This is a genomic window from Micrococcaceae bacterium Sec5.7, from assembly GCA_039636785.1.
Taxonomy (GTDB): Bacteria; Actinomycetota; Actinomycetes; order Actinomycetales; family Micrococcaceae; genus Arthrobacter.
In genome coordinates this window covers 2646534-2704204 of record CP144169.1, presented here as the reverse complement: position 1 = coordinate 2704204, position 57671 = coordinate 2646534, and the positions used below count along the sequence as shown (strand labels likewise).

The following is a 57671-nucleotide window of genomic DNA, read 5'->3' as shown; positions in this document are numbered from 1 at the left end:
GCGGCGCCGGGGAGCGGCAACACGCTCTCGACGAAAGTTTCCGCGGCAGCAGTCACCATCCTCGCCGGCCCATGCAAGGGACCCATGGTGCCCGGCTCCGTGCGGGTTGCGGGCGGTTCTGCGCAGGACAGGGCACGGTTCGAAGCAGCTGCGCAGGAAGCAGGAGTCGGGCTTGGCACCGGCCCGCTGGTGAGCCTCATCGGATACGGCGGCAGACCCGTTGACGGCCACATCGCGGTGGCGCTTGACGCACCGTGGGCTCTGGCCGGATCCACAGCACCTGCCAAAATTGCCTTGTACGGCCGCAGTCCGGGAGCCTTCAAGGCGTTGCTTGCTGTTCTGACGGGCAAGGCGCCGGCCCCCGGAAACCTGCCGTCAGCCTTCGGAGGTTTCCGTGCAGGGGCAGGCTGTCCCTGAGTCGTTTTGCTAATGAGAACTATTTGCAATTAGACTCGCGGGATGCACCTTTCCCTCGTCAGCTCGCTTGATACGCAGTGCCGCCAGACGGCCACCGCCCGACTGGGCCAGACTCATACCAGCTCCGTAGTGGTCCACCATGATCTGCTTGAAGGCTCCATTGTGCTTCGCCGGATATTCAGCGCCGGAGTGCTGACGGAGCGGGTGGAGACCGCCCTTGAACACGGCTGCCTCAGCTGCACCGTCCGGCTGGATATTGTCCCCACCGTGGAGCGTCTCATGAGTGCCGGCTACCACCATGCCGTGCTTGGCCTGCCGCCAGGTGTGTCGGTGGAGATGGCAGTAGCCGCCCTCGCCGAGGGGCTGGATCGTCCGGTTACGGTGGACAACGCCGTACTCGCGGTTGATCCGGCCGAACTGGAAGACCAGATCCGGGACCGTCACACACTGTATGCATCCGGGTTCACATCCATGCCGGGCGATGACCGCACCAGCGGGGAATTCCTGATTGGCGAACTCTCACACGTGGACACAGTCATGGTCCAGCCGGGCCTCAGCTCGGAACTGGCGGGTGCGTCACGCGAGGAGAGCGCCCACTGGAGCCGCGGGCTGGAGTTGATGTCGCAGCTGGCGCCGCATGCCGTTGTGGCCGGTGCGGCGGACGAATTCAAGCCTGGTTGCTACGACGGACGAGAAGCCGTGTCCCGGTCGCGCAGGGGAGCGGTGCGAATCCCGGTCCAGGAACGGACCGGCCGGTTCCGAACCGTCCTCCACCGCGTGGAGCGCCCGCTGCACCCGGCCCGTTTCCGGCTGGCGCTGCCCCGCCTCGCCGCAGGGTCCCACTGGATGCGTGGCCGGCTGTGGATCGCCTCGGCGGCAGACCTCAGGATTGCGCTGCAGGGAATCGGACCGAGGGTCTGGTTTGAAAGCACGGGCCAATGGCTCGACTGCCGCGAAGCCTGGTCTGCGGGGAGCGGTGGCAACAACCCCGGAACGGCCGCCGGTGCCGGAGCAGCCGACGCCGACGCCGACGCCGACGCGGCGCTGGGCTGGCACCCCGACTTCGGGGACCGGGGGACCGTAGTGGCCATCACCGGCCGGGACCGGGACATTGACGCCGCAGAAATCAAAGCGCTGCTGGATGGCTGCCAGCTCAGCGATGAGGAAATGCGACTGGATTTCAGCACCCTCGAGGATCCGCTGGAACTGGGGCTAAGCCTCTGAAACTCATGGACCGTCCACATTGAATACCACCCGTTACTGGAGGAAAAGATAATGAAAGTCAGAAACTCTCTGCGCGCCCTCAAGAAGATCCCGGGATCGCAGATAGTGCGGCGCCGCGGCAGGACCTTCGTCATCAACAAGAAGAATCCACGGCTGAAGGCCCGCCAGGGGTGACAGCTGTGGGTTTAATGGTGCTGTGCCCATTCTGAACAAAGACATGACCCTCTGCATCTCGCTTTCGGCCCGGCCGAGCAACAACGGGACGCGCTTCCATAACCACCTGTATCAGCAGCTTGGGCTGAACTGGATCTACAAGGCCTTCGCCCCCACAGATCTGGCCCAGGCCATAGCCGGAGTCCGCGGACTCGGCATCCGCGGCTGCGCGGTCTCCATGCCGTACAAGGAGGACGTGATCGCCCTCGTGGACGTGATGGATCCTTCGGCCAAGGCGATCGATTCAGTGAACACCATCGTCAACGACGGCGGCCGGCTCACGGCCTACAACACGGACTACACCGCGATTGAGCAATTGCTCGAGCGCAATGCCGTGCCCACCGGCTACTCGGTGCTGCTCAAGGGCGCCGGCGGGATGGCTAAAGCCACCGCAGCGGCGCTGCGTGACGCCGGATTCAAGGATGTAACAGTGGTCGCCCGGAACGAGGCTTCCGGCCGGGCGCTCGCAGAGCAGTATGGGTTCACCTGGCAGGCAGGGCTCGACGGCGGCACGGCGGACCTGATCATCAACGTCACACCTATTGGTATGAAAGGCGGTATGAAAGGCGGTATGAAAGGCGGTATGAAAGGCGGTATGAAAGGCGGTATGAAAGGCGGTATGAAAGGCGGTATGAAAGGCGGTATGAAAGGCGGTATGAAAGTCGGCATGAAAGTCGGCATGAAAGTCGGCATGGCCGGGGATCCTGAAGCGGAATCGCTTTCCTTCCCCACTGAGGTGATCGAAGCCGCGAAGGTGGTGTTCGACGTCGTCGCACTGCCGGCGGAAACCCCGCTCATCAAGGCCGCCCGGGCGGCCGGCAAGCCGGTCATCACGGGGGCCGAAGTGGCCACCATCCAGGCTCTGGAACAGTTTGTGCTCTACACCGGGATCCGGCCCACGGAGCAGCAGATCCGGGACGCGGAAGAGTTCATGCGGGCGCAGTAGCCGTCCGCGTGGAAACCCCGCGTGGAAACTAAACGGGCTCCACCGAGATGGCCACCCTGTCCTCGCCGATCCGGGTGAGGACCAGGGTGGCCGCCTTCTTGCCTGCGCTTCTTCCTCCGGTGGCCTTTCCTCCGGACTTTCCGCCCTGCAGCAGCTGCCTCCGGAGTTCTTCGGGGGTGACGGACGTGCCCCTCTTCTTGATGTCCAGCACGCTGATGTTGTGCAGTTTCACCCAGGCCTTGAGCGCCTTGACGTTGAAGGGCATGACCTCAAGGACCTTGTAAGCCCGGGCAAACGGGGTGTCCAGCAATTCCGGCGCGCAGATGTAGGCAATGTGTTCATCCACGAGGTGGCCGCCCAGCTGAAGGGCGACGTCGGCCACCAGGCCGGCGCGGATCACGGCACCGTCAGGCTCATACAGATAGCCGGCCACGGGGCCTACGGGTGCCGCCGGGCCGGCGGCGAAATCTTCAGTGCTGGTGATTTCCGCCGCCCCCTGCGGGCCGAGCAGCAACGCTGCCCGGCGAATGCCGGGCCGGCTCACCTTGTTGAACCAAAGGGTCACCTCGGTGACATCTCCGCCAACGGACACCCACTGGGCTTCGCAGCCGGCGGGCACCGACTCATGCGGCATGCCAGGCCCCATCTTGACGCCCACTGCACGCCCCGAGCCAGCCAGGGACTCCACAAAGGACAGCGGAGGGGAGAATGCTTCAGGGTCCCAGATCCGCTTGGTTCCGGACGTCGATGTGGTGCGGCGCGCCGGATCCAGCCACACGCCGTCCACTCCTTCGAGGGAAAAGGACATGGCGTCGGCATGGACCACGGTGGCCTGCGGGAAGGGGATGAGGTTCATGGTGGCGCACGCGGCCGTAGCCTCGTCATATTCCACGGCGGTGACCGTCAGGTCCATGGAAGCCATTGCCATGGAGTCGGCGCCGAGCCCGCATCCGAGGTCGGCCACGTGTGTGGCCCCGGCCTGAACAAAGCGCTCGGCATGCCGCGCCGCCACATTTAGCCTGGTCGCCTGTTCCAGACCTGCCCGGGTGAAGAGCATCTGCCGCGCGAACTCGCCGAACTTGCTCTCCGCCCGGGTGCGAAGCCGGGACTGGGTCAGCACGGCAGAAACGAGCGCGGGGGAGTGACCGGCCTTGCGGAGGGCGGAATTGAGTTCAAAGGCCTGGTCCTCGCGGTAGGGACCAAGGGATGCCAACAGCTCCCAGCCTTCGCTGGTGAGGAGCGGTGCGATCTGGTCCTGCAGAGCTTCAGCCATGGCATCAAGCGTAGTGGAGGGGGTCGGGGGCCAGTTGCCGATAGGGTTGATGGCATGGAAGACAGCGCAACTCCGCAACCCGCCGAGCAACCCGTATCCAACCGCCGGGGCCTTGTGAAGTATGCCAGGCCGGCGCTGATCGCCGGAGCTGCAGTCGCCATCGTCTGCATTGCACTGCTGGCGATTATTTTCGCACTGGATGCTTTCAACGCCACCGTATATTCGGTCGGCGGCAAGAACATTAACGACGCCACCGACGAAGCCCGCGACATCCGCGGTCTGTATTCCGCTGCGCGCATAGGCGGCATTGTGTTTCTCATTGTGTCCGCGCTGACAGCTGCAGCTGCCGCTCTTGTCCTCTACCGCAAGCGCAACGCCTCCGCCGACGAGGAAAACGACAACGGTGAAGACGTCGATTTCGACGACCTGGCAGGCCGCTGACAGGCGCTTCGCGGCGTTCACCCATGACGAAATGCTGGCACTCGCCTTGACCGAGTGCTAACCACTTACATAGAGTCTTCATTGGCACTCTCCCTAGGAGGGTGCTAACACCCAAAGCACTACCAGCCAGGCAGCTGCCGGCACCGCGACGACGGTTTGCACGCCATGGCACCACAGTTTTATAGTCCATAAATTTGCTGACGAAGAAGGAGAGGTCCGAGTGTCGGTCTCTATTAAGCCTCTTGAGGATCGTATTGTTGTCCGCCCGCTCGAAGCCGAGCAGACCACGGCTTCCGGCCTGGTTATCCCGGACTCCGCGCAGGAGAAGCCGCAGGAAGGCGAAGTTGTTGCAGTAGGCCCCGGCCGCTTTGACGACAACGGCAACCGCGTTCCGATTGACGTCGCCACCGGCGACGTTGTCATCTACTCCAAGTACGGCGGAACTGAAGTCAAGACCGGCGGCACTGACTACCTTGTGCTGTCCGCCCGCGACGTTCTGGCGATCGTCGTCAAGTAACTCTTTGGATCCCCGTGCCGCTGATCTTGTCTGACACGATCAGCAGCGCGGGGTTCTGTCTTGAAAGGACAAAACCATGGCAAAGCAGCTTGCGTTTAACGACGCTGCCCGCCGGTCTCTTGAGGCCGGCATTGATAAGCTCGCCGACACTGTCAAGGTGACGCTCGGCCCCCGCGGCCGCAACGTTGTACTGGACAAAAAGTGGGGCGCCCCCACAATCACCAACGATGGCGTGACCATCGCACGTGAAATCGAGCTGGATGACCCGTATGAGAACCTCGGCGCTCAGCTGGCCAAAGAAGTAGCTACCAAGACCAACGACGTCGCCGGTGACGGAACGACCACCGCAACCGTCCTCGCACAGGCCCTGGTCAAGGAAGGCCTGCGCAACGTTGCGGCAGGCGCCGCTCCGGGTCAGATCAAGCGTGGAATCGAGGTTTCGGTTGAGGCCGTTGCCGCGCGTCTGCTCGAGAACGCCCGCCCGGTTGAAGGCACCCAGGTCGCCAACGTTGCCTCCATCTCCGCACAGAGCGACGAGGTAGGCGAGCTCCTGGCCGAGGCATTCGGCAAGGTCGGCAAGGATGGTGTGATCACCATCGAGGAATCCTCGACCACGCAGACCGAACTGGTCCTCACCGAGGGCATGCAGTTCGACAAGGGCTACCTGTCCCCGTACTTCGTCACCGACGCAGAACGCCAGGAAGCTGTCCTTGAGGACGCGCTCATCCTGATCAACCAGGGCAAGATCTCCTCGGTCGCGGACTTCCTTCCGTTGCTGGAGAAGGCTCTTCAGAGCTCCAAGCCGCTGTTCATCATTGCCGAGGACGTCGACGGCGAGGCGCTCTCCACGCTGATCGTCAACCGCATCCGCGGCACCCTGAACGTGGTTGCCGTCAAGGCCCCGGGCTTCGGCGACCGCCGCAAGGCCATGCTGCAGGACATTGCCACCCTCACCGGTGCGCAGGTTGTTTCGCCCGAACTGGGCCTCAGCCTGGATTCCGTTGGCCTTGAGGTGCTTGGCACTGCCCGCCGCATCACAGTCACCAAGGACAACACCACCATCGTTGACGGTGCAGGTTCCGCCGAGGACGTCGCAGCACGGGTTTCCCAGCTGCGCGCCGAGCTGACCCGCACCGATTCCGATTGGGACAAGGAAAAGCTGCAGGAACGCCTGGCCAAACTGGCCGGCGGCATCGGCGTGATCAAGGTTGGCGCAGCCACCGAGGTCGAGCTGAAGGAAAAGAAGCACCGCATCGAGGACGCTGTGTCCTCCACCCGCGCTGCCCTCGAAGAAGGCATCGTTTCCGGTGGCGGCTCTGCACTGATCCACGCACTGAAGGCTCTGGACGAGGATCCCTCGGTCAAGGCACTGGAAGGCGACGCAGCTGCTGCTGTGGGCATCGTCCGCCGCGCCCTGACCCAGCCGCTGCGCTGGATCGCCCAGAACGCTGGCTTTGACGGCTACGTTGTGGCCGCCAAGGTGGCCGAACTGGACCCCAACCACGGCTTCAACGCCATGTCCGGCCAGTACGAGGACCTCATCGCAGCCGGCGTCATTGACCCGGTCAAGGTGACCCGCGCTGCCCTCCGCAACGCGGCCTCCATCGCCGCACTGGTTCTCACCACCGAGACGCTGGTTGTTGAGAAGCCCGCTGACGAAGACGAGCACGCAGGGCACAGGCACTAGCTTGTAGCCTCGCAGGCAGTTCAACAGGTCCGGCACCCCGGTGGGTGCCGGACCTGTCTGTTTTCCCCGCTGATTCCGGCCTGTGCCCTGCTGCCGATCCCCCCTGGACTCTGGCGGTTCAGGTGCGCTGTGCCTTGCGCCGGAGCCGCTCAGCCGTACTCCCGGGAAGCCGTTTCGTAATGAGGCTGTAGAAGTAGAGCACCGCGACCGCAGCCACCACGATCCCCACGAGGTTCAGCAGCAGCTGGAGAGCCGAACCTGCGGCCTTCCCGGATTCACCCAGAACCAGTGCGACGGCGACGAATCCCGCGGCCGGAACCGTGGTCACCGAGATGAAAACCCCGATCAGGGCCGCCGAACGCCTGCTGATCATCGAGAGCATTCCGGCCGCACCGGCCAGGACCGCGACTATGAGGGAGTACGGGCCCGGATGGTAAATGAACTCGACCGCCGATCCCCGGTCAAGGATGTCCGCCGGGAACAACCCCACGGCTGCGGACAGCCTGGTGGTCAGCGCAGCGGCCAGCATGGCAACAGGAAATCCGATGGCGAGAGCCACAGCAGCGTCCCGGCCAATCCGCCACTTGCGCCTGGCAAGGGACACTGCCAGCGCCGCCAGCGGACCGAATTCCGGACCGATGGCCATGGCCCCCACAATCGCGATGGTTGAATCCGTCACGATGCCGATTGCGGCCAGCTGGGTGGCGAGCAGAAGGAACGCCAGATAGCTCCAGGTGAGCCGTGCGTCCTCGCCGGTCTGGCGGGTAACTTCGTCCCAAACCACCGAGTCGGCGCCCTGACCCGGCGCGGCGGCCTCGGCCTTGTCCGCGCGGTCTGAAAGGACCAGCTCCGGCATCCAGACGGACACGGATCCCAGCTCCTGGATCTTCAGCGCGTGGAGTTTCTCCATCAGTTCTTCAACGGCCTCGCGGGCAATCTGTACTGTGATCACATCGCCGGGTGGGAGTATCGAGGCCCCCGGATGCACAGCTACCTCCGCTGTGCCTGTCTGTTGCGTGCAGCTTTCAACCACCAGGGCAGACAGCTCCGCTGGCACAAAAATTCGCATCTGCACGATCAAGCGAAGACCCCTTCCACCTAGGGTAAGCGTAGCCGTCGATTCGTATTGAACATCACGAATTGATAACATGGGTGATTTGGGCAACCGCTTTGAGAGGTTTTTTGTGTCGATAGCGAGAACCACCCCGTCGCCGGGCCATGTGCAAGGCGCGGAGCCCGCGAGCCAAAGACCGAACTACCGCCCGGAAGTACAAGGGCTTCGGGCCCTGGCCGTTCTGATGGTGGTCACCTATCACGTGTGGCTCGGCCGGGTGTCCGGCGGCGTGGACATCTTCCTGCTCATTTCGGCATTCCTGCTGACGCTTTCCTTTGTGCGGAAAGTTGAAAGCGGTAAACCCCTCCGGCTGGTGACGCACTGGCTGCACCTGTTCAAGCGGCTGCTGCCCGCCGCCGTCGTAGTTATTCTGGGTACGCTGGCAGGCACCTGGCTGATCATCCCGCAGAGCCGCTGGCCGGACATTCTGGACCAGGCGTGGGCCTCGCTCCTCTACCGCCAGAACTGGCTCCTTGCAGACACCGCGGTGGACTACTACGCGCAGGACCACTCCGGTGCCAGCCCGCTGCAGCACTTCTGGTCCCTGTCCATCCAGGGGCAGGTGTTCATCCTGTGGCCGCTGGTGTTCGCCGGCACGGCCATCCTGTGGCGATTGCTCCGTCGGATGCCCGGGCGGTTGGCCAGCATCAAGTACCGCGTGGTGCTGATTGTTCCCTTCGGCGCGATCTTCATAGCGTCCCTGCTGTATTCCATTGACCAGACCGCCGCCAACCAGGCCTACGCGTATTTTGATACCCGTGCGAGGCTCTGGGAGTTCGCACTGGGCTCCCTCCTGGCTCTCTTCCTGCCGTACCTGAAACCGGGCAGGGCACTGCGGGTGGTGCTGGGCTGGGCAGGCCTGGTGGCAATGATTGCGTGCGGGCTGGTGTTGACCGTGGACAGGTCCTTCCCCGGGTTCATCGCCCTGTGGCCGACCCTGGCTGCCGCCGCCATCATCGTGGCCGGCCAGAGCGGAAGCCGGTTCGGAGCGGACCGGCTGCTGGGCTGGAAACCGCTCGTACGGCTGGGCGACAATTCCTATGCCCTGTATCTGTGGCACTGGCCGCTCCTGGTCCTTGCCCTGGCCGGCGCGGACATCACCGCCCCTGACCTGGTCCAGGGCCTGGCCATTGTGGCAGGAGCGATCCTGCTGGCGGTACTGACCACCAAGTTCGTCGAAAAACCCCTGCGCGAATGGCACTGGCCTGAACTGCGTGCCTGGCGTACCGCCGTCGTGATTGTGGCCTGCGGTGCGCTGCTGGCCGGCCCTGTGGCTGTCTGGCAGACCCAACTGACAGCCGAAGAGGCTGCTGCCGATGCCCAGCCCCGGGAGCTGACTCCCGGTGCCGCGGTGCTGGCGCCGGAAAACGCGGGCAAGCCCATGCCGGAGGCAAAAATCATTCCGGCCCCGGCCGCCATGGAAAACGAATGGGCCGACATCGATGGCCTGTGCGCGGACGAAAATGTCCCCACTGATCCACTGCTCGAAGGCTGCCTGCAGAACACCAAGCCGGACGCCGTCACCAAGCGGATCGTGGTGCTGGGCGATTCCCACGCCCAGCAGTACATGGCCGCCCTGGGTCCCATCGCCAAACAGCGCGGTTGGGAAGTGGTGACCCTGCTACGGGGTGATTGCCGGTTCGGGGCAGAGTCACCTGAGCGTGATGCGGGGTGTAACGCCTTCAACCGGGCCGGCGCCGCCTACGTCATGGAGCATCGGCCCGATGCAGTGTTCACGGTTGCTTCGCTGACCCATGCGGAAGCTCCTTTTGAAACCGAGGTGCCGGGCTACCTTGACGGCATCAAGCAGTTCACTGACGCCGGCATGGACGTGGTGGGGGTCAGAGACAACCCGCGTTTCCGTACCAACATGCCCGAATGTGTCCAGAAGAACGGGGCGGATGCGCCGGAGTGCAACCCGCCGCTCAACGAGTCACTTGCGGCGTCATCACCCCTGGACGATTACCGCGGCAAGGTGGAGGACCTGCACCTGATGGACCTGAGTGACTTCATCTGCGCCGACGGCACCTGTCCCGCAGTGGTGGGCAACGTCTACGTCTACAAGGACGACAACCACCTCACCAAAACGTACGTCGAAAGCATGATTCCCATGTTCGAGAAGCGGCTGCTGGCTGCCACAGGATGGAAATAATGCCCGCGTCTTGAGCGCGCTCCCGCGGAAGGCAGGCCCACCGGCCCTCCTCCCGCGCGTGCCTTTGCTCACATTGCCGCTCCGGAATATGGGGATCGCCGCGAAGGTTCTAGTATTTATGCAAGACTTCTGCACCAACTTCTGCACAGGCCAGTCCCGTAATAACGGGCTGGTCATCAGCTGCAACCCCTACCCGTGAAACCCGTAACCAAGGTAAGAGGCGCACTCATGACCCAGCCCGAACACGATCCTTTTGGCTTTTTCGGCCTGACTTACGACGACGTCCTGCTGCTCCCCGGACACACGGATGTCATTCCGTCAGAGGCTGACACCTCCTCCCGCATATCCAAGCGGATCCGCGTGCACACCCCGCTGCTGTCCGCCGCGATGGACACCGTTACGGAATCCCGGATGGCCATCGCCATGGCCCGCCAAGGCGGCCTCGGCGTGATCCACCGCAACCTGTCCATTGCGGACCAGGCCGATCAGGCGGACCGCGTCAAGCGCAGCGAATCGGGCATGATCACCAACCCGCTCACCATCGGCCCCGAGAAAACGCTTCTTGACCTGGATGAGCTCTGCGCACAGTATCGCGTGTCCGGACTTCCGGTAGTGGACGACGGCGGCCGGCTGCTGGGCATTGTCACCAACCGGGACACCCGCTTCATTCTGGAAACGGATTTCCCGCACCGCCTCGTCAGCGACGTGATGACCAAGATGCCGCTGATCACCGGCCACGTGGGCATCAGCCGCGAGGAGGCCTCGCACAAGCTGGCGACGAACAAGATTGAAAAGCTCCCGCTCGTGGACGAGCAGGGCCGGCTCAAGGGCCTCATTACCACTAAGGACTTCACCAAGGCCGAGCAGTACCCGCTCGCCACCAAGGACGACGAAGGCCGCCTCCGCGTGGGTGCTGCCATCGGTTTCTTCGGTGATGGCTGGGAGCGCGCCATGACGCTCATTGACGCCGGCGTGGACGCGCTGTTCGTGGACACCGCCAACGGCCACTCGCAGGGCGTGCTGGACTTGATCCGCCGCCTGAAGTCCGATCCCGTTGCCGCACACGTAGACATCATCGGCGGCCAGGCCGCCACCCGCGAAGGTGCCCAGGCGCTCATCGATGCCGGCGCCGACGGCATCAAGGTGGGTGTGGGGCCGGGCTCCATCTGCACCACCCGTGTGGTTGCCGGTGTGGGCGTTCCCCAGATCACCGCCATCTATGAGTCCGCCAAGGCGGCCATTCCTGCCGGCGTCCCGTTGATCGCCGACGGCGGGCTGCAGTACTCGGGCGACATCGGCAAGGCGCTGGTTGCCGGCGCAGACACCGTGATGCTGGGCTCGCTGCTGGCCGGCTGCGACGAGTCCCCGGGCGAGCTGATTTTTGTGAACGGCAAGCAGTTCAAGAGCTACCGGGGCATGGGCTCGCTGGGCGCCATGCAGTCCCGCGGCAAAAACACCTCCTACTCCAAGGACCGCTACTTCCAGGCCGACGTCTCCGGTGATGACAAGCTCATCCCGGAAGGCATCGAGGGCCGCGTGGCCTACCGCGGCCCGCTGGCATCCGTGGCCTACCAGCTGGTCGGCGGGCTCCGCCAGACCATGTTCTATGTTGGTTCCCCCACCATCCCTGAGCTGAAGAGCCGCGGCAGGTTTGTCCGCATCACCGCAGCCGGTCTCAAGGAGTCACACCCGCATGACATCCAGATGACGGTGGAGGCCCCGAACTACGGTTCGCGCTAAACAGCCCGGCCGGCCGCGGTATTAGGCTGATGAAATGTCTGAACTGCGGCCCGCACGGGAACCCAGCCGGAAGCTCGCTCTGCGGCCATACGCGCGGGCCGTGGCGCAGGTATTGAGGGTAAGTTTCCAGGCCTCGCCCGCAGCGGTGGTCATGAAGGTCGCCGGCTCACTGATCTCGGCGCTGCTTCCGCTGGTGACAACGTATTTCGCTGCGCTCACCACTACAGCGCTGGCCGCGGCCTACGCCGGCGACACCGAAGCCGGCCGGCAGGCAGTCGTCTACGTGATTATCACCGCGGCCCTCGGTCTCTTCTGGGGTGCCTTCAGCAGCGTGGACCGGTACATCCAGCAGCTGATGAGCTTCAAAGTCGGCGCCATTGTGGGCGACATGATGTACGAGCGCTTCCTGGCGCTGGAGTTCTGGCGTTACGACGACAAAGAGACCGTGGACCTCTACGACCGGGCGAAGCGGTTCTCCGACTCGTATGCGCGGGTCCTGGACCGTATAGCCGCGATCTTCACCCAGCTGGTGTCCGTCATCCTCGCCATCGGCGCACTCCTGCTCGTCAGCTGGTGGATCGCGGTGATTGTCCTCGTTGCCATCGTTCCCAGCGTCTACCTGCAGTTCAAGCTCTCGCGCGAACAGATTGCGCACTGGAATACACAAGTGGATTCGCGGCGGCAGCGCCGGATGATCGAAACCAACCTGCTGCGGCCACAGCACATCGCCGAGATGCGCCTGTACGGCATAGTGGGATACCTGATGGACCTGCGTTCGCGGCTCCGTGATGCAGATGAGCGCCGGAGGCTCGACTTCCAGAAGCGCTACATTCCCATGCAGCTTGCCGCCGATGCGCTGCAATATGGCGCACAGGTGGTCTCGCTCATCTGGGTGGTGGGGCAGATCATCGCCCGGGCCCAGCCGGTGGGGCAGTTCCTGTACGTCCAGCAGATCGTCAGCCGGGCGCTCTCCACGGCCAACAGCCTGGTTTCATCACTGAGCTCCATCGACGAGGATCTGGCAAACCTCACGGACTATGAGCTGTTCATGGCCATGCCCGTTCATGCGGAGCACGCGCCTCCCTTGCTTCGGGCCCCCGAGACGGTGGAACTGCTCGACATCAGATTTACCTACACCGGCAGTGACATCGAGGTCATCCGCGGAATCTCCCTGACCATCAGGGAAGGGCAGCACATTGCCATCGTCGGTGAAAACGGTGCCGGAAAGTCAACGCTCATCCGCATCCTCGCGGGTCTCTACAAGCCGGACTCAGGCCAGGTGATGCTCGACGGCGTTGACCTCGCCGCCGTCGACGTCAAATCCTGGCACCGGCACCTGGCCGTCCTGAGCCAGGAATTCCTGAAGTACGAATTCGCCACCGCTGCGGAAAACATCTACTTCGGCGATGTTGATTCGCCGCGGCACGATGACCGCATCCGCAAGGCCGCCTCGGACGCGGAGGCCCTCGAGTTCATCAACAAGCTTCCCAACGGACTGGACAACCACGTCAGCAACTGGATGGAGGATCCGCGCGGACGGAAGGGGAGCGGCCTGTCCGGCGGCCAATGGCAGCGCCTCGCGATGGCAAGGAACTTCTACCGGAACGCAACCTTCATGGTCATGGATGAGCCCACCTCGGCGATCGATGCCCTGGCCGAACACAGGATCTTCAGCCGCCTGTTCGCCGACCGCCGCAGCACCATCATCGCCATCAGCCACCGCCTGGCCACCATCGAGAAGGCGGACATCGTCTACATGCTCGAGGACGGGCAACTCGTTGAGCAGGGCACCCACAAGGAACTGGTGGCGCTCCGCGGGCGGTATTTCCGGATGTTCGAATCACAGCTGAATGTGGACGAAACCGAGGGCGTCTGAACCGGCTGCCATAAGCCAGGAACGGCCCTCGACAGCAGGACCGGTGCGGGGCAGCACCGTTCGAGCGGTTTCGGGCCGTTCTGAGGGCTAGCTGGTGGTCACCGCGGTGTCATCGACGTAGAAGTACGTCTGCAGCGAGGAATCCTCAACGCCGAGGAAGCGCAGGGTCACGCTTTTCCCCTTGAACGCTGAGAGATCAAGCGTCTTGGGCGCATAACCCGTGCTCTCATTCAGGTTGGAGTAGGTTGCCAGCGTGCTGGTGACGCCGCCGCTGATGACCTGGACCTTGAGGGTGTCATAGGCCGAGCTGGCGGTGGTTTCGTCCGACTGGACCAACACGTAAAAGGACAGTGAGGCGCTGGCCACCGAAGACGGAACGGCGAATGCCTGGTCCAGGTTGTACGACGTGGACTGGCCCCAGCCGTTCAGGCCAGCGAAACGTGAACCCGTGCGGGCACCGGTGCCGGTCTCGAAGGTGTCGGCCTTGTTGGACGTCCAGGAGACGGCGCCCTCTTCAAAACCCGGGTTGAGGAGCAGGTTTCCGGACGGCGGCGGGGTGGTGCCGCCCAGCAGGCCGAGGGTCTTGGTTGCATCCGAGAGCCCGGTGCCACAGCCGGCGGTGCAGCCGCCGGGCATAGCTCTGGTGCCCTGTTTGAGGGTTGATTCAACCTGGGCCGGGGTCAGCGAGGAGGACTTGGACTTCATAAGTGCCGCCAGACCTGCAACGTGCGGCGCGGCCATCGACGTGCCCTGGTAATTGGCGTAGCCTTCTGCGCCGGGAACAGTGGTGCCGGTGTTGATGGTGGAGAGGATGCCCCCGCCGGCAACGCGCACGTCGCCGCCCGGAGCCGTCACATCAACCGAGGAGCCAAAGTTCGAGTAGTAGGAGAGGCTGCCGCCCGGGTTGCTGGCCGCGACGCTCACCACGCTGTTGCAGTTGGCGGGCCGGAAGCCGGAGGCGTCCTGCCCGCTGTTGCCCGCAGCCACCACCACGGTGGTTCCCCGCGCAACGGCCGAGTCAATTGCTGCCTGGTAAGTCCCGCCGCAGGTGCCGCTGCCGCCGAGGCTCATGTTGATGACCTGCGCCGGATTGGCATTGGCCGGTACACCGCTGACCGCGCCGCCGGCGGCCCAGACGATGGCGTCTGCAATGTCCGACAGGGATCCTCCACATTTGGCGAGGACGCGCACCGGGACCACCTTGGCGTTGGGCGCCACGCCGGCCACGCCGTTGGCGTTCCCCGTGACAGCAGCCACGGTGCCGGCCACGTGGGTACCGTGCCACGACGAATTCGAGCCCTGGGCCTGGCCGCACTCGCCCGCGAGATACCAGTCGCCCTGGTCCTGTGGGTTCGAGTCCCGGCCATTATTGTCGCGGGCTGCCGCGGAGTCGGCCACAAAATCGTAGCCGGGAAGCACATTGGCGTTGAGATCGGTGTGCGAGGTAATGCCGGTGTCAATCACGGCCACCGTCACGCCGGAGCCAGTGGAAACGTCCCAGGCACCCGGAACCCGCATGCCGTTTGCTGCTGTGAAGTCCCACTGCTCGCCGTAGCGGGGGTCATCCGGGCTGAGCGCTACTGTCATGCGCGCATCAGGTTCTACGGATTCGACCGTTCCGGATGCCGCCAGCTCGGTCATGAAATCCTTGGCGGCCTGACCGGACAATGCCTTGTCCGAGGAGATCAGGGTGCCGCCGGTGGCCAGGGTGCGGACTTCCTGCACAGAGACCCCCTGCCGCCTGGCTGCCTTACCCCAGGCGTTGGCCCGGCCCTTGGCTGTGGCGGTCGCAGTGCCCTGCTTGTAGTTGACGATGAACTTGGCGTAGGACTCGCCGGCTGCAACGTTCTGCACCAACGCTGTGCCGCCGGTGCCGGATTCGGTCCCGCCGCTGTCGCCCGGGTCCGCGAAAACTGGAGCTCCGGCAAGCGACATGGTGCCGACGACGGCCGCCAGCGATAACGCAAGGACGCGGGGCGCCCTGAATGAACTGATTCCCACAGGATCTGCTTTCTCTCAACAGGGCACAACGCCGTGCCCCGACATCGGGGGATATGGGTTTGATGAGCGGCCCAGGCGTGATATCACCTGTTGACCGAGAGTAAACGTAAGTCTATTTTCAGATCTTGTAAACACTTGACAAAACAAGTCATATGAGCTTTAGCTATCAGTTGTGATGGCATCCGGGCGGCGTCCCTGCGCCTTACCCGGCGTGGTCAAGTAAAGTGGTCACGTGACTTACGAGATTGAGATTGGCCGTGGCAAGCGTGGGCGTCGTGCCTACTCCCTGGATGACATTGCGATCGTCCCCAACCGTCGTACGCGTGATCCCAAGGATGTATCCGTCTCGTGGCAGATTGATGCCTACAAATTCGACATGCCCGTCATAGCGGCACCGATGGACTCGGCCATGTCGCCGGAAACAGCCATTGCACTGGGCCGTCTTGGCGGTCTCGGGGTGCTGGACCTCGAGGGCCTGTGGACCCGTTACGAGGACCCGCAGTCCGTGCTGGACCAGATTGCTGCCCTCGAGGACGAGACCAACAGCCCGGCCGTGACGCGGCGGATGCAGGAGCTCTACCAGGCGCCCATCCAGCCCGAACTCATTACGTCACGACTCGCCGAAATCCGCACGGCCGGCGTCACCGTGGCCGGATCGCTCACCCCGCAGCGGACCCAGGAACACTACAAGACAGTTGTGGCCGCCGGCGTCGATATCTTTGTGATCCGCGGAACCACCGTCTCGGCCGAGCACGTTTCCAAGGACCACGAGCCGCTGAACCTGAAACAGTTCATCTATGAACTGGATGTCCCGGTTATTGTCGGCGGTGCCGCCGGCTACACCCCGGCGCTGCACCTCATGCGCACGGGAGCCGCCGGTGTTCTGGTGGGATTCGGCGGCGGAGCAACCACCACAACGCGCCGTGCCCTCGGTATCCACTCGCCCATGGCGTCCGCAATTTCGGACGTCGCTGCCGCCCGCCGTGACTACATGGATGAGTCCGGCGGACGTTATGTCCATGTCATTGCCGACGGCGGCATGGGCTCTTCCGGCGACATCGTCAAGGCCATCGCCATGGGAGCCGACGCCGTGATGCTGGGCAGCGCCCTGGCGCGCGCCGAAGAAGCTCCGGGCAAGGGCTGGCACTGGGGCCAGGAAGCCCACCACCTGGAACTTCCCCGCGGCGACCGGGTCAATGTGGGCACCGTGGGTCCGCTTGAGGACGTCCTTTTCGGACCCGGCCACCACACCAACGGAACGTCCAACCTGATCGGCGCGCTGCGCCGTTCCATGGCTACCACCGGCTATTCGGACCTGAAAGAGTTCCAGCGCGTCGACGTCGTGGTGTCACCTTACTCAGGAAAGTAGCCGGGAAAGCAGCGCCACCGGGCGCCTTCCACAAGACGGGCTTTCGAACCTGCCCATCGGCGCAGCAAGCAAGTAGTGTGGTTGACTACGGGCTTTTGTGCAGATGGAGGCGTTCGATGATGAGTGTGCCAGGCAATGAAAGTGGAACCGGTGCGGGTAGCGGTTCTGTCAACGCGCGGACCGGTTCCAAGGGCCCGGACCCGTCCGGTGCCCTGAGCCCGGACGCGCGCAGAGCATCGGTGGCGCGTCTTAAATCCACCGGTGAGCCCGGTCAGGAGCTGGACATCCTCATCGTCGGCGGGGGTGTGGTGGGCGCCGGATCCGCCCTGGACGCCGTAACGCGCGGACTGTCCGTGGGGATTGTTGAGGCCCGGGACTGGGCTTCAGGAACATCGTCCCGCTCGTCCAAGCTGATCCATGGCGGCCTCCGGTACCTCGAGATGCTTGATTTCGGGCTGGTTCAGGAGGCCCTCCAGGAACGCGGCCTGCTGATCCAGCGGATCGCTCCGCATCTGGTCCGGCCGGTGCCGTTCCTTTACCCCCTCACCCGGCGGTTCTGGGAACGGCCCTACGTCGGCGCCGGCATTCTGCTGTACGACACTCTGGGCATGACGTCCGGCAACAGCCGGGGTGTGCCCATGCACAAGCACCTGTTCCGGCGCGGAACGCTCCGGGCTGCGCCGAGCCTGAAAGACGATGCCTTCGTCGGCTCCATCCGCTACTACGACGCACAGGTGGATGACGCACGGCTCGTGGTCAACGTCGTCCGCACCGCTGCCAAGTACGGCGCCCACGCAGTCAACCGGCTCCGGGTGGTCGAGTTCCTGCGCGAAGGCGAACGCGTCGTCGGCGCGAAGGTGGAGAACCAGGAGGACGGCGAGATCTTCGAAATCCGGGCCAAGCAGGTAGTCAACGCCACCGGTGTGTGGACTGACGAAACCCAGGCCATGGTGACAGACCGCGGGCAGCTTAAGGTCCGGGCGTCAAAGGGCATCCACCTTGTGGTTCCGCGCGACCGGTTCCAGTCCACGGTGGGCTTGATCCTGCGGACGGAAAAGTCCGTGCTGTTTGTCATTCCGTGGGGCAGGCACTGGATTATCGGCACCACGGACACTGCATGGGACCTGGACAAGGCCCACCCGGCAGCGTCCAGCCAGGACATCGACTACGTCCTTGAACACGTGAACAGGGTGCTGAAGCGGCCCCTCACCCGCGAGGACGTGGAAGGTGTGTATGCCGGCCTCCGCCCGCTCCTGGCCGGCGAAAACGATTCCACCGCCAAACTCTCCCGCGAGCACGTTGTTGCCCACCCTGTCCCGGGGTTGGTGGTTGTGGCTGGCGGAAAGTTCACCACATACCGTGTGATGGCCAAGGATGCGGTTGATGAAGCCACCCGGGCCATGGACGAACGGGTGGCTCCCAGCTGCACGGAAACCATTCCGCTGCTCGGTGCCGAAGGATTCAAGGCGGCCTGGAACCGGCGGGCACGGGCCGCCGACGACGCCGGTGTTCACGTGGCGCGGGTGGAACATCTTCTTAACCGTTACGGGTCCATGGCTTCCGACGTGCTGGCTCTCATCACGGAAAATCCGGAGCTGGCGGAACCCTTGCCGGGCGCGGATGACTATCTGCAGGCGGAAGCTGTCTACGCCACTACCCACGAAGGTGCCCGGCATGTCCATGACGTGCTCACCCGCAGGACGCGGATTTCCATCGAGTCCTGGGACCGGGGTGTGTCCGCCGTGCCGGTAGTCGCTAAACTGATGGGAGAAATCCTCGGCTGGAGCGATGTGCAGCGGGAAAGCGAAATCAAGCACTACCTTGCACGGGTTGAAGCCGAAAGGCTGAGCCAGGAGCAGCCGGATGACGAATCCGCCGACGCCGCCCGTATTGGTGTGGACGACATCGTTCCGTTGCGCTGACCTTATCGCCGCAGCACACCTCCTCGCCTCACTGAAGGGACACGCCTTGGCGGAACCACTGGACCGGTACGATGCCGAACTCACCACACCCGAAATGGTGATTCTGGAGCTTGAGGCATCGGACAAGGCAGATGCGGCAACGCAGCTCGCCCAACGGCTTTTCGCCGCAGGGCGGGTCACTGACCTGGCCGGGTTCCTGGGTCACGTCAACTTGCGCGAACACCAGCTGGCCACAGGACTGCCGGGCGGCATCGGCCTGCCGCACGCACGAAGCGAGTTCGTCTCCCGGACATCCATCGCCGTCGGCATCACCAAGTACGGGCATGCCCTGGATTTCGGCGCCGCTGACGGTCCGGCCACCGTCATCCTGCTGATCGCCACGCCTGCGAGTTCGTTCTCGGACCACCTCGAAGTGCTGGCAACACTGGCGCGCTCGCTCTCGAAGGAGTCCTTCCGGGATTCACTGCGTCGCGCTTACGATCCCGAAGTGATCGCCGAACTGATCAACTCCAGCCTCGTGTTCTTCGACCACTGACGTTCGTCCGGTCCGGAGGGGTTCTTCCGGTCCGAAGGGGCAGGGCTGTCCGGAAGATCCGGCTATTCGGTCCGCCAGGACCTCCACAGTGCCGCGTAGGAGCCGTCCAGGGCGATCAGTTCGGTGTGGCTTCCCAGCTCAGTGATCCGGCCGTCCTCCACAACCGCCACACGGTCGGCGTCGTGCGCTGTGTGCAGGCGGTGCGCGATGGCCACCACTGTTCTGCCGGTCAGCACGGCGCTGAGTGAGTGCTCCACAGTGCGGGCAGACTGCGGGTCAATCAGAGAGGTGGCTTCATCGAGTACCAGGGTATGCGGATCTGCAAGAACCAGGCGCGCGAGCGCCAGCTCCTGGGCCTGCGACGGGGTCAGGGTGTAGGCGCCTGACCCCACCTCGGTTTCGAGGCCGTCGGGGAGCAACTCCGCCCAGCCGAGTGCACCAACATCGGCCAGCGCCACCTTCAGTTCGGTGCCGGAGGCATCCTCCTTGCCGAGCCGGAGGTTGTCCGCAAGCGAACCCACAAACACGTGGTGCTCCTGCGTCACCAGAGCCACGTGACGGCGCAGCTCTTCCACGGGGAGATTGACCAGCGGAACACCGCCCACAGTCACCGAACCGGCCGACGGCGGATGGATCCCGGCGATCAGGCGGCCCAGCGTGGATTTGCCCGCGCCGGACGGCCCCACCACGGCGAGCCGCTCGCCCGGCCGCAGCACAAGGTCAACCCCGTGCAGAACGTCGTGGCCGGGCCGGTAGGCGAAGCGGGCGCTGCTGACGGTGATCTCCTGGCCGTCCGGCACTTCTCCTGTTGCGACGCGGTCCGGGGCCACAAACTTCACACCCACGATCCGGGCCAGCGACGCGGCACCGAACTGGAGCTCGTCCAGCCATCCGATCAGCATGTTCACCGGCTCCACCAGCTGGACGGAATAGAGCGCGACGGCGGCAACCGCACCCGCTGTCGTCAGGTCTTCCGACACCATCCAGCCGCCCAGCAGCAGCACCACAAGGACCGGTGCCCAGAGCGCGGTTTCCGTGCAGGGAAACAGCACCGTACGCAACCAGAGGGTCTTGCGTTCGGCGGCGAAGGCTTCGCTGAGCCCCGCGACCGTACGCTCTGAACGCTGGGTGCCCAAACGGAGTGCATCCACAGTCAGGGAACCGTCGGCGGCCTCGCTGATGGTGCCGTTGACCTGGGCGTAGGCCGCGTGTTCACGCTGGTATGCGGGGCCGGAGCGTTTCAGGTACCAGATGGCGATGGGGATGATCAGCGGGGCCCCCACCAGCAGCGATAATGCCAGAAGCGGGGACGTAATGAACGCGGCCAGGAGGGTCAGCAGTACCGAAATAACTGCCACCAGCAATTTGGGGATGCCGAAGCGGACGGCGAAGGACAGCGCCTCGACGTCGTTGGTGGTGCGGGAGAGAAGATCGCCGGTGCCGGCCTTCTCCACGGTGGACAGGGGCAGGCTGGTGACGTCCCCCATAAAGTCCTCACGAAGCTGGGCAAAGACAGTCTCGCCGAGCACCATCCCCCGCAAGGAGGCAAAGCGGGTCATCAGGGCCTGCACCAGGATGCTCGCCAGCAGGGCGGAACACAGGATTGTCACGGTGGACATGGTGGTGCCGGACACCACGCTGTCCACGAGCCTGCCCAGCAGGAACGGGCCCATCAGTCCTCCGATCGCGGCCAGAACGTAGAGGCCAACCACCCCTAAAAGCCCACGTTGGTGTTCGCGCATGAGGCGCCACGTTTCCGACCGGACACGGGACGCATCCGCGATCGGAAGCCGGTTCCTGGGCGTGCTACTCACTGCGGATCACCACTGACTTGTAGTCGGGCTGGGTTGCCAGCAGTTCGGAGTGTGTGCCAGTCACGGGAGAGCCTTTTTCCGGAAGATAGATGACGGCATCCATAACGTTCAGCATGAGCGGGCTGGCAGTGACCACCAGGGTTGTTCTGCCCGGATTTCCCGTCGCGTTGCCGCTGCCGCTGCCGGCGCCCCGCAGCTCAGCGAGTCCGACGGCGATTCTCGCCTCGGTGTGCGAATCGACGGCGCTGCTCGGCTCCACCAACAGGAGTATCTCCGCATCGGTCAGCAGGGCGCGCGCCAGTGCCAGCCGCTGCCGCTGGCCGCCCGAGAAGCTACGGCCTTTTTCATCCACTTCGTGATCCAGCCCGCCGTCAATCGCATCGAGCACATCCATGGCGCTTGAGGTCCTGATGGCCTCGAGGATGCGTGCGTCCGAATGCCGCCCGTGCGGATCAAGCCCGGAGCGCAGCGGCCCGGTGAAAAGGTGGGGTTCGGCGGCGCTGTAGGAAATGCGGCGGCGTACCTCGTCCACCGGCAGATCGGCAACGGGGACGCCGCCCCAGCTGACCCTGGCCGAAGCCAGGTCATCAAACCTGCCCAGCCGTTTGGCTACTCCTGCGGACAGTGCCGGGTCTGCGGAAACCAGGGCGGTGAGCTTTCCGGAAGGAACCTCGACGCCGGAGAGGCCGTCCAGCAGCCGGCTTCCGGCCGGCGGTCCATCAAGGAGGCCATCGCTGACCAGCGGTTGGGTTTCGAGAATACTGATGACTTTCCGGGAGCCCACCACGGCCCTGATGACAACATTGAGTGCCTCCGAGCCCGTGCGGATGGGGGATACCAGGAACGCGGCAAATCCGTACAGGGAGATGAGCTGGCCGGCGGTGATCTGCCCGTTCAGTGCAAGGGACGCCCCGAGCCACGTGAACAGCACGGTGAACGTTCCCGCAATCAGCAGCTGGGAGCCCTCCAAGGTAGCCACGGAGCCTGCCAACCGGTTGCCTTCGATCCTTGCCTCCTGTGAGCGCTGCCGGTAACGGTCCACAAAGATCCGTTCGCCGCCGATTCCGCGCAGGACCCGCAGGCCCGCGACGGTATCGGCGCCCACCGATGTCATCCTGCCGGTGGCTTCACGCTGGGCCGACTGCCGCTGCTGGAGTGGCTTCACCACAAAAATCAGGAGTGCTCCCAGCGCCGGAACCCCGATAAGGACCCCGATCCCCAGTGGAAGGTAGATCCGGGCCACCAGTAGCGAGACGGCAACGTAGGAGACGATCGAGCCGCTGAGCCGGGCACTGACATCAAAGAGCTGGCCGATTCTGGGAGCGTCTGAAGATCCGGCCGTGACGATTTCACCCGTGGGCAGCTTGTTGGTCAGGGACTCGCCCGCGGTGGACACCTTGATGCCCACAAGTTCGTTGGTGCGAAGCGCCGCCTGCAGCCAGTTGCTGACAGCCATTCGGTGCCTCAGCGTGGCGGTGACGGCCTGGACGACGGCGAGGCAGAGCAGCACCCCGGCCCACAGCCACAGCGCGTCCCGGTCTCCGCCCACAATGCCCTCATCGATCGCCTTGCCGATGGCCAGCGGAGAAAAGGCCTGAGCCAGCATCCATACAATGCCGAAGGCCACCCCGGCCGCGAGGGTGGGTGCCTGTTGAGCACCCAGCCACGTCAGAAAGTGGCGGGGGGAGCGGAGATTTGGTCCGTTCGGTGAACGGTAGGGGTAATGGCGCACAACAAACCAGCCTATGGAGCGGCAGCGCCGTGGAACCGATATCTGAAAGATTGTTTTCAGATTGTGACCTCGAACGGGAAGCTGGCCGTTTCGTTGTTCTACAGGGGAACGAAGTACGGTTAAGGAGTGTGGAAAACTGCCATTAAACCCCGATGGATCGCAGGTCTGGTCTTTGCGATCGTCATTTCCGGGGTTTTTGTGCTCCTGAGCCAGTGGCAGTTCGGCCGGTCCACCCAGCCGGAATTGCCCGTCAGCGCCGCCACCGAGGAGCTCAAGCCACTCGCCGAGGTCCTCAAGCCCGGCGACTTTTTCCACGGCTCAGTGGCAGACCAGATGATCACCGCCACCGGCTCGTATGATCCGGCCAAGCAGGTTCTGGTACCCGGCCGCCTCCACGACGGCAACAAAGGCTACTGGGTGGTGTCAGCATTTGAGGTGACGGGTGCCCCGGCGCTAAGCGGTGCCGGAGCCTCTCCGCAGACGTGGATTCCAGTGGCGCGCGGCTGGGTGGCGGATCCCGCGGACGCCGCCGCACCGCCGTCGGGCACTATCAAACTGACCGGACGGCTGTTGCCGTCCGAAGCCCCGCTACCCGATACCGATCCCGGTGCCGGGCAGGCAACGGCCGTGTCAGTGGCCGAACTCATCAACGTCTGGGAAGTCAGCAGTTACCCGGGCTTCGTTGCGGCCTCGGCTGAAGTCTCCGGAAGCACGGATGTCAGCGCAGCCGGCGTTGAGGGCCAGCTGAAACCGCTCCGGATCGGCCCGCAGCCCCCTCCGCAGCAGGTGAACTGGCTGAATCTCTTCTACTCCGTGGAGTGGGTCGTCTTCGCAGGCTTCGCCCTGTTCATCTGGTGGCGTCTGGTCAAGGACGATTACCGCCGGGGCCTTGAGGACGAAATCGACGACGGCCACTCAGCCAGTGACGGAAGCAACACCGCGCCCGTCGAGCCGGCTAAACAACCCGCCAACCAGACTCAACAAAAGGTACAACCATGATCGAACCGAAACCGGCCGTCCAGCCGCCGCCATCCAACGGGAACGGATCAGCCGTGAAGAAACGACGGTTCGGCGGGACGGAAGCCCAGATCCGCTCGGCGCTCAAGTTCTACAAGGTGCTGGCTTACCTCACGGGGACCATGCTGTTGCTGCTCTGCGCGGAGCTTATTGCGCGCTACGCATTCGGCCAGTACCTGTTCGCCGGCGGCACCAACGCCGTGACCGGGCAGCCCTTTGGGCTGGGCTTCGCCGATGCCGAGCCCACGGGCGTCGTCGGGGGAGTGAATATCTCCGTGACGGTGCTTATTGTCCACGGCTGGATGTACGTGGTGTACCTCGTGTCCAACTTCCGCCTCTGGTCGTTGATGCGGTGGCCGTTCACCAAGCTCGTTCTGCTCGCACTCGGCGGTGTGATCCCGTTCCTGTCCTTCATCGTGGAGAAGAAGTTCCACGCCGAGGTGGATTCCGAGCTTGCGGCCAACCCGCAGGCCCCGCAGCGCTACTGAGCACGGCGCGAAACTTCATCACCTGCTCCCAGCTCCGCTGTTACGGACGGCATACTCCACCACGGAAGGCAGTTCGGGCAGGCCGTAGAAGCCGTTGCGAAGCCTTCGGATAGTGCCTTCGCGGACAGCCGCTGCGATCCTGCGCTGGCACGTAAACATCAGCAGCTGTCTGTTCGAGGCCGTTCGGCCGCAAGCCCGGAGGACCTCGTCTGGAGTCTTCGTGGCACCAGTTTTTGCGCGGCTGCCATCCACGTAAACAGGACTTCTACTCCATGTGGACAACTTGGTGCGCACAGAACTCCATCCGCCAGGCTGCATTCAGAGCGACTCGGGCCCGCTGGACGGATGCCTGACGGAGTTTTGTGCGTCACAGCGGAGCCCCTCAAGGTGCATCAGGGCAACGCCGCCACGTAGTCTAGGACGGTGACTACTCCCACTGCATCCCAGACTTCCCAGAAGCCGGTGCTGGTTGTTGACTACGGTGCCCAGTACGCGCAGCTGATTGCCCGCCGCGTCCGGGAAGCGAATGTGTATTCGGAAGTGGTTCCGCACACTCTCACCACCGAGCAGCTCCTGGCCAAAAACCCTGCCGCCATCATCCTTTCCGGCGGCCCCTCCAGCGTGTACGCGGACGGGGCCCCGAGCGTCGGTGCTGACCTCTTCGAAGCCGGCATCCCTGTCTTCGGCATCTGCTACGGCTTCCAGGCCATGGCAAATGCGCTGGGCGGCGTAGTCGCGCAGACGGGTCTGCGCGAGTACGGCTCAACCGAAGCCACCACCGCGGGCAGCCCCCGCTCCATCCTGGCCGGTGTCCCCGAGCTGCTGAGCACCTGGATGAGCCACGGTGACTCCGTGCAGAAAGCACCGGACGGATTCGACGTCCTGGCCACCACCGCCGGAGCGCCGGTGGCAGCATTCGCCAACGAGGAAAAGTGCCTCTACGGCGTGCAGTGGCACCCCGAGGTGAAGCACTCTGCCTTCGGCCAGCAGGTGTTGGAGAACTTCCTCTTCAAGGGCGCCAAGCTTGAGCCGAACTGGACCACGGGCAACATCCTCGAAGAGCAGGTTGAACGGATCCGCAAGCAGATCGGCGACGCCAAGGTTATCTGCGGCCTGTCGGGCGGCGTTGATTCCGCCGTCGCCGCTGCGCTGGTCCAGCGCGCCGTGGGCGACCAGCTGACCTGTGTCTTTGTGGACCATGGGCTGCTGCGAGAAGGCGAAGCAGAGCAGGTGGAGCGTGATTTCGTGGCCGCCACCGGCGTCAAGCTGTACGTCGCCAATGAACAGGAGCGCTTCCAGAGTGCGCTTGCCGGTGTCAGCGATCCGGAGACCAAACGGAAGATCATCGGCCGGGAGTTCATCCGGGCATTTGAGGAAGCCGAACTTGCCATCATCGCCGAGGCTGCTGCCGAAGGCGGGAAAATCAAGTTTCTCGTCCAAGGCACGCTGTACCCGGACGTTGTGGAATCAGGCGGCGGCGAAGGCGCAGCCAACATCAAGAGCCACCACAATGTTGGCGGGCTGCCGGAGGATCTGCAGTTTGAGCTCGTGGAGCCGCTGCGTGCACTTTTTAAGGACGAAGTCCGGGCTGTCGGCGCCCAGCTGGGTCTCCCGCAGGAAATCGTCGGACGCCAGCCGTTCCCGGGCCCGGGCCTGGGTATCCGGATTGTCGGCGAGGTCACCAAGGAGCGGCTGGACCTGCTGCGCAAGGCGGACGCCATTGCCCGCGCCGAACTGACCGCAGCCGGCCTCGATAACGACGTCTGGCAGATGCCGGTTGTACTGCTGGCCGACGTCCGCAGCGTTGGTGTCCAAGGCGACGGGCGCACATACGGACACCCGATCGTGCTCCGTCCGGTGTCCTCCGAGGACGCCATGACCGCTGACTGGTCCAGGCTTCCCTACGACCTGCTGGCACGGATTTCCAACCGGATCACCAATGAAGTGGACGGCGTCAACCGCGTGGTGCTCGACGTCACCAGCAAGCCGCCGGGAACCATTGAGTGGGAATAGCATTTTGAGTGGCCGGTCTCCGAGTTGAGGCCGGCCTTTTCGCTTTATTGAAGTGAAATCCGGTGCAATTTCGCCTGACGCAGTGTTGCGGTCTCTCACTGCCGGCCGTTTCCGGCTACGCTCGAAAGTATGCCGGTTTCGTCCAGGGCGTCACGTGCAAGCGCAGAAAAGAAGGCAGCAGTGTCAGTTGGTCAAGGCCACCCAGAGGGTTCGGAGGAGCTCAGGAAATGGCTGGCGGGGCTAAAGCCCGTCACCGGGGCGGATACGATGCTGCGATTCATCAAGACCCCCGAAGGCTCAATCGACCTCACCAGCGCCCACCCCTCGGGCCTCGCCCAGCTGATGGCCGGGCGCCGCACGCGGCTGTCCACGCTTATCCGTGACCATCAGCAGTATGTTGTTGCTGCCCGGGCCTCGCGCAATCTGCGGTCTAAAATCTTTGAACTCGGCAATGACCGCGGCATCGACGCAGGGTACTTTTCCGCCGGCACAGTGGTGTGGACATCCGCCGTCGGGGGAAAGCCCCAGCGGGTTTCCGCTCCGGTCATGCTCACTGCCATTTCACTCACGGTCCGCCCCGGCGAGGATGACTACGAACTCCAGCTGACGGAGCAGGCACAAATCAATCCTGCCTTGATCCGCCACCTGAAAAACATCCACGGGATCGTTTTCGACGTCAATGCTGTAACCAGGATGGCCTACAGCACCGCACGGTTCGATCCGCAACCGGTGCTGGACAGGCTGGGCACGCTGGTCAGGCCAATCCACGGCGCAGAGGTGGAACACAACCTGCTCGTCTCAACCTTCGCGGACCTATCCGGTAACCTGGACGATCCGTGGATCAATCAGAGCAATTCGCTGGTGGCGGCCTTGGCGAAGGCCGCAGCGGGTGGCGTCATTGATGTAGCCGAACCGGAACAGGGTCGCTTCCAGAATGTGGACGAACGCAGTCCCGAAGCCGAAATGCTCCTGCTGGATGCGGACACGGACCAGCAATACGTCGTGGATGCGGCCCGTGCCGGGGATTCATTGGTGGTCAGCAGCCCGCCCGGCACCGGACAGACGCAGACTGCGATCAATACCATCGGTGCGCTGGTTGATGAAGGCAAAACAGTCCTGGTGGTGGGAGACAGGCGTTCAAGCCTGAATGAAGTGTTAAGCCAGCTTGAACCCCTGGGTCTGGAGTCCATACTTTTCCAGCTTTCAGGCAATGCCACGCCCCCGCAGCTCAAGGGTCAGCTGGTGCGGGCAATCATGCGGAACGAAAAGTCCCTCCAGCCGCAGCTGGGCAACCTCCACAAGACGCTCACGGAGCACCGGCACGCGCTGATGGATCATGTAGCCTCGCTCCACAACGTGCGCAAGCGCTGGGGCTGCTCGCCGTACCAGGCCATGCAGTCCCTCGCCGAGCTGACCTCCATCCAACCGGCTCCGGCAACAACCGTCAGGCTCAAGCGAAGTGTCCTGGACAGCATCCGGGACCGCAAAGAACTGGCCGGACGCCTACACCGGGCGGCTGAACTGGGGAGCTTCAGCCGCGCATCCACAACCAGCCCGTGGCATGGCGCCCGGCTGCTGACACGCAAGGAGACTGAGGAAGCCCAGCAGCTGGCGCGTTCAGTGGAGAAAAAACTCCCATTGCTGCGCGACCGGATGAACGGTGTGGCGGAGCACGCCGAGATCCGCCTCGGTTCGAATTTTGCCGAATGGGGTTCGCAGCTAGAGCTTCTGATGGCGGTGCGGGAGAGCCTGGACAAGTTCACCCCGGATATCTTCGACCGGCCCGTCCACGATCTCATCTCAGCCACAGCTTCATCCGCATGGCGGCGTGAGCGGAATATTGAGATGGCCTCCATGCAGCGCTCGCGCCTGCGCCGTGTGGCCAAAGAGTACGTTCGTCCGGGCGTCCACATTGCCGATCTCCACAGCTCGCTGGTACTGGTTCAGGAGCAGCGCGCACTCTGGGCGGACTACGCCACCTCGCAGCGCCATCCGGCGGTACCTTCAGGCCTGGCCGAGATGAATGTCATGTACCGCGGGCTGGACCGTGAGCTGGCGCAGCTTGGTGCCGCCCTGCGTCACACGGAAGCCGGGGGGTATCTGGAAAACGCCCCGTATCCGAAACTGATGGAACGGCTGGAGCGGCTCGTCGCGGATAACCGTACGTTGAAGACGCTTCCGGAGCGTACCCTGCTGGTCGAGGACATGCGTGAGCATGGGCTGGGCGAGCTGCTGGCCGATCTGGCGGAGCGGGAAGTCCCGGCGGACTCCGTTGCGGCTGAACTTGAGCTGGCCTGGTGGCAGTCCGCCCTGGAAGCAATGATCAGCGGCGATGACTACCTGGCCATGTCCGACGGCGATGCCCTGCGTCAGCTCGAAGCTGAGTACCGGCTCGCCGACAACGCCCACATCGCCAGCGGTGCAGCGCGGCTGCGGTGGCAGCTGTCGGAACGGTGGCGCGCCGCCATTGGGGAAAACCCCCGGCAGGCAGATCTGCTCCGGAGCCTCCTCAAAGATGGCCGCGTGACTCTCGCCGCCCTCACCGCCCAGGCCCCTGCACTTGTCCCCAGGCTCGTCCCGGTCTGGTCCGTGAGCCCCTACCTCATGACCGGACTCATTCCGGCTGAAAAGAACTTTGACGCCGTGATCGTCTTGGACGCCGAGGCAACGTCGCTGCAGGCCGTTCTGCCGGCGATCGCCAGGGCAAAACAGGTCATTGCTTTCGGCGATGACAAGATCGCCAGCCCGCGGACGTTCACGGTTGGAGTGGAGCGCCTCGCTGCCGGCGAATCGGCGCACCACCCTGTGGAGAGCGCCTTCGGGGCACTCTCCGGCGTGTTGCCCACGTGGCGCCTGAACTCTGTGTACCGGGCAGTGGATGAAGATCTGGTGCTTCAGCTCAGCAAGAACTTTTACGACGGCGGCCTCCGCCGTTTGCCGGAAGGGCAGGCGGCAACGGGCCTGGACCGTGCGCTGCTGGTGGAATACCTGCCGGACGGCACCGGGCTTCCGAGTGCGGACCACGAGGGTGTTGAATCCGTCGTGGCCGAGGTCAACCGCGTGGTTGAGCTGGTCTTCGAGCACGCCCGTGTACGGCCCCGCACCTCCCTCGCGGTGGTCACGGCGAGCCTCCGACACGCTGCGAGGATCGGCGAGTCCATCCGGCTGCAACTGCCGAACCATCCGGCGCTGTCTGGCTTCTTCACCGCCGGCCCGGAGTCATTCCGGGTGGTGGATCTGGAGCGCGCACAGGGCCTGGTCCGCGACCATGTGATCTTCTCTCCGGGCTTCGGACGCACACCCCATGGGCGTGCGCTGCATAATTTTGGACCTCTGTCCGCCGAGGGTGGCCGCGCAAAGTTCGCCCTGGCCATGACACGGGCCAGGCGCTCACTGCATGTCCTGAGCTGTTTCAGACCTGAGGACCTGGACCGGACCCGTCTGGCCCACGGCGCAGTGGATCTCTATGAACTGCTGGACCGGGAACTCTCGGGCAACACGGATCTCGGCAGTCCGGCTTCGCGCGCGGCGGCCAGCGAGCAGGCACTCGGGGCAGACCCCCTGGTGGCGGATCTGGGCGACCGGCTCCGGGCCCGTGGCGCGCGTGTCTGGCACCAGTACGATGGCGTCATAGACGTCGTGGCCGCAGCAGATCCGCTCAGCACCATGGGTCAGGAGGATGCCGAAATCCCCCGCCCGGTGGCCATCGAGTCAGACGGCACCGAACAGTACAGGCGTATGAGTGTCCGCGAACGGAGCCGGCTCCGCCCGCAGCTGCTGGAGCGGCTGGGCTGGCGGTATATGCCGCTGTGGACCATTGAGGTGTTTACTGATCCGTCGGCCTGCGCTGACCGGATTGGCGGCTATCTTGGTCTGGAAAAGCCAGTGGTGCCGGGCCGCGCCACAGCATCACCCGGATTTCTCGATGACGACGTTGACAGCCTGGCTCTGGGTGGCCTGGACGGCCAAGATGCGCAGGACAACAATGAGAACGAACACAACGTCGTTGACAGCGAGGAGGCAGCTTCCGTGAACACGGTCGCCAACAATGATCCCCAGAACGACCGCTCCGTCGGAGCCACGGCCGGTTCAGCCGGCGTCATTCCCAATAAGGCGTCCGAAGACGACCCGCGGCGTTGGGGAGATCACGCCGCAGATGACGATCACGATTCGTGGCTCAAGGAGCAGAAGCCCCCGCACTGGGGCTAGCGGGTACCACGGGCAATGGTGCTGCCCGGGCCAGCCGTTCTACCGCGGATCCGGCCCCACAAGTACGAAAAACAATTTCCCCTGCGTTGATGCGCCCGCAAGTCTGATGGCCTGTTCCGGCGTTGCTGCGACCACCAGGAGCCCGTCCGTCTCACCGGCGCCCAGCCACTGGCCCGTCTTGCCGCCTTGGCTGGACGTCCAAAGCACGGGCACGCCGGAGGCAAGGATTTCTGACGGCGACTTTTGGTCATAGGCGTTTCCCCTGGTCATGACAACATTGACGAGCTGGCCTGGCGAAACCAGCTGGATCGATGATGGATCCGCCATTCGCAGCGGCACGGCTGCAGATCCCGGTGATGTGCCGGCCAGCAGCCCGGGGCCCAGCAGCTGGGTTTCTGACAGCAGTTGGCCTTTCCGCAGCGGTGCCGCGAGCTGTTTGCCCTGGACCGCGGCACCGTCGGTGAAAGAACCGTCGGGCACAACGCCAGGAGGGATTCTGAGGGAAACCACATCCGCGCCCGTCAGCGCGGTGCCGGCAGGGAGATCCCGCGCGGAAGCCAGGGCCACAATGGTATCGGCGGGTGCCGGAGTCAACTGATGAACGGCAATCCCGGCTGCAACGCAGAGCAGCAGGGCTACTGCGAGCCGGCGGTTGCGGTTGAGCCAGGCGGTGAGCCTGCGGCCGCTTCTCCTGGTTCTGCCCTTTGCGGGCGGCTGGCGGCGTGCAGGGCGTGCATGTGGCCCGGAAATTCGGCTGGCGTGGAATAAGGTGACTGGCATGCTGCCACGCTATGTTCGGGCCGCAGGGCAGCGACAGAGGCAGTGTCACCTATGTGGAAAAGCCGGGCGTCGGCGTCGGACTTCCCGTACGCGCGATGCTCCGGAAGAGCGGTCAGGCGATCAGCTGGCGGCAGCGGGAGCGGCCGTCGCAGGGGCCGGAGACGCCGGTGCTGCCGGCGCCGCAGAGACTGTGCTGCCTTTGGCATCGCGTGAATCAGTCCGGTAGAAACCAGAGCCCTTGAAGACCACGCCAACACTGTTGAACTTCTTGCGCAGGGTTCCCTGGCACTCCGGGCAGGACGTCAGAGTGCTGTCAGTGAATGACTGCACGATGTCGAAGACATGGCTGCAATCCTTGCAGGCATAAGCATACGTGGGCACTGGAGATCCTCCTCTGGGACAAACGACAGGTCCCGTGCTGTCTGGACCGGATTTCCGGTTACGGAGATCCGTCCCTTAGCAGTCGCAGGGCCTGAGTGCCAATTCTATCATCCGGAATCCGGACCTCACGTAAGCCGGATATATCCGGCCGGCGTCAGAACTGCCGGCACCCGCCGGTCAAAGGGCTCGGCTGGAATGCTTCCGGCCGGCAGCAGCTCAGAATCGAACACGACGGCGGCCAGCGGAAGCGACCATTCACGCGCTTCGAGCGCAGCCAGGAATTTGTCGTAATAGCCACCACCCTGGCCGATTCTGTTGCCGCTGCGGTCCACCGCCGTGGCGGGAAGGAACACAGCCGCCACGGTGCGCATGATGTCCGTGCCGTGCCGCTCGCCGGCGGGTTCCTGAATGGGCGCAAACCTGCTGCTGACGAATACGCTCCGTGGGGTCCAGTACACCCAGCTCAAGGTGCGGCCCGGCTCGCAGACGGGGAGCAGCACCGAGTGCCCGGCTTTGTGCAGGGCCGTCATCAGGGGCAAGGTGGGCGGCTCGGAGCCCACCCCGAGATACACGGCGATGGCGGCCGCCCTTCCACCTGAAATCTCTGCAGCCCATTCAAGGCCGTGGGTGGCAATGGCTGATCCGGCAGCGTTCAGCCGGGCAACGTCCAACTCCGCGCGCCCGCGCCGGTGTCTGGTACGGATCTCTTCTTTGGATGACATGAATTCGTCTGTCATAGTGACTCCTCCTTCCCGGAGACGCTGCAAGATGGTGCATATGAGGCACTGTCCGGAATATTTACTGTATGAATGGTCCCTCCGCTAGATTAGTCCAGTGACTACCACTAATCCTTCTGTCCGCAAGGCCGTCATCCCCGCTGCGGGGCTCGGCACCAGGTTCCTGCCCGCCACGAAGGCGATGCCCAAGGAGATGCTCCCGGTGGTCGACAAGCCGGCCATCCAGTACGTGGTTGAAGAGGCAGTCAAGGTTGGCCTCAGCGACATCCTGATGATCACCGGCCGCAACAAGCGCGCGCTTGAGGATCACTTCGACCGCGTTCCGGCCCTGGAGGCAACCCTGGAGGCAAAGGGTGACACCGCCAAGCTCGAATCGATTCAGGCTGCAAGCAACCTGGGCGACATCCACTACGTCCGTCAGGGCGATCCCAAGGGCCTTGGACACGCAGTGCTGCGTGCCAAGCAGCATGTGGGTTACGAGCCGTTCGCCGTTCTGCTTGGCGATGACCTGATTGACGCGCGCGACGAGCTGCTCAGCACCATGATTGAAGTCCAGGCCAAGACCGGTGGCTCCGTGGTTGCCCTCATCGAAGTGGAGCCTTCGCAGATCAGTGCCTACGGCTGCGCTGACGTCCAGCAGATTGACGGCGAGGGTTACGTCAGGATCAACAAGCTGGTGGAAAAGCCTGATGTCGACGAAGCGCCGTCGAACCTGGCTGTGATCGGCCGTTACGTGCTGCACCCGGCCGTGTTCGACGTCCTGGAAAAGACCGAGCCGGGCCGTGGCGGGGAAATCCAGCTGACCGATGCCCTGCAGGAACTTGCAGCGGGCGAAGGTGAGGGTTATGGCGTTTTTGGCGTCGTTTTCCGTGGCCGCCGCTACGACACCGGAGACAAGCTCAGCTACCTCAAGGCCTGTGTTCAGCTGGCTATTGACAGCGACGATCTTGGCCCGGGACTGCGGGAGTGGCTGCCGGCCTTCACCGCCGGCCTGACTAAGTAACACCCCCGTGCGGGTCAGCCAGATCTGGCCGGTAACGCTGGAGTGCGGCGATGTTCTGCTGCGCCCCATCAGGTACCGCGACAAAAAGGAATGGATGGAGGTCCGTTCCCGTAACAGTCAATGGCTGGCGCCCTGGGAGGCATCGAACCCGGCTCCGGGTGGAGCTCTGCCGGATTACCGGCAGATGGTGAGGGCACTCAACGCCCAGGCCGCTCAGTCCACGGCCTTGCCGTTCCTGATTACGGCCGGGACCCCCGGGTTCAGGGACCCGGTCATAGTAGGCCAGCTGACCGTTTCGTCGATTGTCTGGGGATCGGCCATGATGGCGACGCTGGGGTATTGGGTTGACCAGTCGCGGGCAGGGCAGGGGATAGCACCCACCGCGGTGGCCATGGCCACGGACCATTGCTTCCGGATCCTGGGCCTGCACCGGATGGAGATAAACATCCGGCCGGAGAACGGCCCCAGCCTGCGTGTGGTGGAAAAACTGGGATTCCGGGACGAAGGGTACCGTCAGCGCTTCCTGCACATCAACGGCGAGTGGGCGGATCATCGTTCGTTTGCGCTGACGTCCGAAGACGTGCCGGGCGGACTTTTGCGCCAATGGCTGGATAGCCGCCCGTCCTGAACTGTGGTGTGTCCAATGCGGGACAATCGCGTCATAAATCCATTGATTTGACACCTCTCCGGCGACACACCGGCGCTAATGCGACAGCCCCCCGCCATATGCTCATACCGTTTTGATTGTGGACATCCCCCTTAGCAGCTCAGTGATCCTTGTGGTCGCGGTTGCGCTCTGGATTGTGTGGGTTGCCCCCTACGTGCTCCGGAACGGCAGGCAGCAGTTTCAGGCTGCAGGCGAGCTGATGGCGGACGTCGCCGACGTTGAAACTGCAGACCCGCAAGCCGGGACGGTCATCAACATGAACGCCCAGCAGGAGAAACCCATGGACACCAGAAAGAGCCCCGAATCCTCAGGGGGGGCCGCATCTCCTGACACCGGGCGCTCCTCCGAATCGAATGCCCCCGAGGCAAACGGCCGGCTGAGAATCCGCTACGGGCGCTGCGCCATCGCCCTGGTCGGGGTTGTCTCCCTGATGACTGCCTTTGTCTCCGCGGTGCTGAGAATCTTCGGGATTGGAACTTCCTGGCTTCCGGTTATTGCACTGTCGGGATGTGTCGGCGCAATCGTCGTGCTCCGCCGGCTCGCCGTGCGTGATCGCCGTGCGAAAGTGAATGCAGCCTTCACCGACGCGATGAGTGCTCCTGCCCGGCGACATGATTCCGGTTCCGGCGACATACGTCCCCCTGAAACCAGGGACGATGCCGCGCGCACCGAAAACCCGCTGTTTGACGCCGAAGCCGGACGCCCCACCGTGTCGCCACTGACGGCGATGGAACTCCGTGAGGCCGCCCTGGCTGTGGCCGTGGCATCAGGAGACAACAGCGTCCGCGCGCCTAAACTCCCAGTAGCGGCTGCCGGCACCAAGTGGGAGCCGGTTGAGGTTCCCAAACCCACGTATGTCGAAGCCGCCAAGGCCGACCGCCCTGCACCGGATCCGCTTGATCTGCCGCAGGCTCCCAAGTCAGTGGGCAAGCCGTCCCTCAAGCAGGGCACGGCTGCGGCGCCGGCTGCCGCCTCGGCACAGACCCGGCCGCTCACCAAAGCGCAGAGTGCCCTCAGCAATCTGGACGACGTGCTTCAGCGCCGCCGTGCCTGACATGACCCGGATCTGTGTTGCCGGTGGCACGGGCCAAGTAGGCCGCGAGGTAGTGCGGCAAGCTCTTGCCCAGCGGCACGAAGTGTCCGTGCTCAGCCGGAACCCGCCCGCGGCAGGCGCTGCAGGCCATCACGACGGCGCCAGATACTTCGCGGCTGATGTCACCACGGGCGAGGGGGTGGACGCCGCTGTGGCGGGCGCCGACGTCCTGATTGACTGCCTTGAGGGTCAATCCGGGAAAGCCCGGAAGAACTATGCCGACGGCGGCTCGCGACTTCTGGCCGCGGCACAGGCGTCCGGGGTGGCCAGCGCTGTACTTCTGTCAATCATCAACTGCGATCAGAGCAGCTATGGCTTTTACAGGTCCAAGGCGGACAAAGAGCGGGTCTATTCGAAATCGGCTCTGGCGACTGTTACAGTCCGGGCCACGCAGTTCCACAGCCTGCTGGCAATGATGTTTTCCGCCGGTTCGAAGCTCAGGCTGATTCCGGTCGTCAAGGGTGCGAGGTTCCAGTCGATCTCGCCTACTGAGGTCGCCGCAGCTTTGCTGGCAGCAGCCCTGGAACCGCCCTCAAGCGAACGGCACCGGCTGCGCACGATCGGCGGCCCTGAAGTCAGCGGAATGCGGGAGCTGGCGGAAACGTGGAAGCGCGCCACGGGATCGCGGGGACGGGTGATCGAGTTGCCGCTCCCTGGGCCCATGGGAAAGTATCTGCGCGAAGGCATGAACCTCATCCCCGAACAGGGGTTCGGGACCGAGACGTTCGGGAGCTGGCTGGCAAAGCGCCCGAAAAATTTATAGCCTAGGGTCACCGGCCACGCCGTTCCCAGCGGGAACGGAGCCGCCGGGGGCTATAGCTCAGTTGGTAGAGCGCTTCGTTCGCATCGAAGAGGTCAGGAGTTCGAATCTCCTTAGCTCCACCAATGAGGCCTTACCCGAAACATGGATGAAGTTCACGTTTCGAGGACTCAATTTTCTTCGAAACGAGAAGAGCCACCCTGTGGGGGTGGCTCTTCCTTTCCCTTGTGTTTCGTTGTGGATCCTCAGAGCGTGTTCTCGTATTCTGCCGGGATCTCGCACCCGCTGGCAATCACGAAAGCATCGCCACACTGAGAATGATCCGAGCGACGTCACACGAGTTGTTCCCGCGGTCACAGCAACGGGCATCAACGGAGACAACTCCGGAACGCCGAGATGACCCTGGCTGGCCGAGCACGCGAGCGTCAGAAAATGGCCGAGTAGCGACTCACTGCAGGGAGCCATATGCATTCCTACGCTGGAATGGCGGCGGCCATCGCGGACATGACAGCCGCGACCTTGAAGCTCACGACGGCGAAGCTGATCGCCATGGTGCCGATGAGTGAATATTCGCTCTTGAGGGGTCCATATGTGGTGCGGGTTAGCGCCGGGGTCCGAGCCCACGATTTGCGCTGGTCAGCGCCAGTGTTGGTGTGGTTGAGCGCCACCTGAAAAGCTCCTTCCACCGCGTGAGGGCCACGTGGTGGAAGGAGTACCGGTAATGGTACGGAAGATCAAGGCGAAGCTCGTCTTGCAGTTGCATAACCAGGGCCTGTCCGGCAGAGCGATCTCGCTTGCTCAGGGCATGTCCAGGCACAGCGTTCAGGCGGTGATCGATGCTGCGGATCAGCTCGGGCTCGGGTGGGACGATGTTGCGGAGAAGTCTGAGGGCGAGGTGTATCTGGCGCTGTTTCCCGGTCGCGGGGTGCGGGAGAGCGTGTTCGCGCAGCCGGACTGGGTCCAGGTGCATCGCGAGCTGGCCAGGGTTGGGGTGACGTTGAAGCTGCTGCACCAGGAGTATCTCGACGGGTGCAGTCGGGCCGGGCAAGCGGCGATGAGTTATGACCGGTTCTGCAGGCTTTACGGCGATTACGCCAACGTCACTGGCGCGTCGTCTCGGGTCGGCCATAAGGCCGGCCGCAGCGTCGAGGTCGACTGGTCCGGGCCGACGATGCAGCTCGTTGACCCGGCAACGGGAGAGGTCTCGAAGGTGTATTTGTTCGTCGCGTGCCTGCCGTTCAGCAGGTATGCGTTCGTGGAGGCGACGTTGGATATGCGGCAGGAGTCGTGGCTGCGCGCGCATGCGGCGATGTTCGCATTCTTCGGCGGCACGGTCCCGAGGCTCGTCCCCGACAACCTCAAGACCGGGGTGATCTCTCACCCGCGCGAGGGCGAAGTCGTCCTCAACGACGCTTATCGGGAGATGGCGGCGCATTATTCGGCGGCGGTACTACCGGGCCGGGTGCGGCACCCGAAAGACAAAGCCAGCGTAGAAAACACTGTCTCCCACGTCGCCACCTGGGTGATTGCGGGTCTGAGGCAGGAGCAGTTCACCAGCCTGGTGCAGCTGCGGGCCCGGGTTCGGGAGCAGATCGATGCCTACAACCGACAGCCGTTCCAGAAGCGGGAGGGCTCCCGGCTGAGCGTGTTCACGGCCGAGGAGAAGCCGCTGCTGCAACCGTTGCCGGCGGTGACTTTCGAGATCAGCACCTGGACATATGGGCGCAAAGTAGGCCGGAACGGACACGTGGTCTGGTCAAAAAACTTCTACTCCGTCCCGTTCACCCACATCGGCGCGCATGTTGATCTTCGCGTCACGGACACCATGCTCGAGATCTATCGGGGTGATGAGCGCCTGACCAGCCACCTGCTGCTGCCCGTGACGACGACGAACCAGTATCGGACGAACGAAGCCGACCTTCCCGAGGGGCACAGCTGGCAAGCCTGGGACCGGGCCCGGATCGACGCCTGGGCGTTACGGATGGGACCGGCGACCGGGACCGTGATCGAGAAGATCTTCGAGTCTGTCCGCATCGAGGAAGCCGGCTACGACCCGGCCCTGGCGGTGCTGCGTCTGTCTCGTAGGTTCTCACCAGCCCGGGTGGAAGCCGCATGCCAGCTCGCGCTGCGCGGTCCGATACGATCGCCCCGTTACGCCCACCTGCGGCCGATCCTGGACACCGGGCAGGACAAAACCGGGCACGTCGAGGAGCCTGATGACGAAGATGGCGGATACGTGCGCGGCAGCTCCTACTACGCAGGAGGGACCCGATGAGCCGCCTGGACACGGAAACCAAACGCAAGCTGCGGGAGATGAACGCGGGCGAGCTGCTGGAGGCCATAGATACCCAAGACGAGACGCTGAGCATCAGCCTGCCGTTCGAAGATCGTCTCCGGCTGGTCGTCGATGACGCCTACGCGTCGTTCACCCATGCCAAAGTCACCGGCCTGATCCGGCGGGCGGGGCTGCGCTACCCGAACGCTGACCTGCGCCGCATCGACCTCCTCGACGAGCGAGGTCTTGACCGGCCGCTGCTGAGCCAGCTCGGCACCTGCTCGTTCGTGGCCCGGCAGCAGAACGTTGTCTTCCAAGGGTTCACCGGGTCGGGGAAGTCCTACCTGGGGTGCGCGATGGCTAAACGCGCATGCGAACACCGCATCCGCGCGCATTACGTCCGCATGCCCGACCTCGAGGAAGCCTGGGTCGCCGCCCAAGACACCCCTGGCGGATCCGGCAAGTTCCTGCGCAAATATGCGGCATTCACCCTGCTGGTCATCGATGAGTGGCTGCTGGATCGGCCCACGGAATCGATGCGCACCATGCTGCTGGAACTGATGGAACGCCGCTACGGGGAGACGTCAACAGTGTTCTGCACCCAGTACTCGCAGAAGGACTGGCACCAGCGGCTCGGCTCCGGCGTTCACGCCGACGCGATCATGGACCGGATCATCCACAACACGATCTGGGTCGAGACAGGCAATTACAACATGCGCGAGCACACAGCACTCGCAACCGCCTAGCAACCGTCACGGAGAGCGTCAGCGGCGCCAGGCCCCGCGACCGCTGGCGCTCTCTCGCACGAACCCCGGCGCTGAACCGCACGAACAGGTGGCGCTCAAAGCTTCAAATACTCAATGAGTACCCAGACCGGAATGAGACCGCGGCCGACAGCGACCTTGTGAACGATGACGGAGCGGCCGATGATGTAGATCGTGGCGCCCAGGAACGCCCAGGCCCAGTGGAAGGGACGAATCACACCGGCCCGGCCAAGCTTTTGCCAGTCGAGATATGCCAGCAACACGGACACCCCGTAGATGAGCCAGCCGCTTCCGATCAGCAGGAAGTACGACGGGGTGAACACGGAGCCAGGGTCGACGGTGGGTGTGCGCCGGGCCCCCACGTAGACGATGCGAAATACCGGGTTCCAGGTGATGATGAGCGCAACTGCGATGAGGGGCAGAACGGTGATTACCCAGATCAGCGGGTTGTAGACGGGGGTCTGCGCACTGATCTCGGGGCGGGCAGTAGGCCTGTTCTGAAAGGGCGCGCCGCTTAAGTGTTCAGTCCACCTCCGGCCGTCCCACCATCGAAGCTGGGCGGACCCGGAGGGATCCGGATACCAGCCGGGAGCAGCCAAAGGGCTGCGGGGCGTATCCGTCATTTTGCTCCTCCTGTGAGTGTGTGCTGAAAGAGAGACTACCCGCGCGGAACCCTGGCTGGAGGCTAGACCAGAATTCGTCTCCCTGCGTTGTCTCCTCGAAGTACTCCCGGACCATCTTCATCGGGCACTCTCGAACGGCTTAAGGCTATTCCTGGCTAATGTGCTTGTCCATGGGTTCCGCGTACTCCTCGCCGGACCCCGAATGCAGGCTTGGATTTCCGGATCGTACAGCAGCCTGCCCATGGAAAGTAGTGGCCCCGGCAGCCTGAGCTCCTCCAGGAGGCAAAGCCACCACCTCAAGGGAGTGGCTGGCGAAGCAGTCGACGACGGCCGCCTATGGGCGCCCGGCCGGTGCGATCACTCCAGGGACTTTTTCGCAAAAGCGAAGTAGCCTCCGGACACCTCCTCGAAGCCAAAACCCTGCCAATAGGTTTTTAAGCCGGCGTTCGCCGTCTCGTGTTCGGGCGAGCCCTCCCTGGCGCCTCATCGGAGATCATCGGCGCGGCCTGCAGCAGCACGAGGGCCACGGCACGGCCAACCGTTTCGATGATGGCGTTCAGTACGGTGTAGCCGATCTTGTGTCCGCGGTACTCCGGAGCGATCTCCAAGGATGAAACGATCGTCAGGTCGGCGCCGTTCTGTAGGTTCTCGGCGATCAGGTTGGGACCATCCACGGTCAGTATCCCGGCGGCATCGGCTAGTTCCTGGTCCACGGCGTCAAGGGTGGGGACGAGATTGATCATCCCGGCCGATACTCGAAGGTCAGATAGTCGGGGTCGAGGGGGCATGACACCGTCCTTGGTCTGGGCCGGTTGAGGTGCTTCAGCGGCAGTCTATGTGGACGAGGCGCCAAATACGTCAGGAATACAGGTTGCCCGCGGCACGGATCCGTTGTTGCCTGGACACTCCTGCAGCGGCCGTGAGCTCGCTGCGGAGCCAGCCGCCTTAGAAACCGCTCGACGAACTGTCGACTTGCCAGCGTATTGGGAGGACGATTAAGGGGCAGTCGTTATAAGGAGGTCGGTGATGTGCTATCCATCGAACGAGAATTTCCGGCGGAGCTTCAAGAAGGGTTCCGCCCGGGAACCTGAAGGGCGCCGGGAGACGAACACTGAGGAGCGCCCGGAGCTTCGGGTGGAGGCGCAGGACTTCAAGTTCTGGGCCTTCCCCCGCTGGCGCCGGGAACGCAAGGATCGGGAACCGGTTGCAGACCTCACCCGCGAGAAGGTCTAGCCGCGAAAGAATGGAAGGCCCCGCGCCGTGGGGCCTTCCTCCGGCGCCGGCTCAATAGTCCACCCAATCCTCGACGGCTTGGGCCAACGGCGTATTGGCCCCGGCCGGGTTCTTCCATTTCGTGACTTCGCTCCGCTCCAGGCGGTTTTAGCTGGACCGCTTTCACCTTGGCCTCAGCACAATTCCGGCCCATTGACGGTACAGCGGCGCGGGCGTAGCCTCAGCGCATCCGCACTGCTCTACTAACCAATTGGGAGTACATCATGGCCGAATTTATGGATGTTCACCGCAACATGGTGGGAATCACCGCCGAGGACCTGCTGGCTGCGCATAACGCAGACCTCGCAATCCAGGGTGATGAACACGTTGATTTCAAACGGGCGTGGGCAGATCCTGAGGCGGGCCTTGTCTACTGCCTCTCGGAGGCCCCGTCCGCGGACGCTGTTCAGCGTATTCACGAGCGGGCAGGACATCCGGCGGACGAGATCCACCCCGTGCCGCTGGCAGTCTGACTCCTGCTTTTCACTGGCCCGGCGACGCCCTTTTCACTGGCCCGGCGACGCCGCGTGCCGGGCGCGTCTTCGCTTAGCTTCCTGACATCTCCTCGGTGGAACGCTCGTCAGCTGATTGAACCCGTGCGAGCAGGGACAATGTGTGGGCGACCCGGGCCATGTCCGCGGGTGACGTCGGGCGACTTCCCGTGGGGCCGGACGCCGCAGCATCCCAGTCCAGCGGGCCTATGCCTATCAGGAACAGAGTGATGTCCTGGTCGTAGACCACATCCACCATGTTGCTGAAACGCTGCCATGCAGATGCGGTGCCGGCGGAAGACTCAACAGCCGGTGAAGGAACATCGTCGATCACCCATGTCCTGTACTCCGCGGCCAACGCGAGGTAGTCCGCCGTGGAAGCCAGGCCACCGCAGAGTTCTGCGAAACTCATCCACAGGAGTTCGCCGCCGGCACTTTTGGCGGTCAGCGGTTGGGTAGTCGGCGTCAGGATCCGCTGTTGGACGGACGACGGCGGGAACAGGCCGTACGCGCCCAGCTGAAGGGCTGAACCGGGGCTGATGACGCGGCCGAGGAGGAATCCAGCATGCCCTGTGTCGGCGGCCGCTTCCGGAGCCGGGTTCTGCCGGAAGCCAGGGGCTCCCTTGATCTCCCCGGGGTCCATCAGCTACAGCCAGCCTTTCCTCTTGAATATCGTATACATCAATGTGGCTGTTCCGGCCATAAGACCGATGGCCATGGGATAGCCGAGTCCCCAGTGCAGCTCCGGCATATGGTCGAAGTTCATGCCGTACACCCCCGCCACAAAGGACGGCGCGAAGAAAATGGCAGCCCAGGAAGAGATCTTCTTGACCTGTTCGTTTTGCTCCGCGCTGGCCTCATTCTGCCGGTTCGCCGTCAGCGTCCCGTCCAAGGTGAGGGCGTTCTGTAGCAGTTCGCGGAATGAATTAGCCCGGGAGATGACATGTTTGACGTGGTCCTCCACGTCACGGAGGCTGCGCCGTAGCTCCACGTCCACACCGTATTTTTCGAACCCGCGCTTGAGGAGTTCCATCATTTCCGGTAGGGGATGGATGGCGCGCTGGAACTGGATGACTTCGCGGGCCAGCTCATAGATCCGTCGGGACACCGTGGAGTCGCCGCTGAAGAGCTGGTCCTCAATTTCGTCGATATCATTTTCAAGCCCTGCCACCACCGGCGCGTAATCATCCACCACCTGGTCCAGGAGTGCGTACAGGACTGCCTCCGGGCCATGGCAGAGCAGATCCGGGCGGCTTTCCAGCCTGTGCCGGACTTGCGCAACGCCGGCGGTTTCCGCGTGCCGGATCGTCACCACGAAATTCCTGCCGGTGAAGATGTGCAGCTCGCCGAACTCCACGGTTTCAGTGTCGTCCAGATAGCGTGCCGGCCGGAGCACAGTGAAGAGGTTGTCGTCGTAGCGTTCCAGCTTGGGCCGCTGATGGGCTGAAATCGCATCCTCCACGGCAAGCGAGTGCAGCCCGAACTCGCTCGCGACGGCGGCCATCTCGGTTGCGGTTGGCCTGTACAGCCCGATCCACGCCATTCCGCCATGCCGGGAAAGGGTCTCGAAGGTCTGCTCGAGGCTCTCCGGCTCGGCACTGCGGACGCCGTCAACGTAGACCGCGTTATCAATGATGGTCATAAGGCAAAGATCTCCGTCGTGCGGGCTTAGGACATGGCTCCGATGATGGCACCGGCCACCGTCATGGCAACGAGGTCATGACCCGAATCAATGAGGGTCACGGCAACAGGACGTCCGGCAAAGCCGTTGTGGATAACGTGGCCGCCGGCCCGGAACACAACAGCCAGAACCAGTGCGAACCAGCCGCCGGCCACTGCGCTGTCCAGTTCGAGCTTGCTGATGAGCACCGCCAGCAGAATGGCGGTGAGGGCGGCCGCAACCATCATGGGAATCCAGATACCAGCGCCTCCGCCAATGTTCCTGAGGTCTTCTTCGGTCTTGCCTATTGCCGCCATCCACTTGGTTCCAAGCACGGCTGGCATGTACCAGACAAAGCCGATTGCCATGCTGGAAACAAAGGCCAGAAGTACGGCCAGCCAGTTGATCTGCGAAATAAATGAGAGCCAGTCCATGCTCGAATCCTAGTCCTCCCGGCCGGCGATACCGCGGCTCAACCGCGCTTACTTTGAACGTGTTGACCGGGCCGTTCCGGCGGTGGCGAGCCGGCTGATCAGCGGTTCGGTCCGGTAAGGAATATGGGTGTGGAGTGCCAGCACGGTCTCGGTGCGGATCACGCCCTTGACCCGGAGAATCGACCGCAGGGCCGCCTGGAGATTGTGCGTATCGGTGGCAACAACGCGGCACCAGACGTCGCCCCGGCCGGAGATCTCATGGACCTCGAGAACCTGAGCGATCAGACGCAGGGCACCCACAACGCCGTCGAGTTCGCGGTGGGTTACTTCGATCGTTACGAAGGCGACGACGTCGTAACCCACTGCCTCGAGATCAATCTCGCGTCCGCCGTCGTGGAGCAGACCGGAGCGGAGCATCCGGCGCACCCGCGACTGTGCCGTGTTCCGGGCAATGCCCAGAGCATCGCTTAGTTCGCCGATCTGGATCCGGGGATCGCGGATGAGTTCCAGCAGGATCTTCAGGTCGGTGGAATCGAGACTGTTCAAATCGTCACTCCGGTTCATTCAGACATGGGATCATTGACTCTTTTGATCAATCTTGACATGAATTTCTGTTGGATAGAGCATTCATGCCGCAGTCTGTAGATATCAATCTTTCGTCCGGAGAGCCCGTCCTACAAGGACCGGCGCCCCGGAATTTCAGGCAAAGGCACGGACATGACTGTCTTCAGCGAACTCCGCATGCGCCCGGCCACCGCCGGGCGCCGGGGTTGGGATGCATCCACTACGGCACGGCTGGTTATGGCCGGAGCAGTGATCTTCTCGCTCCTCGTGGGGGCGAATCTCGCCACACCCCTCTACCCGCTGCTTCAGGCGAAACTGGGCATCACCACGCTCGGCATCACCGTTGCCTTCGCCACCTACGTTGTGGCCCTGGTGTCCACGCTGATGCTGGCGGGCCACTGGTCGGACCACATCGGACGCCGTGCGGCACTGCTGCTCGCCGTACTGGTGGGCCTCACCGGAGGATTCGTTTTCGCCAACGCGGACAACCTGCTGATGCTTTCAGCCGGCCGCGCCCTGCAGGGTGTGGGAGTTGCACTGGCAACAGGCGCCAGTTCCGCGGCCCTGCGGGAACTGCTGCCCGCCCGTCCAGAGTGGGCCTCGCGGTTCACGCTGCTGGCCTCCGCCGGGGGAGTGGCTGCGGGGCCGGCAATCGGCGGCGTGCTTTCCCTCCTTCCCGGCCCCACGTCAGCGCCCTATTACGTGCATTCCGTGATCCTGGTGGCATTGCTCGTGCCTCTCTACCTGCTCAAGGCCCGGCCCGCCATTAGGCCTGCCGCCGGCCTGCGACCGCTGACGGCGCTGGCGCCGCGCCGGCCATCCGTGTCCAGGGAGGCACGGGGCGCATTCTGGCTGGCTGCCGCCGTCGGATTTCTGAGCTTTACCGTCTTTGGCTTTTGCCTGTCTCTGGCACCCGGCTACTTTGCGCAGATAGTCCAGGCGGACTCCCGGCCCCTGATCGGTGTGCTGGCCGGACTGACACTCGGAGCTTCAGCGCTGAGCCAGCTGCTGGCTGTCCGGGGCAGGTTGGTGGTCCCCGTGGGGCTGGCCGTGCTGGCTGTTTCGGTCCTCCTCATCGCCGCGGCTGCGGCCTGGAGCAACCCCTTCCTGCTGATCGCGGCGAGCGTTGCGGCCGGTCTGGGCCAGGGAGTTGCGTTCCGGACGGTGTTCAACGACGTGGCCGGGAAGGTGGAGGCATCACACCACGCGCAGATCATCAGCACCGTATACGTCATCACCTACCTCGGAAGCGCGCTTCCGGTGGTTGGCTTGGGATTTGCGACGGCGGCATATGGCCTGCAGGCTTCGGTCACCGGATTTGTGGTGCTCTGCGGAGCGGCAGCCATTGCGCTCGCAGCTGTCACCCTGCGTGGAGCCCTCACAAAGTAGCGGGAACGCGCCAAGCAGCGGGCATGCGCAAAGCAGCGGGCACGCGCCAAGTCACCATCAAGTAACTGCAAAGAAACCATTGCAAAGAAGCCGTTGCAAATAAACCCTTGCAAAGGATTCTTTGTAAGCGTAGCCTTTTGCCATGGAAACAACACCGCAGAATGCCTCCGCGGACACCGCTGAACTTCAGTTCCCCGTGCGCAAGATAGACACCGCGTCGCTCAAGGCGCTGGCACATCCCCTGCGGGTCCAGATTCTGGAGATGCTTTCCCGCTACGGCGCCCAGACAGCCTGCAGCCTGGGGGAGCTCCTGGATGAATCCAGTGGTTCCACCAGCTACCACCTCCGCCAGTTGGCCAAGCACGACTTTGTCCGCGAAGTGGAGGGCAAGGGGACGGCTCGGGAACGCTGGTGGGAACGTCCCCGCGGGGCCATCCAGATCTACTCGCCCGAGCTGGCAACGTCGCCCGCGACGGAAGAGGCGTCGCGTCTGGTCAGCCGGGAATTCGAACACAGTCGACAGTCGGTCCTCGCCGACTTCATGGCCCACGGCATCGATGCCCTGGAGGCCGACTGGCTGCAGGCCTCCACAGTCAACACCGCAAACGCACGAATGAACGCAGATCAGCTGGCGCGCTACGCACGGTCCATGGAGGCCTACGGTGACCGGCTGCTGGAGGAGATCCGGTGTGAAGGTGAACAGGACGGCGCCCGGCCCGTCCAGCTGCACTTCAATGCCTTCCCCATTCTTGGCGTCCCCGCTTCGGCAGGAAGTCGCACTTCACGCAAAGCAGACAAATCACTCAAAGAAAGCAAAGCAGGCCAAGAACCCGAAAGGAAAGAGCCATGAGCACCATCACCATCACCCGCTCCGCGCGGTGCAACGCGTACCGCAGGCCATCCGTCCTTGAAACGGCGGCCACCCGGGTGGGAGCCGGCTTAGTGCGCTGGGCCGAACAACGCCGTGTGATTCCGGAGGGGTGGGCTGAACGGCAGCACGCCGCCATCCGCCGTCGTGAAGAACTGAATGAGCTGCGCAGTGGTGTGATGGGCGCTGCCCATTCGGGGCTGATCGTCTGGCGCTAGCTGGCTAGTCCGGCAGCGGTCCGTGGTTGCCCTGGATGTGGTCGAACACCAGAGTGGTCTCGGTGTGGCCCACCACCGGATCTGTAGCCAGGTTGTCCAGCACCCAGTCACGCAGATCCTCCGTGGTGGCTACGGCGATGTGCAGCAGGTAGTCCACTGATCCTGAGGTGTGGAAGGTGGAGAGCACGGCCGGGAGCTTGGGGACACGCGCCGTGAACCGGTCGATCTGGTCCCGGTCGTGGGCGCGGAGCCGGACAGCCACCAGGGCCTGCACCGAGCGGCCGATTGCGGACAGGCTCAGCTTCGCCTCGAAGCCCAGGACTATCCCGCGTTCGGACAGGGCCCGGGTGCGCATCAGCGCGGTTGATGGCGCGATGCCCACTAGCTCAGCCAGCTGCTTATTCGAAATCCTGGCATCGTCCACCAAGGCGGCCAGAAGCCGTTCATCTATGGCATCCAGCGGCTCGTTGTTTACCGATCCAGGCCGAATATTCTTCGCGCTGCTGCTCACGGATCCTCCTCAAAGTGTTCTGTGTTCATCCTAGACGCCCTATTCCGGCCGATCCATTCATGAGCCCTGTAAATCTCCGAATTATTGCAAGATACTTGCGGCATTCAATGGTGAATAATTCATAAGGAGTACCGTGCTTTCTCTCGACTCACTGGCAGTCCACGCCGGCCGCGACGGACTTACCGAACAGGGTGTCCATGCTGTGCCCATCGATTTGTCCACCACGGCACCCCTTCCGTCCGTTCACGACGGCGGCCAGGCCTACGAACAGATGGCCACCGGCGGCGTCCATCTTGAAGGCCAGAGCACGGTGTACCAGCGCCTGTGGAACCCTACGGTGGCACGGTTCGAAGCCGGCGTCGCGGTGCTGGAGGGCACGCCCGAGGCCGTTGCCTTCGCCACCGGGATGGCCGCGCTGAGCGCCGCGCTGCTGGCAATGGTCGCCGGCGGCAAAAAACACGTGGTTGCTGTCCGTCCCTTGTATGGCGGGACGGACCACGTGCTGGCGGCCGGGATTTTGGGCACCGAGGTGACATTCGCAACGGCGGATGGCGTCCACGCTGCACTCCGTACCGACACGGGCCTGGTGATTGTGGAGACGCCGGCAAACCCCAGCCTGGAGCTGGTGGACATCGCCCGGCTGGTGGCCGCAGCAGACGGTGTGCCGGTGCTCGTGGACAACACTTTTGCCAGCCCGGTGCTGCAGCAACCGATGAAGCACGGTGCCGCAATGGTGCTGCACAGCGCCACCAAGTTCCTCGGCGGCCACGGCGACGCCATGGGCGGGGTGATCGCCGCAGCACCGGACTGGACCACCCGCCTGCGCCAGGTCCGTGCGGTGACGGGCGGCATCCTTACTCCGTGGCCGGCGTATCTGCTGCACCGGGGGCTTGCCACCCTGCCGGTCCGGGTCCGCGCGCAGCAGTCCAGCGCCCACAAGATCGCTGCCGCTCTGGCCGAACATGAGCTGGTGAAGACGGTCCGCTACCCGGGACTGCCGGAGTGCGACCCGCTGGGGCTCATAGGCACGCAGATGTCCGGTCCCGGCTCGCTGATGTCCTTTGAGCTTGAGAGCGCCGCGCATGCCGAGCGGATCCCCGGGGCGGTCCGGCTGATCACCCACGCAGTTTCCCTTGGCGGGATCGACACCCTGATCCAGCACCCCGCCGGCCTGACGCACAGGCCCGTGGCTGCCGAGGCGAAGCCGCATGCAAGCCTGCTGAGGCTGTCCGTGGGATTGGAAGATGCCGCGGATATTCTGGCGGATCTGGTTCAGGCGATCGAGGGCACGCGCTGAGCACTGCCAACCCAACTGGGTCGCAGTAGATGTCGTTTAGACGCCTCTGAACGACATCTACTGCGAGCTACTTGGGATTCCCCGCAAGGATGGAGGGTGTACGACGGCGATGATCACCGCCGTCGTACATGCCAGCGCTATTACGGTCACGGCGAGGGCCGTCCATCCGAGTGATTGGAACACCAGTCCTCCTGCCCAGCCGATGATGCTGGAGCCGAGGTAATAGGCCAGATTGTAGAGGGAGGCAGCCTGGGCACGGCCGGTGGTTGCTATGGTGCCGGTCCAGCCGGCGCCGATGCTGTGTGCGGCGAAGAATCCGCCGGTGAACACCAGCAGTCCCGCGAGGATCAGAGCCAGCAGCTGGGTCAGCGTAAAGGCCAGTCCGACGATCATCAGGGCGATGCCTGCCAACAGGATGTTCCGCCGCCCGAAGCGCAGGGTGAGGCCGGCTGCCCAGCGCGAGGAGACCGTCCACGACAGGTAGGCCAGGAAAATCAGGCTGATGACAGTGGCGGGGAGGCTGAAGGGCTCCCCGGAGAGTCGGAAGCCAAGGAAGTTGTACACGGCCACAAAGCCGCCCATCAGCAGAAACGCCTGGATGTACAGTGCCAGCAGCCGCGGGTTGCGCGTATGGCTCGTGAGGGTCCTGGCTGCACCCTTCAGGCCGCTCGCCTTGGCTGGGGTGAAGCCGCGAGCTTTCGGAACCATCACCAGAAACAGCACGGCCGCCGCGGTTGCAAGCACCGATACGGCCAGTGCTGCAGCCCGCCAGCCCCACAGCTCGCCAACCGGCCCCGCCACAAGCCGGCCGGCAAGTCCTCCGAGGGTTGTGCCGGCGACGTAGCTGCCCGCAGCCACAGCAGTATGGGCTTTGCTTACCTCCTCGTTCAGGTAAGCGATCGCAATTGCCGGGATGCCACCCAGCGCCATGCCTTCAAGCAACCGCAGGCCCAGGAGCATGCCGAACGTGGAGGTAAGGGGAACCATGAGGCTCAAGGCCGTGGCAGCTGAGATGCCCAACGTCATGGCCCGGACCCGCCCGATCCTGTCAGCGAGGAAAGACCAGGGGATGACCGTGACGGCAAGCCCCACCGTGGCGAGGGAGATTGTCAGGGCTGCTTCGGCGGCCGTGATCTCAAGGTCGGACGCGATGATGGGCAGTACGGCCTGCGTGGAGTACAGCTGGGCAAAGGTGGCAACACCGGCAAATGCCAGCCCGATCAGGATCTTTCCGTACGCGGCCGATCCCTTGGGATGGCCGTCCCACAGGGGCTGCTTCCGGTGGTGATCCGGGCCGGGCAGTCTTGAATACTTTGGCATGGTTCCAGCGTAAGCGCACGATCAGGCATGCATCCAATGCATGATTCATGTAAAATTCATGCCAAATACGGATTGATTCAAAATAGCCGGGAGCGGAGCGACATGGACGCCGAACACAAACAGCTGGTCCAGCTGTTGCCACTCCTGCCCTTGCTTGCGGAGCTCGGGCGCACACAGCACATCACCGAAACGGCTGAATTGCTTGGCGTCCCGCAGTCCACCGTGAGCCGGGCGCTGGCCAGGGCCAGCGCCATCGTCGGAACCGAGCTGCTGATCCGTGACGGCAGGGGTGTGCGGCTGACGCCCGCCGCCAGGGCGCTGCTTCCGTACATTGAGTCGGCGTTGACCGGGTTCCGGACCGGGCTGGATCTGGTCCGTCACGAGTCGGAAGTGGTGCGCGGCCGGATTGCGGTGTCCTTCCAGCACACCTTCGGCGAAGCAACCGTGCCACTGCTCATCAGCGCCTTCCGCAGCCGCCATCCGGAAACCGCCTTCGATCTCAACCAGGGTGCCCGCGATGGCTGCTTGGCGGAGCTGGCCTCGGGGGTGGCGGACATGGTACTGACCGCACCTGTTGCCCCGGCCAGCCGGACCATCGCGTCCGCGTCGCTGTACCGGGAGCCGCTGCGCCTGGTGGTGCACCACGAACACCCACTGGCCGGCCGGCGGAGTGTCCGGATCCGGGAGATCCGAAAGGACCCGTTTGTGGCACTGGGTTCCGGATACGGAATGCGGTCTTTGACGGATGCGCTGTTCCGCGAGGCGGGTTTCAGGCCGCGCGTTGCTTTCGAAAGCCAGGATTCACATACCGTCCGCGGCCTCGTGTCGGCGGGGCTGGGAGTGAGCATTCTGCCTCCGGGGGGCAACGGGCCCGGGCGCCAGGTCACACCGCACACCGGGAACCTCGGATGGGTGGAGATTGAGCTGGAGTCGAGCCTTGCCTACAGGGAAATAGGACTGGCCTGGCGCGAACGCCGTACAGGCCCGGATGCGGAGCCGGATCAGGTCCGTCTGTTCCGCGAGCTGGTGCTGAACGAGGGCCCGGCCTTGCTGGCCGGACTGGTTACAGCCCGCTCACAATTCCGCTGACTACCTCCGCCACAGGACCCGCCTTCGAATTCTGCCAGCCGGTGCCCGCCCACAGGTTCAGACGCTCGGAGTCCCCGGCCGCCGCAGCGGCTGCACGCAGAGGCGCGGTCAGGTGATGGATAGCCGGATACCCCTCCGGGGCATCGGCATGGTCCCGGAGAAATTCATTGACCAGGGCCCGCGCCCGGCGTCCGGTGAAGGCGCGGGTCAGCTGCGTTTTTGTGAAGGCGGGGTCTGCCAATGCGTCCTTGTGCAGCTGCCGGGCGCCGCTTTCATCGGTTCGGAGGAGAGCGGTTCCGAGCTGTGCCGCTTCCGCGCCGGCAGCCAGTATCGATTTCACGGCGCCGGCGTCCATAATGCCGCCAGCGGCAATCAGGGGAAGCCCGACGGCGGCCCGGACCTCGGTGACCAGCTCCGCCGTCGTAAGTGAAGTGCCTGAACTGCCCGCGGTCAGAAAAGCGCCATTGTGTCCGCCGGCGCTGCTGTGCTGGACTACGAGGGCATCAATGCCCTGTTCGGCGGCCATTTCTGCCTCCGCGGTGCCGGTGACCGTGGCGATGACCGCTGAGCCGGCGCGCTTCAGAGCGGAAACGATGCCGGCGCCGGGAAGTCCGAATGTAAAACTGATGAGTTCCACGGGATCCTCGAGCAGAGCGTCGATCTTGGCCTGCCAAGCGTCATCATCATCCAGGCGCAGGGGCGGCAGCTTCACACGGTAGCGCCTGGCGTCTGCCGCCAAAGCGGAGCGATAAGCCTCCAGTTGCATCCGCACCGCCGGCGGCGGATTCAGCTGGGAACGGTCCGGCACAAAAACATTCATGCCGAACCTCGCCCCCAGGGCGCGGGCTGCCTGGATTTCCTCTGCCATCCCCTGGACCGTTTTGTAGCCGGCAGCAAGGAACCCCAGGCCTCCGGCATTGTGGACGGCCTGGATGTAAGCGGGCGTTGAGGTGCCTCCCGCCATGGGAGCGGCGATGATTCGGGTACCGAATATGGCGTGCGGCATTGCTGACTCCTTGAGACGACTCAGTACTCTGGTCACGTGACTAATTCTGACAACCCACAGGCAGCCCCATCTGTTCCGTCTGTCGGCGCCACGGCCCTTGGCGTGGTGATCGGCCTGGACATCGGAGGAACCAAAACGCGCGGAGTCCGTTTCGAGGACGGACACGTGGCCGCCGATGAAATCGCCGGAAGCTCCAATGTCCAGAATGTCAGCTGCGAGGAAGCAGCACTGCATCTGGCAGAGCTTTTTGCAAAGATCGGCGGCGGCAATGTTGCCCAGGTATACGCCGGCGCCGGCGGCATTGACACCGACGACGACGCAGCCGCGCTCGCGGCCCTGATCGAACCGCACGTCCCCGGCGCCAAAATCACGGTGGTGCATGATTCGCGCCTCTTGCTGGCTGCGGGACGCGCCAGCACAGGTGTCGCCGTTATTGCCGGCACAGGTTCGGCTGCGTGGGGCAAGAACGAAGGCGGAGAGGAGGCCCGGGCCGGCGGCTGGGGCTACCTCCTGGGCGACGAAGGCAGCGGTTACTGGCTTGGCCGTGAGGCCGTGCGGCACAGCCTCCGACGGATGAATCAAGGACTCGACGCCGATCAGCTCACCACAGCGCTTCTGGAGTCATGCGGCGTGGGCGATCCGAACAAGCTCATAGCGCTCTTCCATTCCGCGGCCACGGGCCGGCGCTATTGGGCACAACAGGCGCGCCTTGTGGTGGAGGCAGCGGACGCGGGCCATGCGGTCAGCCAGGAACTGGTGGACCAGGCGGGCCGCGATCTGGCCGGGCTGGCGGAACAGGCTCTCCGGAGGCTCGGCATCGACGGGCCCGTCATTCTGGGCAGCGGGCTGGGCATGAACGTGGTCCGGCTGCAGGACTCGTTCCGGACGCACCTCGCTGACAAGGGCATCACCGACGTCCGGGTATTGGATCAGGAGCCGGTCTTCGGCGTCATGCAGCTGGTGGCAGAGCAGGGCTGAAGCCAGGCTTTAGCCAGGCGGGTCCCTTCCTATGTGCGGGTCCCTTCTTACGAGCGGGTCCGGGGTCTGAGCCGGACTCCGGGCATGGTCGGCGCGGGAATCCGCCCGGCTTCAGCACCGGCGTCGGGCCCGTGGCCCTTGACCAGGCCAAAACGCGCGGCCGCGGCTGGCGAGTCTTCCAGCCCGGCCTGTGCTTCCCAATCCTCGCGTGCCTGGGCCACTTCATCGTGGGTGCGGCCCACAAAGTTCCACCACATCAGCAGCTCCTCCCGGAACGGTTCCCCGCCGATCAGGATGAACCGCGTCCCGGGAAGGGCCTCAAAATCCAGCGACGAGCGGCCTGTTCCCAGGTAGCCCAGCGGCCCCGGGAGGACTTCCTCCCCATCCAGCGTCAGGCCGCCGTCGAGCACCAGGACAGCGTGCTCGAATCTGTGGTTCAGCGGAAGCCGTGCCGGACCGTCGCAAGCGATGTCGGCGCCGACAACGGGGGAGTACATGGTTGCCGGTGAAGTGGCTCCGGCGAATCCGCCCACCATCACGGTTGCGGTGAACCCCTCGCCGCTGACGGTGGGCAGCTCGCGGTGCTGTTCAAAAGCCGGTGGCCTGTTGCGTTCTCCGTCCGGCAACGCCACCCAGAGCTGCAGGCCGCGCTGCACCGGAATGGGCGCATCGCCGTCGGGCTGTCCGGGCAATACCGCAAACTCGGAATGCGAGACGCCGTTGCCGGCAGTCATGATGTTCAGCTCGCCGGGCCGCACCACCACGTCGCTGCCCACGCTGTCGCGGTGCCGGACGTTGCCGACGAGCGGCCACGTGACGGTCTGCAGCCCGGTGTGCGGGTGCGGCAGGACGGACATGGCCACGCGGTCCGGGCCGAAGCTGTCCAGGAAACACCAGGCGCCCACAGTCGGCAGGCCGCGCTGTGGCAGCGTGCGGAAGACTGTCATTCCCCGCACGCCGCCCAGCGGAACTTCGCGTTCCGGCCAGAGCTGCAGGCAAGGGCCGGTTCCAGCACGGCCTTCCGGGCTTCCGGGCGGACAGACTTCCTGCTGCGGACTGGCTTCCAGATTCGTCACAGTCCCACTGTAAGACTTTGTGCGTTTCTGGGACATAGTGAAACGTTGTAGCGTGGATCACATGCCTGAAGCGATCCTGAGCTACCACGAGTCCGCCCTTTTCCGTGCCGGTGAACCGCACCGGATCCTGGCGGGCGCCATCCACTATTTCCGGGTGCATCCGGACCAGTGGCAGGACAGGCTCGCGAGGCTCAAGGCGATGGGTGCCAATACAGTGGACACCTACGTTGCGTGGAATTTCCACCAGCCCCGGCAGGACCAGACACCGGATTTCAGCGGCTGGCGGGACCTGGGCCGCTTCATCGATCTGTCCGCCGCGGAAGGGCTGGACGTCATCGTCCGTCCGGGCCCGTACATCTGTGCCGAGTGGGATAACGGCGGGTTCCCTGCCTGGCTGACGGGGATTCCGGGAATCGGCCTGCGATGCCTTGATCCTGTTTTCACCTCCGCCGTCGAAGATTGGTTTGACGTGCTGTTGCCCATCATCGCCAGCCGCCAGACACCCGACGGCGGCCCGGTGGTGGCCGTGCAGATCGAGAACGAATACGGCAGCTACGGCGATGATCACGACTACATCCGCTGGAACCGCAGGGTCCTCGAGGAACGCGGTATCACCGAACTGCTCTTCACGGCCGACGGCGGCAACGACTACTTCCTCGACGGCGGCGCCATCGAAGGCACGTGGGCTACGGCCACGCTGGGCAGCCGCGGCGACGAAGCCGTGGCCACCTGGCAGCGCCGCAGGCCGGGCGAACCCTTTTTCAATGTGGAATTCTGGGGCGGCTGGTTCGACCACTGGACCGAGCACCACCATGTACGCGATGTTGCGGAAGCCGCCGGTGAAACCCGCAAAATCCTGGACCTGGACGGATCCGTGTGCATCTACATGGCGCACGGCGGCACCAACTTCGGGCTGTGGTCCGGAAGCAACCACGACGGCAAGAAACTCCAGCCCACGGTGACCAGCTACGACTCCGACGCCCCGATCGCGGAAAACGGTGCCCTGACACCGAAGTTCCATGCACTCCGGGCGGAATTCTTCCGAGCCCAGGGCCTCGACGAACTGCCGGAACTGGCGCCGGAGCTTCTTGAGCCGGCAGCGGTGCTGCAGGCTCAGACGCTGCCCGTGACCCAGGGAACCGGGCTCCTTGACATGGTCCGCGAGGCCGGCGAGCCGGTCGCCAGTGTCAAACCGCTGTCCTTCGAGCAGCTGGGCCTGGACGCCGGCATGGTGCTCTACTCAGCCGCAGCCATACTGCCGGGGCTGCCGGACAAGCCGGCGGAAACGCCGCTGCGGATCTTAGGCCTGAACGACCGTGCGCACATCTGGGTGGACGGTGAGTTTGCCGGGATCCTCGACGACGTCAATGCGGCTGAGGGGCTGAAGGTCACCGGCACCGGTGTGTCCGTAAAGCTGGAGATCCTGGTGGAGAACCAGGGCCGGATCAACTACGGCCCCCTCACCGGTCACGGCAAGGGGATCCTGGGCGGTGTCCTGGTCAACCAGCGATATACGTTCCACTGGACGCAGACTCCGGTGGCGCTCACCGAGTGGGGCGATGCGGAGCTCGGTAGGCTCGCGTCCGCAGAGTTCCAGGCCGAGGCTCCGGCCGATACATATCTGGCACTCCCCGGTTTCGGCAAGGGGTTTGTCTGGATCAACGGCTTCCTGTTGGGACGCTACTGGAGCATCGGGCCGCAGGTCACGCTGTATGTCCCGGCGCCGCTGATCCGTAAGGGCGCCAATTCCATCAAGGTGCTGGAGCTCGAAAAGTCAGGCACCGCCGTCGAACTCCGAAAGGAAGCCCATCTTGGGCCGGTGGAAAAGGGCCCGGCGGCAGCTGCCGGGCTGTAATCCGGCGCTGACCTGCAGCCGGCTGTTGAACTGCAGCCCCGCGGTGGAGTTCCCGACCGGGGGCCGTCCCCGGGCAGCATCCTCAGCGTTACGCTGTTTCCATGAGTGTGCAATTCGATACCCGTCCCGCTGCCTACGGCGTCATCATCCGCGATGGAGCCATCCTCCTGGCGTACTGGAAGCAGGACGGCAAAGAGGGCTGGACGCTGCCTGGCGGCGGCCTGGATCTTGCCGAGCACCCGGTGGACGGATGCAGGCGGGAGATCTTTGAGGAGACGGGATACCACGCCGAGATCGGCCCCTTGCTGGGAATCGACGTCGGCCATTGGCCGGCCGGCACCCGCCTCGACGGAGGGGACCGGGCCCTCCAGTCACTGCGTCTCGTTTATGAGGCCACCGTCACCGGGGGCGAACTGAGCCATGAGGTGGACGGCAGCACCACCCACGCCGCCTGGATAACGCTCAGCGATGTTGAGGGGCTGAACCGGGTATCCCTCGTGGACGCGGCGCTCCGGCTCCACAGCGAGCGGCCGGTCAACGGCAAACTTTCCTGAAATTTCGCTAGCCAGGCCGGTGGAAGGCTGGCTATTCTGGATGAAGCCGCCGGGCAATGCGCCGGCATCAAGGGAACGGGGAGGTGGAAATGATGATTGCAATATCCCTGCGCGCTCAGCGCATCAGCAAAAACCACATCATTACTCCTGCCCCGGTTCTCCGCACCCGCTAGACGGTGCCGCGGGGCCTCATCAGAGGTTTCACAGTGAAAATACTTTCCGGTCAATCGCTGACCGCCTTTCCCGACGCACAAATCCTTTCCGAAGCCCGGCTCCCTGCGCGGTCCGGCGCTGTGCCGGCGGGCCCCGTCCACTACGGCTACACCCATGCCACAGCTGAATTCTTCGCCGCCAACCCGGTCCGCAACGGCGAAACCCCGGGCCGGGTGGTCCGTGTCGACCGCAGCCGCTTGCTCGTCGCCGCCGCGGACGAAGTCCTCCATCTGAGCTACCCGCTCGCCGCCGACGTCCCGGCAACGGGGGACTGGGTGTGGCTGGGGCCCAACCGGGCCGGCGACCGCGAGATTGTGGGTGTGCTGCCGCGGCAGTCGAAACTGAGCCGCAAGCGTGCCTTCGGGGCATCATCCGAAGCCCAGGTCCTGGGGGCCAACATTGATGTGGTGGGTGTCGTGGTCCCGGTGGACCGGCCGCTCACACACAACAGACTCGAACGCACGCTGGTCGCCGCCTGGGATTCGGGCGCAACGCCTCTGGTGATCATCACCAAGGCGGATCTGGCTGACATAGCGGACGACGTCGTCGGGCAGGTGATCCTGCAGGCGGCGGGCGTGGACGTGGTCACCACCTCGGCCGAGCAGGGGGACGGCCTCGACGAGCTGCTGCGGCACCTTCCACCTGGCGGGACGCTGGTGCTTCTTGGCCCGTCCGGTGCTGGCAAGTCCACCCTCATCAATGCACTGGTGGGCTACGACGTACAGGAAACCGGTGGTGTCAGGGCGGGCGACGGCAAGGGCAAGCACACCACCACATCACGCGAACTGGTACCTCTTCCTGGCGGTGGGGTGCTGATGGACACCCCCGGCGTGCGTGGGTTCGGGCTCTTTGATGCCGACGACGGCATGGGGGAGATGTTCGGGGATCTGGAAGAGCTGTTCGGCCAATGCCGCTTTTCAGATTGTGCACATGATCAGGAGCCTGGCTGCGCGGTGCAGGCGGCGCTCGCCGACGAATCCCTGGGCACGCGGCGCTGGTCCAGCTATTTGAAGCTGCAGCGCGAACTCGCGGCCTTGAACCGTAAGCACGATGCTGCAGCCCGCAGGGAGTACCAGCGGGAGTGGCACCAGAA

53 protein-coding genes and 1 tRNA gene (2 of these 54 cut by a window edge) are annotated in these 57671 nt (G+C 64.1%); 35 read left to right on the top strand and 19 right to left on the bottom strand.

All coding sequences use genetic code 11. From position 1 onward, the window contains the following. The 4 genes in view from V3C33_12840 to V3C33_12825 are tightly spaced (at most 51 nt apart) and all read left to right on the top strand, a layout consistent with a single transcriptional unit that may run on beyond the window. A protein-coding gene (locus V3C33_12840; GenBank protein XAS69736.1) for a glycoside hydrolase family 3 N-terminal domain-containing protein crosses the window boundary here: on the top strand, positions 1-417 show its 3' portion. The gene continues 1023 nt to the left of window position 1, outside the view; 417 of the gene's 1440 nt are visible here — the last part of the coding sequence; its start codon lies beyond the left edge, outside the window; its stop codon occupies positions 415-417. A gap of 42 nt (positions 418-459) precedes the next feature. Beyond that, positions 460-1641 carry a GTP-binding protein gene (locus tag V3C33_12835; protein ID XAS66380.1) on the top strand — a complete coding sequence of 394 codons (1182 nt, stop codon included), beginning with the start codon at positions 460-462 and terminating at the stop codon, positions 1639-1641. A gap of 51 nt (positions 1642-1692) precedes the next feature. Then, complete coding sequence (gene ykgO / locus V3C33_12830; GenBank protein XAS66379.1) at positions 1693-1815, top strand: type B 50S ribosomal protein L36; 123 nt, start codon at positions 1693-1695, stop codon at positions 1813-1815. A 22-nt stretch (positions 1816-1837) separates the two neighbouring features. Beyond that, entirely contained in the window at positions 1838-2800 is a 963-nt protein-coding gene (locus tag V3C33_12825; protein ID XAS66378.1) for a shikimate 5-dehydrogenase, read from the top strand. A 28-nt stretch (positions 2801-2828) separates the two neighbouring features. On the opposite strand, the gene V3C33_12820 is transcribed toward V3C33_12825, so the two are convergent. Next, entirely contained in the window at positions 2829-4073 is a 1245-nt protein-coding gene (locus tag V3C33_12820; protein ID XAS66377.1) for a class I SAM-dependent methyltransferase, read from the bottom strand. A 54-nt stretch (positions 4074-4127) separates the two neighbouring features. On the opposite strand from V3C33_12820, the gene V3C33_12815 reads away from it, so the two are divergent. The 3 genes from V3C33_12815 to groL all read left to right on the top strand — a co-directional run bounded on the left by V3C33_12815 (position 4128) and on the right by groL (position 6718). Then, positions 4128-4514: a hypothetical protein gene (locus tag V3C33_12815; protein ID XAS66376.1), complete on the top strand. Its 387-nt coding sequence runs from the start codon at positions 4128-4130 to the stop codon at positions 4512-4514. Positions 4515-4734: 220 nt separating this feature from the next. Further along, positions 4735-5031 carry a co-chaperone GroES gene (gene groES, locus V3C33_12810; protein XAS66375.1) on the top strand — a complete coding sequence of 99 codons (297 nt, stop codon included), beginning with the start codon at positions 4735-4737 and terminating at the stop codon, positions 5029-5031. A gap of 76 nt (positions 5032-5107) precedes the next feature. Next, entirely contained in the window at positions 5108-6718 is a 1611-nt protein-coding gene (gene groL / locus V3C33_12805; protein XAS66374.1) for a chaperonin GroEL, read from the top strand. Between the two features lie 118 nt (positions 6719-6836). Here the strand turns inward: groL and V3C33_12800 are convergent, their stop codons facing one another. Further along, positions 6837-7799 carry a DUF389 domain-containing protein gene (locus V3C33_12800; protein ID XAS66373.1) on the bottom strand — a complete coding sequence of 321 codons (963 nt, stop codon included), beginning with the start codon at positions 7797-7799 and terminating at the stop codon, positions 6837-6839. A gap of 139 nt (positions 7800-7938) precedes the next feature. On the opposite strand from V3C33_12800, the gene V3C33_12795 reads away from it, so the two are divergent. The 3 genes from V3C33_12795 to V3C33_12785 all read left to right on the top strand — a co-directional run bounded on the left by V3C33_12795 (position 7939) and on the right by V3C33_12785 (position 13600). Beyond that, positions 7939-9984, top strand: a complete 2046-nt coding sequence (locus V3C33_12795) for an acyltransferase family protein (protein XAS69735.1) — start codon at positions 7939-7941, stop codon at positions 9982-9984. Positions 9985-10212: 228 nt separating this feature from the next. Then, a complete protein-coding gene (gene guaB, locus V3C33_12790; GenBank protein ID XAS66372.1) occupies positions 10213-11724 on the top strand; it encodes an IMP dehydrogenase in 1512 nt (503 codons plus the stop codon). Between the two features lie 34 nt (positions 11725-11758). Further along, complete coding sequence (locus tag V3C33_12785; protein XAS66371.1) at positions 11759-13600, top strand: ABC transporter ATP-binding protein; 1842 nt, start codon at positions 11759-11761, stop codon at positions 13598-13600. Between the two features lie 87 nt (positions 13601-13687). On the opposite strand, the gene V3C33_12780 is transcribed toward V3C33_12785, so the two are convergent. Further along, on the bottom strand, positions 13688-15601 hold the full coding sequence (locus tag V3C33_12780; GenBank protein XAS66370.1) for a S8 family peptidase: 1914 nt from the start codon (positions 15599-15601) through the stop codon (positions 13688-13690). 232 nt (positions 15602-15833) lie between these two features. Between V3C33_12780 and V3C33_12775 the strand changes: the two genes are divergently transcribed. From V3C33_12775 to V3C33_12765, 3 genes are all read left to right on the top strand, one after another. Then, a complete protein-coding gene (locus V3C33_12775) occupies positions 15834-16970 on the top strand; it encodes a GuaB3 family IMP dehydrogenase-related protein (GenBank protein XAS66369.1) in 1137 nt (378 codons plus the stop codon). A 116-nt stretch (positions 16971-17086) separates the two neighbouring features. Continuing rightward, a complete protein-coding gene (locus V3C33_12770) occupies positions 17087-18892 on the top strand; it encodes a glycerol-3-phosphate dehydrogenase/oxidase (GenBank protein ID XAS66368.1) in 1806 nt (601 codons plus the stop codon). A gap of 46 nt (positions 18893-18938) precedes the next feature. Further along, positions 18939-19427 (top strand): PTS sugar transporter subunit IIA, encoded by a 489-nt coding sequence (locus tag V3C33_12765; GenBank protein ID XAS66367.1) that lies wholly within the window; start codon positions 18939-18941, stop codon positions 19425-19427. Positions 19428-19489: 62 nt separating this feature from the next. On the opposite strand, the gene V3C33_12760 is transcribed toward V3C33_12765, so the two are convergent. Both V3C33_12760 and V3C33_12755 read right to left on the bottom strand, forming a co-directional pair. Next, positions 19490-21169, bottom strand: a complete 1680-nt coding sequence (locus V3C33_12760; GenBank protein ID XAS66366.1) for an ABC transporter ATP-binding protein — start codon at positions 21167-21169, stop codon at positions 19490-19492. A gap of 64 nt (positions 21170-21233) precedes the next feature. Continuing rightward, positions 21234-22973, bottom strand: a complete 1740-nt coding sequence (locus tag V3C33_12755) for an ABC transporter ATP-binding protein (GenBank protein ID XAS66365.1) — start codon at positions 22971-22973, stop codon at positions 21234-21236. A gap of 126 nt (positions 22974-23099) precedes the next feature. Between V3C33_12755 and V3C33_12750 the strand changes: the two genes are divergently transcribed. From V3C33_12750 to V3C33_12735, 4 genes are all read left to right on the top strand, one after another. After that, the gene (locus V3C33_12750) at positions 23100-23972 is read left to right on the top strand and encodes an SURF1 family protein (protein XAS66364.1); all 873 of its coding nucleotides are present in this window, start codon (positions 23100-23102) and stop codon (positions 23970-23972) included. Beyond that, positions 23969-24478, top strand: coding sequence for a DUF3817 domain-containing protein (locus V3C33_12745; protein XAS66363.1), 510 nt, complete (start codon positions 23969-23971; stop codon positions 24476-24478). The genes V3C33_12750 and V3C33_12745 overlap by 4 nt, the downstream gene beginning before the upstream one ends. Positions 24479-24901: 423 nt before the next feature. Continuing rightward, entirely contained in the window at positions 24902-26491 is a 1590-nt protein-coding gene (gene guaA / locus V3C33_12740) for a glutamine-hydrolyzing GMP synthase (protein XAS66362.1), read from the top strand. A 129-nt stretch (positions 26492-26620) separates the two neighbouring features. Continuing rightward, positions 26621-30700: an AAA family ATPase gene (locus V3C33_12735; protein XAS66361.1), complete on the top strand. Its 4080-nt coding sequence runs from the start codon at positions 26621-26623 to the stop codon at positions 30698-30700. A 39-nt stretch (positions 30701-30739) separates the two neighbouring features. Here V3C33_12735 and V3C33_12730 read toward each other — a convergent pair whose 3' ends face one another. The 3 genes from V3C33_12730 to V3C33_12720 all read right to left on the bottom strand — a co-directional run bounded on the left by V3C33_12730 (position 30740) and on the right by V3C33_12720 (position 32598). Beyond that, positions 30740-31480 (bottom strand): RcpC/CpaB family pilus assembly protein, encoded by a 741-nt coding sequence (locus V3C33_12730; protein XAS66360.1) that lies wholly within the window; start codon positions 31478-31480, stop codon positions 30740-30742. A 120-nt stretch (positions 31481-31600) separates the two neighbouring features. Beyond that, positions 31601-31861: an FmdB family zinc ribbon protein gene (locus V3C33_12725; protein XAS66359.1), complete on the bottom strand. Its 261-nt coding sequence runs from the start codon at positions 31859-31861 to the stop codon at positions 31601-31603. A 125-nt stretch (positions 31862-31986) separates the two neighbouring features. Beyond that, entirely contained in the window at positions 31987-32598 is a 612-nt protein-coding gene (locus V3C33_12720) for a 5-formyltetrahydrofolate cyclo-ligase (protein XAS66358.1), read from the bottom strand. A 97-nt stretch (positions 32599-32695) separates the two neighbouring features. Here V3C33_12720 and galU point away from each other — a divergent pair, with 97 nt between their 5' ends. The 5 genes from galU (at position 32696) to V3C33_12695 (ending at position 36246) form a co-directional block, all read left to right on the top strand. Continuing rightward, on the top strand, positions 32696-33601 hold the full coding sequence (galU, locus tag V3C33_12715; protein XAS66357.1) for a UTP--glucose-1-phosphate uridylyltransferase GalU: 906 nt from the start codon (positions 32696-32698) through the stop codon (positions 33599-33601). Between the two features lie 7 nt (positions 33602-33608). Beyond that, positions 33609-34229, top strand: coding sequence for a GNAT family protein (locus V3C33_12710; protein ID XAS66356.1), 621 nt, complete (start codon positions 33609-33611; stop codon positions 34227-34229). A 118-nt stretch (positions 34230-34347) separates the two neighbouring features. Continuing rightward, positions 34348-35322 (top strand): hypothetical protein, encoded by a 975-nt coding sequence (locus V3C33_12705; GenBank protein XAS66355.1) that lies wholly within the window; start codon positions 34348-34350, stop codon positions 35320-35322. A gap of 1 nt (position 35323) precedes the next feature. Next, the gene (locus V3C33_12700; GenBank protein ID XAS66354.1) at positions 35324-36124 is read left to right on the top strand and encodes an NAD(P)H-binding protein; all 801 of its coding nucleotides are present in this window, start codon (positions 35324-35326) and stop codon (positions 36122-36124) included. Between the two features lie 46 nt (positions 36125-36170). After that, positions 36171-36246, top strand: a tRNA-Ala gene (locus V3C33_12695). A 348-nt stretch (positions 36247-36594) separates the two neighbouring features. On the opposite strand, the gene V3C33_12690 is transcribed toward V3C33_12695, so the two are convergent. Further along, positions 36595-36789 carry a hypothetical protein gene (locus tag V3C33_12690; protein XAS66353.1) on the bottom strand — a complete coding sequence of 65 codons (195 nt, stop codon included), beginning with the start codon at positions 36787-36789 and terminating at the stop codon, positions 36595-36597. 53 nt (positions 36790-36842) lie between these two features. Between V3C33_12690 and istA the strand changes: the two genes are divergently transcribed. Both istA and V3C33_12680 read left to right on the top strand, forming a co-directional pair. Next, a complete protein-coding gene (gene istA / locus V3C33_12685; protein ID XAS66352.1) occupies positions 36843-38396 on the top strand; it encodes an IS21 family transposase in 1554 nt (517 codons plus the stop codon). Continuing rightward, positions 38393-39142 carry an ATP-binding protein gene (locus tag V3C33_12680; protein XAS66351.1) on the top strand — a complete coding sequence of 250 codons (750 nt, stop codon included), beginning with the start codon at positions 38393-38395 and terminating at the stop codon, positions 39140-39142. The genes istA and V3C33_12680 overlap by 4 nt, the downstream gene beginning before the upstream one ends. Before the next feature lie 95 nt (positions 39143-39237). Here the strand turns inward: V3C33_12680 and V3C33_12675 are convergent, their stop codons facing one another. Both V3C33_12675 and V3C33_12670 read right to left on the bottom strand, forming a co-directional pair. After that, positions 39238-39783, bottom strand: a complete 546-nt coding sequence (locus tag V3C33_12675; GenBank protein XAS66350.1) for a DUF2510 domain-containing protein — start codon at positions 39781-39783, stop codon at positions 39238-39240. 434 nt (positions 39784-40217) lie between these two features. After that, positions 40218-40526, bottom strand: coding sequence for a hypothetical protein (locus tag V3C33_12670; GenBank protein XAS66349.1), 309 nt, complete (start codon positions 40524-40526; stop codon positions 40218-40220). Positions 40527-40809: 283 nt separating this feature from the next. Between V3C33_12670 and V3C33_12665 the strand changes: the two genes are divergently transcribed. Together V3C33_12665 and V3C33_12660 are read left to right on the top strand one after the other, a co-directional pair. Then, a complete protein-coding gene (locus V3C33_12665) occupies positions 40810-41016 on the top strand; it encodes a hypothetical protein (GenBank protein ID XAS66348.1) in 207 nt (68 codons plus the stop codon). Positions 41017-41279: 263 nt separating this feature from the next. Next, positions 41280-41528 (top strand): SCO4226 family nickel-binding protein, encoded by a 249-nt coding sequence (locus V3C33_12660; protein XAS66347.1) that lies wholly within the window; start codon positions 41280-41282, stop codon positions 41526-41528. Between the two features lie 73 nt (positions 41529-41601). On the opposite strand, the gene zapE is transcribed toward V3C33_12660, so the two are convergent. From zapE to V3C33_12640, 4 genes are read right to left on the bottom strand one after another with little or no spacing between them, the layout of a single operon-like run. Next, positions 41602-42189 carry an AFG1/ZapE family ATPase gene (gene zapE, locus V3C33_12655; GenBank protein ID XAS66346.1) on the bottom strand — a complete coding sequence of 196 codons (588 nt, stop codon included), beginning with the start codon at positions 42187-42189 and terminating at the stop codon, positions 41602-41604. Positions 42190-42192: 3 nt separating this feature from the next. Then, on the bottom strand, positions 42193-43188 hold the full coding sequence (gene corA, locus V3C33_12650) for a magnesium/cobalt transporter CorA (GenBank protein XAS66345.1): 996 nt from the start codon (positions 43186-43188) through the stop codon (positions 42193-42195). A 26-nt stretch (positions 43189-43214) separates the two neighbouring features. Then, positions 43215-43640 (bottom strand): DUF1761 domain-containing protein, encoded by a 426-nt coding sequence (locus tag V3C33_12645; GenBank protein ID XAS66344.1) that lies wholly within the window; start codon positions 43638-43640, stop codon positions 43215-43217. A gap of 48 nt (positions 43641-43688) precedes the next feature. Next, on the bottom strand, positions 43689-44204 hold the full coding sequence (locus tag V3C33_12640) for an Lrp/AsnC family transcriptional regulator (GenBank protein XAS66343.1): 516 nt from the start codon (positions 44202-44204) through the stop codon (positions 43689-43691). A gap of 153 nt (positions 44205-44357) precedes the next feature. Here V3C33_12640 and V3C33_12635 point away from each other — a divergent pair, with 153 nt between their 5' ends. The 3 genes from V3C33_12635 to V3C33_12625 all read left to right on the top strand — a co-directional run bounded on the left by V3C33_12635 (position 44358) and on the right by V3C33_12625 (position 46679). Then, positions 44358-45593: an MFS transporter gene (locus V3C33_12635; protein XAS66342.1), complete on the top strand. Its 1236-nt coding sequence runs from the start codon at positions 44358-44360 to the stop codon at positions 45591-45593. A 142-nt stretch (positions 45594-45735) separates the two neighbouring features. Next, complete coding sequence (locus V3C33_12630) at positions 45736-46443, top strand: helix-turn-helix domain-containing protein (GenBank protein ID XAS66341.1); 708 nt, start codon at positions 45736-45738, stop codon at positions 46441-46443. After that, a complete protein-coding gene (locus V3C33_12625; GenBank protein XAS66340.1) occupies positions 46440-46679 on the top strand; it encodes a 2-nitropropane dioxygenase in 240 nt (79 codons plus the stop codon). The genes V3C33_12630 and V3C33_12625 overlap by 4 nt, the downstream gene beginning before the upstream one ends. 4 nt (positions 46680-46683) lie before the next feature. Here the strand turns inward: V3C33_12625 and V3C33_12620 are convergent, their stop codons facing one another. Then, positions 46684-47190 carry an Lrp/AsnC family transcriptional regulator gene (locus V3C33_12620; GenBank protein XAS66339.1) on the bottom strand — a complete coding sequence of 169 codons (507 nt, stop codon included), beginning with the start codon at positions 47188-47190 and terminating at the stop codon, positions 46684-46686. 133 nt (positions 47191-47323) lie between these two features. Between V3C33_12620 and V3C33_12615 the strand changes: the two genes are divergently transcribed. Further along, a complete protein-coding gene (locus V3C33_12615; protein XAS66338.1) occupies positions 47324-48487 on the top strand; it encodes a PLP-dependent aspartate aminotransferase family protein in 1164 nt (387 codons plus the stop codon). Between the two features lie 57 nt (positions 48488-48544). On the opposite strand, the gene V3C33_12610 is transcribed toward V3C33_12615, so the two are convergent. Beyond that, a complete protein-coding gene (locus V3C33_12610; GenBank protein ID XAS66337.1) occupies positions 48545-49807 on the bottom strand; it encodes an MFS transporter in 1263 nt (420 codons plus the stop codon). Between the two features lie 102 nt (positions 49808-49909). Here V3C33_12610 and V3C33_12605 point away from each other — a divergent pair, with 102 nt between their 5' ends. After that, entirely contained in the window at positions 49910-50896 is a 987-nt protein-coding gene (locus V3C33_12605; GenBank protein ID XAS66336.1) for a LysR family transcriptional regulator, read from the top strand. Here the strand turns inward: V3C33_12605 and V3C33_12600 are convergent. Then, complete coding sequence (locus V3C33_12600; protein XAS66335.1) at positions 50871-51902, bottom strand: nitronate monooxygenase; 1032 nt, start codon at positions 51900-51902, stop codon at positions 50871-50873. The two genes, V3C33_12605 and V3C33_12600, sit on opposite strands and share 26 nt — an antisense overlap. Positions 51903-51938: 36 nt before the next feature. Between V3C33_12600 and V3C33_12595 the strand changes: the two genes are divergently transcribed. Then, entirely contained in the window at positions 51939-52880 is a 942-nt protein-coding gene (locus V3C33_12595; GenBank protein ID XAS66334.1) for a BadF/BadG/BcrA/BcrD ATPase family protein, read from the top strand. 47 nt (positions 52881-52927) lie between these two features. Here V3C33_12595 and V3C33_12590 read toward each other — a convergent pair whose 3' ends face one another. After that, positions 52928-53956 carry a pirin family protein gene (locus V3C33_12590; protein ID XAS66333.1) on the bottom strand — a complete coding sequence of 343 codons (1029 nt, stop codon included), beginning with the start codon at positions 53954-53956 and terminating at the stop codon, positions 52928-52930. A 61-nt stretch (positions 53957-54017) separates the two neighbouring features. Here V3C33_12590 and V3C33_12585 point away from each other — a divergent pair, with 61 nt between their 5' ends. From V3C33_12585 to rsgA, 3 genes are all read left to right on the top strand, one after another. Beyond that, positions 54018-55811, top strand: coding sequence for a beta-galactosidase family protein (locus V3C33_12585; GenBank protein XAS66332.1), 1794 nt, complete (start codon positions 54018-54020; stop codon positions 55809-55811). Positions 55812-55912: 101 nt separating this feature from the next. Then, positions 55913-56365: an NUDIX hydrolase gene (locus V3C33_12580; protein ID XAS66331.1), complete on the top strand. Its 453-nt coding sequence runs from the start codon at positions 55913-55915 to the stop codon at positions 56363-56365. Between the two features lie 293 nt (positions 56366-56658). Then, positions 56659-57671 carry the 5' portion of a ribosome small subunit-dependent GTPase A gene (rsgA, locus tag V3C33_12575; GenBank protein XAS69734.1) on the top strand. 91 nt of this gene lie beyond the right edge of the window, so only the first 1013 of its 1104 coding nucleotides appear in the window; its start codon is at positions 56659-56661; the stop codon falls past the right edge of the window.

Excerpts from the sequence above, each read along its gene's own strand:
- V3C33_12760 (XAS66366.1), bottom strand. The coding sequence starts at position 21,169 with ATGCGCGAACACCAACGTGGGCTTTTAGGGGTGGTTGGCCTCTACGTT.
- V3C33_12815 (XAS66376.1), top strand. The coding sequence starts at position 4,128 with ATGGAAGACAGCGCAACTCCGCAACCCGCCGAGCAACCCGTATCCAAC.
- zapE (XAS66346.1), bottom strand. The coding sequence starts at position 42,189 with ATGGACCCCGGGGAGATCAAGGGAGCCCCTGGCTTCCGGCAGAACCCG.
- V3C33_12660 (XAS66347.1), top strand. The coding sequence starts at position 41,280 with ATGGCCGAATTTATGGATGTTCACCGCAACATGGTGGGAATCACCGCC.
- V3C33_12680 (XAS66351.1), top strand. The coding sequence starts at position 38,393 with ATGAGCCGCCTGGACACGGAAACCAAACGCAAGCTGCGGGAGATGAAC.
- V3C33_12730 (XAS66360.1), bottom strand. The coding sequence starts at position 31,480 with ATGCCAGTCACCTTATTCCACGCCAGCCGAATTTCCGGGCCACATGCA.
- V3C33_12835 (XAS66380.1), top strand. The coding sequence starts at position 460 with ATGCACCTTTCCCTCGTCAGCTCGCTTGATACGCAGTGCCGCCAGACG.
- V3C33_12605 (XAS66336.1), top strand. The coding sequence starts at position 49,910 with ATGGACGCCGAACACAAACAGCTGGTCCAGCTGTTGCCACTCCTGCCC.
- istA (XAS66352.1), top strand. The coding sequence starts at position 36,843 with ATGGTACGGAAGATCAAGGCGAAGCTCGTCTTGCAGTTGCATAACCAG.
- V3C33_12820 (XAS66377.1), bottom strand. The coding sequence starts at position 4,073 with ATGGCTGAAGCTCTGCAGGACCAGATCGCACCGCTCCTCACCAGCGAA.
- V3C33_12585 (XAS66332.1), top strand. The coding sequence starts at position 54,018 with ATGCCTGAAGCGATCCTGAGCTACCACGAGTCCGCCCTTTTCCGTGCC.
- V3C33_12625 (XAS66340.1), top strand. The coding sequence starts at position 46,440 with ATGAGCACCATCACCATCACCCGCTCCGCGCGGTGCAACGCGTACCGC.
- V3C33_12610 (XAS66337.1), bottom strand. The coding sequence starts at position 49,807 with ATGCCAAAGTATTCAAGACTGCCCGGCCCGGATCACCACCGGAAGCAG.
- V3C33_12735 (XAS66361.1), top strand. The coding sequence starts at position 26,621 with ATGCCGGTTTCGTCCAGGGCGTCACGTGCAAGCGCAGAAAAGAAGGCA.
- V3C33_12670 (XAS66349.1), bottom strand. The coding sequence starts at position 40,526 with ATGATCAATCTCGTCCCCACCCTTGACGCCGTGGACCAGGAACTAGCC.
- ykgO (XAS66379.1), top strand. The coding sequence starts at position 1,693 with ATGAAAGTCAGAAACTCTCTGCGCGCCCTCAAGAAGATCCCGGGATCG.
- V3C33_12630 (XAS66341.1), top strand. The coding sequence starts at position 45,736 with ATGGAAACAACACCGCAGAATGCCTCCGCGGACACCGCTGAACTTCAG.
- V3C33_12665 (XAS66348.1), top strand. The coding sequence starts at position 40,810 with ATGTGCTATCCATCGAACGAGAATTTCCGGCGGAGCTTCAAGAAGGGT.
- V3C33_12720 (XAS66358.1), bottom strand. The coding sequence starts at position 32,598 with ATGACAGACGAATTCATGTCATCCAAAGAAGAGATCCGTACCAGACAC.
- groL (XAS66374.1), top strand. The coding sequence starts at position 5,108 with ATGGCAAAGCAGCTTGCGTTTAACGACGCTGCCCGCCGGTCTCTTGAG.
- V3C33_12700 (XAS66354.1), top strand. The coding sequence starts at position 35,324 with ATGACCCGGATCTGTGTTGCCGGTGGCACGGGCCAAGTAGGCCGCGAG.
- V3C33_12580 (XAS66331.1), top strand. The coding sequence starts at position 55,913 with ATGAGTGTGCAATTCGATACCCGTCCCGCTGCCTACGGCGTCATCATC.
- V3C33_12770 (XAS66368.1), top strand. The coding sequence starts at position 17,087 with ATGATGAGTGTGCCAGGCAATGAAAGTGGAACCGGTGCGGGTAGCGGT.
- V3C33_12600 (XAS66335.1), bottom strand. The coding sequence starts at position 51,902 with ATGCCGCACGCCATATTCGGTACCCGAATCATCGCCGCTCCCATGGCG.
- corA (XAS66345.1), bottom strand. The coding sequence starts at position 43,188 with ATGACCATCATTGATAACGCGGTCTACGTTGACGGCGTCCGCAGTGCC.
- V3C33_12675 (XAS66350.1), bottom strand. The coding sequence starts at position 39,783 with ATGACGGATACGCCCCGCAGCCCTTTGGCTGCTCCCGGCTGGTATCCG.
- V3C33_12785 (XAS66371.1), top strand. The coding sequence starts at position 11,759 with ATGTCTGAACTGCGGCCCGCACGGGAACCCAGCCGGAAGCTCGCTCTG.
- V3C33_12640 (XAS66343.1), bottom strand. The coding sequence starts at position 44,204 with ATGAACCGGAGTGACGATTTGAACAGTCTCGATTCCACCGACCTGAAG.
- V3C33_12745 (XAS66363.1), top strand. The coding sequence starts at position 23,969 with ATGATCGAACCGAAACCGGCCGTCCAGCCGCCGCCATCCAACGGGAAC.
- V3C33_12645 (XAS66344.1), bottom strand. The coding sequence starts at position 43,640 with ATGGACTGGCTCTCATTTATTTCGCAGATCAACTGGCTGGCCGTACTT.
- guaB (XAS66372.1), top strand. The coding sequence starts at position 10,213 with ATGACCCAGCCCGAACACGATCCTTTTGGCTTTTTCGGCCTGACTTAC.
- V3C33_12635 (XAS66342.1), top strand. The coding sequence starts at position 44,358 with ATGACTGTCTTCAGCGAACTCCGCATGCGCCCGGCCACCGCCGGGCGC.